Annotated in this window: 59 protein-coding genes, 2 tRNA genes, 2 pseudogenes and 1 riboswitch (1 of these 64 running past the window's edge); of the genes and pseudogenes, 33 read left to right on the top strand and 30 right to left on the bottom strand. The window is 64.9% G+C overall.

Annotated features, from left to right (window positions below; genetic code table 11):
• From hrcA to GOOTI_RS05925, 13 genes are all read left to right on the top strand, one after another.
• Positions 1–902: heat-inducible transcriptional repressor HrcA (hrcA, locus tag GOOTI_RS05865; RefSeq protein WP_007237652.1), on the top strand; the 902-nt coding region annotated here is incomplete at its 5' end.
• A gap of 92 nt (positions 903–994) precedes the next feature.
• Positions 995–2,140: a molecular chaperone DnaJ gene (gene dnaJ, locus GOOTI_RS05870; protein WP_007237653.1), complete on the top strand. Its 1,146-nt coding sequence runs from the start codon at positions 995–997 to the stop codon at positions 2,138–2,140.
• 42 nt (positions 2,141–2,182) lie between these two features.
• On the top strand, positions 2,183–2,932 hold the full coding sequence (locus tag GOOTI_RS05875) for a 16S rRNA (uracil(1498)-N(3))-methyltransferase (protein WP_007237654.1): 750 nt from the start codon (positions 2,183–2,185) through the stop codon (positions 2,930–2,932).
• A gap of 11 nt (positions 2,933–2,943) precedes the next feature.
• Positions 2,944–3,714 (top strand): alpha/beta hydrolase family protein, encoded by a 771-nt coding sequence (locus GOOTI_RS05880; RefSeq protein WP_007237655.1) that lies wholly within the window; start codon positions 2,944–2,946, stop codon positions 3,712–3,714.
• Positions 3,715–3,839: 125 nt separating this feature from the next.
• Positions 3,840–4,931 (top strand): PhoH family protein, encoded by a 1,092-nt coding sequence (locus GOOTI_RS05885; protein WP_007237656.1) that lies wholly within the window; start codon positions 3,840–3,842, stop codon positions 4,929–4,931.
• A complete protein-coding gene (gene ybeY, locus GOOTI_RS05890) occupies positions 4,928–5,521 on the top strand; it encodes an rRNA maturation RNase YbeY (protein WP_007237657.1) in 594 nt (197 codons plus the stop codon). The genes GOOTI_RS05885 and ybeY overlap by 4 nt, the downstream gene beginning before the upstream one ends.
• A gap of 2 nt (positions 5,522–5,523) precedes the next feature.
• Positions 5,524–6,996, top strand: a complete 1,473-nt coding sequence (locus GOOTI_RS05895; protein ID WP_007237658.1) for a hemolysin family protein — start codon at positions 5,524–5,526, stop codon at positions 6,994–6,996.
• The gene (locus GOOTI_RS05900; RefSeq protein WP_007237659.1) at positions 6,993–7,331 is read left to right on the top strand and encodes a cytidine deaminase-like protein; all 339 of its coding nucleotides are present in this window, start codon (positions 6,993–6,995) and stop codon (positions 7,329–7,331) included. Before GOOTI_RS05895 ends, GOOTI_RS05900 begins: the two co-directional genes overlap by 4 nt.
• A gap of 8 nt (positions 7,332–7,339) precedes the next feature.
• Complete coding sequence (era, locus tag GOOTI_RS05905) at positions 7,340–8,272, top strand: GTPase Era (protein ID WP_039993606.1); 933 nt, start codon at positions 7,340–7,342, stop codon at positions 8,270–8,272.
• Positions 8,273–8,464: 192 nt separating this feature from the next.
• On the top strand, positions 8,465–9,964 hold the full coding sequence (locus GOOTI_RS05910) for a YhgE/Pip domain-containing protein (RefSeq protein WP_233425435.1): 1,500 nt from the start codon (positions 8,465–8,467) through the stop codon (positions 9,962–9,964).
• A gap of 73 nt (positions 9,965–10,037) precedes the next feature.
• Positions 10,038–10,841: a DNA repair protein RecO gene (gene recO / locus GOOTI_RS05915; RefSeq protein ID WP_039993571.1), complete on the top strand. Its 804-nt coding sequence runs from the start codon at positions 10,038–10,040 to the stop codon at positions 10,839–10,841.
• A complete protein-coding gene (locus tag GOOTI_RS05920) occupies positions 10,810–11,646 on the top strand; it encodes an isoprenyl transferase (protein WP_007237663.1) in 837 nt (278 codons plus the stop codon). Before recO ends, GOOTI_RS05920 begins: the two co-directional genes overlap by 32 nt.
• 4 nt (positions 11,647–11,650) lie before the next feature.
• On the top strand, positions 11,651–12,085 hold the full coding sequence (locus GOOTI_RS05925) for a hypothetical protein (RefSeq protein ID WP_007237664.1): 435 nt from the start codon (positions 11,651–11,653) through the stop codon (positions 12,083–12,085).
• Between the two features lie 60 nt (positions 12,086–12,145).
• On the opposite strand, the gene GOOTI_RS05930 is transcribed toward GOOTI_RS05925, so the two are convergent.
• Together GOOTI_RS05930 and GOOTI_RS05935 are read right to left on the bottom strand one after the other, a co-directional pair.
• Positions 12,146–12,610 (bottom strand): Fur family transcriptional regulator, encoded by a 465-nt coding sequence (locus GOOTI_RS05930; protein ID WP_007237665.1) that lies wholly within the window; start codon positions 12,608–12,610, stop codon positions 12,146–12,148.
• Positions 12,607–13,053 carry an ArsR/SmtB family transcription factor gene (locus GOOTI_RS05935; RefSeq protein WP_007237666.1) on the bottom strand — a complete coding sequence of 149 codons (447 nt, stop codon included), beginning with the start codon at positions 13,051–13,053 and terminating at the stop codon, positions 12,607–12,609. Before GOOTI_RS05935 ends, GOOTI_RS05930 begins: the two co-directional genes overlap by 4 nt.
• A 210-nt stretch (positions 13,054–13,263) precedes the next feature.
• Here GOOTI_RS05935 and GOOTI_RS05940 point away from each other — a divergent pair, with 210 nt between their 5' ends.
• From GOOTI_RS05940 to GOOTI_RS26700, 4 genes are all read left to right on the top strand, one after another.
• Positions 13,264–14,667 (top strand): glycine--tRNA ligase, encoded by a 1,404-nt coding sequence (locus tag GOOTI_RS05940; RefSeq protein ID WP_039993611.1) that lies wholly within the window; start codon positions 13,264–13,266, stop codon positions 14,665–14,667.
• Positions 14,668–14,827: 160 nt separating this feature from the next.
• The gene (locus GOOTI_RS05945) at positions 14,828–15,301 is read left to right on the top strand and encodes a cold-shock protein (protein WP_007237668.1); all 474 of its coding nucleotides are present in this window, start codon (positions 14,828–14,830) and stop codon (positions 15,299–15,301) included.
• Entirely contained in the window at positions 15,294–16,601 is a 1,308-nt protein-coding gene (locus tag GOOTI_RS05950; RefSeq protein ID WP_007237669.1) for a deoxyguanosinetriphosphate triphosphohydrolase, read from the top strand. The genes GOOTI_RS05945 and GOOTI_RS05950 overlap by 8 nt, the downstream gene beginning before the upstream one ends.
• Positions 16,602–16,857: 256 nt before the next feature.
• Entirely contained in the window at positions 16,858–18,189 is a 1,332-nt protein-coding gene (locus GOOTI_RS26700) for a PE-PPE domain-containing protein (RefSeq protein ID WP_007237670.1), read from the top strand.
• Here GOOTI_RS26700 and GOOTI_RS27030 read toward each other — a convergent pair.
• Positions 18,178–20,398, bottom strand: a pseudogene (locus GOOTI_RS27030) (glycoside hydrolase family 3 C-terminal domain-containing protein). The gene GOOTI_RS26700 and the pseudogene GOOTI_RS27030 sit on opposite strands and share 12 nt — an antisense overlap.
• Positions 20,399–20,515: 117 nt before the next feature.
• Between GOOTI_RS27030 and dnaG the strand changes: the two are divergent.
• Entirely contained in the window at positions 20,516–22,435 is a 1,920-nt protein-coding gene (dnaG, locus tag GOOTI_RS05965; protein ID WP_007237673.1) for a DNA primase, read from the top strand.
• A 6-nt stretch (positions 22,436–22,441) separates the two neighbouring features.
• Here the strand turns inward: dnaG and GOOTI_RS26080 are convergent, their stop codons facing one another.
• Positions 22,442–22,600 (bottom strand): hypothetical protein, encoded by a 159-nt coding sequence (locus GOOTI_RS26080; RefSeq protein ID WP_169315792.1) that lies wholly within the window; start codon positions 22,598–22,600, stop codon positions 22,442–22,444.
• Positions 22,601–22,906: 306 nt separating this feature from the next.
• On the opposite strand from GOOTI_RS26080, the gene GOOTI_RS05970 reads away from it, so the two are divergent.
• The 3 genes from GOOTI_RS05970 (at position 22,907) to GOOTI_RS05980 (ending at position 23,880) form a co-directional block, all read left to right on the top strand.
• Positions 22,907–22,980, top strand: a tRNA-Ile gene (locus GOOTI_RS05970).
• 94 nt (positions 22,981–23,074) lie between these two features.
• Positions 23,075–23,147 (top strand) — tRNA-Asn (locus GOOTI_RS05975).
• 265 nt (positions 23,148–23,412) lie between these two features.
• On the top strand, positions 23,413–23,880 hold the full coding sequence (locus tag GOOTI_RS05980) for a hypothetical protein (protein WP_005177875.1): 468 nt from the start codon (positions 23,413–23,415) through the stop codon (positions 23,878–23,880).
• Positions 23,881–25,575: 1,695 nt separating this feature from the next.
• Here the strand turns inward: GOOTI_RS05980 and GOOTI_RS05985 are convergent.
• From GOOTI_RS05985 to GOOTI_RS24695, 16 genes are all read right to left on the bottom strand, one after another.
• Positions 25,576–26,058 (bottom strand): phage protease, encoded by a 483-nt coding sequence (locus tag GOOTI_RS05985; protein ID WP_007237674.1) that lies wholly within the window; start codon positions 26,056–26,058, stop codon positions 25,576–25,578.
• Between the two features lie 11 nt (positions 26,059–26,069).
• Positions 26,070–26,945 carry a major capsid protein gene (locus tag GOOTI_RS05990; RefSeq protein WP_007237675.1) on the bottom strand — a complete coding sequence of 292 codons (876 nt, stop codon included), beginning with the start codon at positions 26,943–26,945 and terminating at the stop codon, positions 26,070–26,072.
• A 13-nt stretch (positions 26,946–26,958) separates the two neighbouring features.
• Positions 26,959–27,336: a capsid cement protein gene (locus tag GOOTI_RS05995; protein WP_005174819.1), complete on the bottom strand. Its 378-nt coding sequence runs from the start codon at positions 27,334–27,336 to the stop codon at positions 26,959–26,961.
• Between the two features lies 1 nt (position 27,337).
• On the bottom strand, positions 27,338–27,889 hold the full coding sequence (locus GOOTI_RS06000) for a hypothetical protein (RefSeq protein ID WP_007237676.1): 552 nt from the start codon (positions 27,887–27,889) through the stop codon (positions 27,338–27,340).
• 2 nt (positions 27,890–27,891) lie between these two features.
• Positions 27,892–28,290, bottom strand: a complete 399-nt coding sequence (locus GOOTI_RS06005; protein ID WP_007237677.1) for a helix-turn-helix domain-containing protein — start codon at positions 28,288–28,290, stop codon at positions 27,892–27,894.
• A complete protein-coding gene (locus GOOTI_RS06010) occupies positions 28,280–28,555 on the bottom strand; it encodes a hypothetical protein (RefSeq protein ID WP_007237678.1) in 276 nt (91 codons plus the stop codon). The genes GOOTI_RS06005 and GOOTI_RS06010 overlap by 11 nt, the downstream gene beginning before the upstream one ends.
• A complete protein-coding gene (locus GOOTI_RS06015; RefSeq protein WP_005174827.1) occupies positions 28,552–28,731 on the bottom strand; it encodes a hypothetical protein in 180 nt (59 codons plus the stop codon). The genes GOOTI_RS06010 and GOOTI_RS06015 overlap by 4 nt, the downstream gene beginning before the upstream one ends.
• Positions 28,728–29,027 (bottom strand): WhiB family transcriptional regulator, encoded by a 300-nt coding sequence (locus GOOTI_RS06020; protein WP_007237679.1) that lies wholly within the window; start codon positions 29,025–29,027, stop codon positions 28,728–28,730. The genes GOOTI_RS06015 and GOOTI_RS06020 overlap by 4 nt, the downstream gene beginning before the upstream one ends.
• Positions 29,024–29,434: a hypothetical protein gene (locus GOOTI_RS06025; RefSeq protein WP_007237680.1), complete on the bottom strand. Its 411-nt coding sequence runs from the start codon at positions 29,432–29,434 to the stop codon at positions 29,024–29,026. The genes GOOTI_RS06020 and GOOTI_RS06025 overlap by 4 nt, the downstream gene beginning before the upstream one ends.
• A gap of 202 nt (positions 29,435–29,636) precedes the next feature.
• The gene (locus GOOTI_RS06030; protein WP_007237681.1) at positions 29,637–30,881 is read right to left on the bottom strand and encodes a winged helix-turn-helix domain-containing protein; all 1,245 of its coding nucleotides are present in this window, start codon (positions 30,879–30,881) and stop codon (positions 29,637–29,639) included.
• The gene (locus GOOTI_RS06035; RefSeq protein WP_007237682.1) at positions 30,878–31,162 is read right to left on the bottom strand and encodes a DUF2742 domain-containing protein; all 285 of its coding nucleotides are present in this window, start codon (positions 31,160–31,162) and stop codon (positions 30,878–30,880) included. Before GOOTI_RS06035 ends, GOOTI_RS06030 begins: the two co-directional genes overlap by 4 nt.
• Positions 31,159–31,410: a DUF6011 domain-containing protein gene (locus tag GOOTI_RS27035; RefSeq protein ID WP_007237683.1), complete on the bottom strand. Its 252-nt coding sequence runs from the start codon at positions 31,408–31,410 to the stop codon at positions 31,159–31,161. Before GOOTI_RS27035 ends, GOOTI_RS06035 begins: the two co-directional genes overlap by 4 nt.
• Entirely contained in the window at positions 31,407–31,622 is a 216-nt protein-coding gene (locus tag GOOTI_RS27345; RefSeq protein ID WP_007237684.1) for a hypothetical protein, read from the bottom strand. Before GOOTI_RS27345 ends, GOOTI_RS27035 begins: the two co-directional genes overlap by 4 nt.
• Positions 31,619–31,819: an excisionase family DNA-binding protein gene (locus tag GOOTI_RS25020; protein WP_007237685.1), complete on the bottom strand. Its 201-nt coding sequence runs from the start codon at positions 31,817–31,819 to the stop codon at positions 31,619–31,621. The genes GOOTI_RS27345 and GOOTI_RS25020 overlap by 4 nt, the downstream gene beginning before the upstream one ends.
• 557 nt (positions 31,820–32,376) lie before the next feature.
• On the bottom strand, positions 32,377–33,552 hold the full coding sequence (locus GOOTI_RS06055; protein ID WP_007237686.1) for a tyrosine-type recombinase/integrase: 1,176 nt from the start codon (positions 33,550–33,552) through the stop codon (positions 32,377–32,379).
• 278 nt (positions 33,553–33,830) lie between these two features.
• Positions 33,831–34,382 (bottom strand): hypothetical protein, encoded by a 552-nt coding sequence (locus GOOTI_RS24695; protein WP_051997874.1) that lies wholly within the window; start codon positions 34,380–34,382, stop codon positions 33,831–33,833.
• A 182-nt stretch (positions 34,383–34,564) separates the two neighbouring features.
• On the opposite strand from GOOTI_RS24695, the gene GOOTI_RS06065 reads away from it, so the two are divergent.
• From GOOTI_RS06065 to GOOTI_RS06075, 3 genes are all read left to right on the top strand, one after another.
• Positions 34,565–34,837, top strand: coding sequence for a hypothetical protein (locus tag GOOTI_RS06065; protein ID WP_007237688.1), 273 nt, complete (start codon positions 34,565–34,567; stop codon positions 34,835–34,837).
• Between the two features lie 125 nt (positions 34,838–34,962).
• Positions 34,963–35,026: riboswitch (guanidine-III (ykkC-III) riboswitch) on the top strand.
• 15 nt (positions 35,027–35,041) lie between these two features.
• Entirely contained in the window at positions 35,042–35,356 is a 315-nt protein-coding gene (locus GOOTI_RS06070) for a DMT family transporter (protein WP_007237689.1), read from the top strand.
• Positions 35,357–35,397: 41 nt separating this feature from the next.
• Positions 35,398–35,823 (top strand): pyridoxamine 5'-phosphate oxidase family protein, encoded by a 426-nt coding sequence (locus GOOTI_RS06075; protein WP_007237690.1) that lies wholly within the window; start codon positions 35,398–35,400, stop codon positions 35,821–35,823.
• On the opposite strand, the gene GOOTI_RS06080 is transcribed toward GOOTI_RS06075, so the two are convergent.
• Positions 35,803–36,549, bottom strand: a complete 747-nt coding sequence (locus GOOTI_RS06080; protein WP_083835857.1) for a GntR family transcriptional regulator — start codon at positions 36,547–36,549, stop codon at positions 35,803–35,805. The genes GOOTI_RS06075 and GOOTI_RS06080 overlap by 21 nt on opposite strands.
• Positions 36,506–37,643 (bottom strand): annotated as a pseudogene (locus GOOTI_RS06085) (acyl-CoA dehydrogenase family protein). The gene GOOTI_RS06080 and the pseudogene GOOTI_RS06085 overlap by 44 nt, the downstream one beginning before the upstream one ends.
• A 114-nt stretch (positions 37,644–37,757) precedes the next feature.
• Between GOOTI_RS06085 and GOOTI_RS06090 the strand changes: the two are divergent.
• The gene (locus tag GOOTI_RS06090; RefSeq protein ID WP_007237693.1) at positions 37,758–38,525 is read left to right on the top strand and encodes an Rv1363c family protein; all 768 of its coding nucleotides are present in this window, start codon (positions 37,758–37,760) and stop codon (positions 38,523–38,525) included.
• Positions 38,526–38,552: 27 nt separating this feature from the next.
• Here the strand turns inward: GOOTI_RS06090 and GOOTI_RS06095 are convergent, their stop codons facing one another.
• Positions 38,553–39,737 (bottom strand): TetR/AcrR family transcriptional regulator, encoded by a 1,185-nt coding sequence (locus GOOTI_RS06095; protein WP_007237694.1) that lies wholly within the window; start codon positions 39,735–39,737, stop codon positions 38,553–38,555.
• A gap of 188 nt (positions 39,738–39,925) precedes the next feature.
• Between GOOTI_RS06095 and GOOTI_RS06100 the strand changes: the two genes are divergently transcribed.
• The 5 genes from GOOTI_RS06100 (at position 39,926) to GOOTI_RS06120 (ending at position 45,181) form a co-directional block, all read left to right on the top strand.
• Positions 39,926–40,759: an enoyl-CoA hydratase-related protein gene (locus GOOTI_RS06100; protein ID WP_007237695.1), complete on the top strand. Its 834-nt coding sequence runs from the start codon at positions 39,926–39,928 to the stop codon at positions 40,757–40,759.
• A 25-nt stretch (positions 40,760–40,784) separates the two neighbouring features.
• Positions 40,785–42,386: a fatty-acid--CoA ligase FadD5 gene (fadD5, locus tag GOOTI_RS06105; protein WP_007237696.1), complete on the top strand. Its 1,602-nt coding sequence runs from the start codon at positions 40,785–40,787 to the stop codon at positions 42,384–42,386.
• A 126-nt stretch (positions 42,387–42,512) separates the two neighbouring features.
• Positions 42,513–43,643: an NDMA-dependent alcohol dehydrogenase gene (locus GOOTI_RS06110; protein ID WP_007237697.1), complete on the top strand. Its 1,131-nt coding sequence runs from the start codon at positions 42,513–42,515 to the stop codon at positions 43,641–43,643.
• Positions 43,644–43,671: 28 nt separating this feature from the next.
• Positions 43,672–44,487, top strand: coding sequence for a serine hydrolase domain-containing protein (locus GOOTI_RS06115; protein WP_007237698.1), 816 nt, complete (start codon positions 43,672–43,674; stop codon positions 44,485–44,487).
• Positions 44,488–44,662: 175 nt separating this feature from the next.
• Positions 44,663–45,181, top strand: coding sequence for a DUF3145 domain-containing protein (locus GOOTI_RS06120; RefSeq protein WP_007237699.1), 519 nt, complete (start codon positions 44,663–44,665; stop codon positions 45,179–45,181).
• Between the two features lie 131 nt (positions 45,182–45,312).
• Here the strand turns inward: GOOTI_RS06120 and GOOTI_RS06125 are convergent, their stop codons facing one another.
• The 6 genes from GOOTI_RS06125 to aceE all read right to left on the bottom strand — a co-directional run bounded on the left by GOOTI_RS06125 (position 45,313) and on the right by aceE (position 53,911).
• Positions 45,313–46,764, bottom strand: a complete 1,452-nt coding sequence (locus GOOTI_RS06125) for an acyl-CoA carboxylase subunit beta (protein ID WP_007237700.1) — start codon at positions 46,762–46,764, stop codon at positions 45,313–45,315.
• A gap of 107 nt (positions 46,765–46,871) precedes the next feature.
• On the bottom strand, positions 46,872–48,143 hold the full coding sequence (locus tag GOOTI_RS06130; protein ID WP_007237701.1) for a KasA/KasB family beta-ketoacyl-ACP synthase: 1,272 nt from the start codon (positions 48,141–48,143) through the stop codon (positions 46,872–46,874).
• Positions 48,140–48,451, bottom strand: a complete 312-nt coding sequence (acpM, locus tag GOOTI_RS06135; RefSeq protein ID WP_005180631.1) for a meromycolate extension acyl carrier protein AcpM — start codon at positions 48,449–48,451, stop codon at positions 48,140–48,142. The genes GOOTI_RS06130 and acpM overlap by 4 nt, the downstream gene beginning before the upstream one ends.
• A 134-nt stretch (positions 48,452–48,585) precedes the next feature.
• Positions 48,586–49,482 (bottom strand): ACP S-malonyltransferase, encoded by an 897-nt coding sequence (locus tag GOOTI_RS06140; RefSeq protein WP_007237702.1) that lies wholly within the window; start codon positions 49,480–49,482, stop codon positions 48,586–48,588.
• 195 nt (positions 49,483–49,677) lie between these two features.
• A complete protein-coding gene (locus GOOTI_RS06145) occupies positions 49,678–50,928 on the bottom strand; it encodes a PucR family transcriptional regulator (RefSeq protein WP_007237703.1) in 1,251 nt (416 codons plus the stop codon).
• A gap of 94 nt (positions 50,929–51,022) precedes the next feature.
• A complete protein-coding gene (aceE, locus tag GOOTI_RS06150) occupies positions 51,023–53,911 on the bottom strand; it encodes a pyruvate dehydrogenase (acetyl-transferring), homodimeric type (protein WP_039993623.1) in 2,889 nt (962 codons plus the stop codon).
• Positions 53,912–54,205: 294 nt separating this feature from the next.
• Here aceE and GOOTI_RS06155 point away from each other — a divergent pair, with 294 nt between their 5' ends.
• The 3 genes from GOOTI_RS06155 to GOOTI_RS06165 all read left to right on the top strand — a co-directional run bounded on the left by GOOTI_RS06155 (position 54,206) and on the right by GOOTI_RS06165 (position 55,921).
• Positions 54,206–54,796: an Rv2240c family protein gene (locus GOOTI_RS06155; RefSeq protein WP_007237705.1), complete on the top strand. Its 591-nt coding sequence runs from the start codon at positions 54,206–54,208 to the stop codon at positions 54,794–54,796.
• A 136-nt stretch (positions 54,797–54,932) separates the two neighbouring features.
• The gene (locus tag GOOTI_RS06160) at positions 54,933–55,370 is read left to right on the top strand and encodes a DUF3052 domain-containing protein (protein ID WP_007237706.1); all 438 of its coding nucleotides are present in this window, start codon (positions 54,933–54,935) and stop codon (positions 55,368–55,370) included.
• A complete protein-coding gene (locus GOOTI_RS06165) occupies positions 55,367–55,921 on the top strand; it encodes a peroxiredoxin (RefSeq protein ID WP_007237707.1) in 555 nt (184 codons plus the stop codon). Before GOOTI_RS06160 ends, GOOTI_RS06165 begins: the two co-directional genes overlap by 4 nt.
• Positions 55,922–55,941: 20 nt before the next feature.
• Here the strand turns inward: GOOTI_RS06165 and glgX are convergent, their stop codons facing one another.
• Positions 55,942–56,498, bottom strand: partial view of a glycogen debranching protein GlgX gene (gene glgX, locus GOOTI_RS06170; protein ID WP_007237708.1) — the final stretch only. It continues 1,564 nt past the right edge of the window; only the last 557 of its 2,121 coding nucleotides appear in the window; its start codon lies beyond the right edge, outside the window; its stop codon occupies positions 55,942–55,944.

The raw sequence follows: 56,498 nt of genomic DNA on the forward strand, positions 1-56,498 counted from the left end.
GCAACGACATGGCGGTACTCGAGGCCGAGGGATACATTGCGCAGCCACACACCAGTTCTGGTCGGGTTCCGACGGACAAGGGCTACCGCATGTTCGTCGACCGGATCAGCGAGATCAAGCCACTCTCGGCGGCGGAACGTCGCGCGATCCTGTCGGTGCTCGACCGCGGCGTCGATCTCGACGACGTCCTGCGCCGTTCGGTCCGCCTGCTGGCACAACTCACCCGGCAGGTGGCGGTCATCCAGTATCCGGTGCTCTCCACGGCGACCGTGCGCCACCTGGAGGTGGTCACGCTGTCGCCGTCGCGTCTGCTGCTCGTGGTCATCACCGACACCGGCCGCGTCGAGCAGCGCATGGTCGCTCTCGGTGACGATCGGTCGGAGGACGACATCGCCCGGCTCCGCGACATGTTCTCGGCGGCGCTGCACGGCAAGCGACTCGAGGAGGCCTCGGCGGCCGTCGCCGAGTTGGCCAACGAAGCGCCCGACGACATCAGGGACGAGGTCATCAGGGTGGCCACCGTGCTCGTGGAGACCCTCGTCGAGCGTGGAGTCGACCGGCTGGTGCTCGGCGGAACGTCGAATCTCGCGCGGTCGGCTGCCGACTTCGCCGTGCTCAACGGTGGGATGGACACGGTACTCGAAGCGCTCGAAGAGCAGGTCGTGGTGCTCAAACTGCTCGCGACCACCCAGCGTATGGGCAGGGTCACAGTGCAGATCGGCGAGGAGACACAGGCGGAGAACCTGCGTGGAACATCGGTCGTGTCCACAGGGTACGGTGCTTCGGGAACGATTTTCGGCAGTGTCGGCGTTGTCGGCCCGACCCGCATGGACTATCCGGGAACAATCGCCTCGGTCGCAGCCGTTGCGAAGTACGTGGGAGAGGTCCTCTCCGAGCGCTGAGCTGCGCCGAATCGCCTGCAGGACCCCCACCCGCAGGATCACTGACACACACGGGATCACTGACATACATATAGAGGACCAGGACGACAAGCGTGGCAACTGACTACTACGGAATCCTGGGCGTGGCGAAGGGCGCCAGCGACCAGGAGATCAAGCGGGCCTACCGCAAGAAGGCTCGTGAACTGCACCCCGACGTGAATCCCAACGAGGAGGAGCGTTTCAAGGAGGTCACCACCGCATACGAGGTGCTCAGTGACCCGGAGAAGCGACGCATCGTCGATGCGGGTGGCGATCCGCTCGCCGGCCCGGGTGCTGGTGGATTCGCCGGAGGTTTCGGTGGCGGCGGTCTCGGAGACGTGTTCGAAGCGTTCTTCGGAGGTGGCGCCGGGTTCGGCGGAGGGCGTGGACCGAAGGGGCGCGTACAACCCGGCGAGCCCGCACTCGTGTCGGTGGAACTCACACTCGAGGAGTGCGCGTCCGGGGTCAACAAGGAGATCACCGTCGACACGGCAATCCTGTGCGACGTGTGCCACGGCTCGGGAACCAACGGCGACTCCAAGCCGGTGACCTGCGACATCTGCAAGGGTGCGGGCGAAATCCAGGCGGTGCAACGCTCGATTCTGGGTCAGGTCATGACCGTTCGCGAGTGCCCGACGTGCCACGGTACCGGCGAGATCATCCCGGACCCGTGCCACAAGTGCGGTGGCGACGGGCGGGTGCGTTCGCGCCGCACCATGACCGTGCGCATTCCCGCCGGCATCGAAAGCGGAATGCGTGTCCGGTTGGCCGGACAGGGCGAGGTCGGAATGGGTGGCGGCCCCGCGGGCGACCTCTACGTCGAGGTCTCGGAACGACCCCATGACGTCTTCATCCGCGACAAGGACGATCTGCACTGCACGCTTCGCGTACCGATGGCCGACGCCGCGCTCGGTGCCGAGTTCGCGGTCACGTCGATCCTCGGCGACGACATCACCGTCGCCATCGACCCGGGAACCCAACCGGGTCAGGTCGTCAAGGTCCGGGGCCAGGGCATGCCGCACGTCAACAGCGGGGTGCGCGGCACCCTGCATGTCCACCTCGACGTGCACGTGCCCACCAAGCTCGACGCGGGTCAGTCAGCTGCGCTCTCGGCGTATCGCGAGACGTCGGGCGAGCAGATCGACCTGGTCACGACGGCTGCCGCAGCAGCACCCGGCGGCCTGTTCTCGCGGCTTCGCAACGCCTTCGCCGGACGCTGAAAGACACAAGCGGATGAAGCGTGAACGCAGAGGTCCACGTCGGTGAGTCCTCCGCTGTTCTGGGTCGACGAGGTCCCGCGCGTCGGTGGTGAGGTCGTGCTGTCCGGGAGCGAGGGGCGTCACGCCGTGACGGTCACACGTCTGGGCGTCGGCGAACAGCTGATGGTCGGTGACGGACGGGGCTCGGTGACCGACTGCGTCGTCGAGGCGATCCGGTCGAAGGACACGCTCGTCGCACGCGCTCACGCCTACACCTTCACCGACCGTCCACGTCCGACTGTGACCGTGATCCAGGCACTTCCGAAGGCCGAGCGCTCCGAACTCGCCGTCGACCTCGCGACCGAGGCAGGCGCGGATCGTATCGTGCCATGGCAGTCCGCACGCTGTGTCGCGCGGTGGACAGGCAAGGCGGACAAGGGCATTGCGAAGTGGAAGGCTGCGGCATCGGCTGCCGCCAAGCAGAGCCGACGTCCCTGGGTTCCCGACATCGGCGACCTCGTGACAACGATGGACGTCCGCGCGATCTGCGCTGAGGTCGCCGCCGGCGGCGGTGTGGTCGCCGTGCTCCACGAAGACGGCGCCGTGCCCTTCGGTTCGCTACCACTGGCAGGTGCAACCGAGGTCGCGCTCGTCGTCGGACCCGAGGGCGGGCTCGACGACTCCGAGGTCGCGGATCTGACCGCGTTGGGCGCGACATCGGTGGTGCTGGGGCCCGAGGTGCTGCGGACATCGGCAGCCGCGGCCGTCGCACTCGGTGCGATCGGTGTCCTGACGGACCGGTGGGACCGGTGAAGCGGTGTGCTGTGCACCGCACGAAGATCGCCTACGGCACTCAGCCGTCGCAGTTCGGGCACCTCTACCACGTCGCCGACCCCGCGGACCGTCCCGGCCGGATGCGTCCCGTCGTCCTCGTGCACGGCGGTTACTGGACGACCGAGTTCGGCCTGACCATCGAGTCGGCGATCGCGCGACAGTACGCCCAACGCGGCGCATTGGTCTGGAACGTCGAATATCGCCGGGTCGGTGAAGTGGGAGGCGGGTGGCCAGCCTCCGGAACCGATGTCCGCTCAGCGGTGGAAGCACTTGACGGTGTCGTCCCCGACGCACTCGATGCCGACCTCAGGGCGTGCGTCGACTGGACCGACGTGGCCGTGGTCGGACACTCCGCGGGCGGGCAACTCGCGATCTGGACAGTCGCGCAACTGGGCGCGAAGACCTCGTCGACGGTGATCACGACCGTGGTGGCGCAGGCGTCCGCGCTGGATCTCGTCGGAGCCGGCCGCGTCGCACGCCCGTCCGTCGAAGGGCTGATGGGGGCGCCCTACGCAGAGGCTCCCGAGCGGTACCGTCAGGCCTCACCGATCGAGCAGGACCCCTTCGACGCGCACGTCGTCGCGATCCACGGGACACTCGACACCGCGATTCCGGTCGACGTCAGCCGCCACTACGTCGACACGGTCAGTGCCCGCGGACAATCCGCGGAGCTCATTGTGGTGCCCGACGAAGGTCACGACGCCTTCGTCGATCCCCGGAGCGTTTGCAATCGGCAGACGCTGCGGGTGCTGGGGATCTGAGGAGCCGTGCGCTGGGCCGGCCGGAATATTGCCTGCTGATGGGCCGTTGTGGCGCGATAGACTCGTAACGGACACGGTCTCATCCGTGTCCGCGGATCCCACCGAACCCAGGAGTGATTGCATACGTGAGTGACGGCACCCCCGACGTGAACGCGCCGAACAGCGGAACATCAGGGGGCAGACCCGTGGTCACCTCCAACGTGGAAATCTCTCCCGAGGTGGTCTTCGGTCTGCTCGGGACCAGCGACATCAACCTGCGCACGCTGGAGAAACTCCTCCCCGCCGACATTCACGTACGCGGCAACCAGTTCACGTTGACGGGCCAGCAGGCCGACGTCGCGGCGTCGGAAAGAGTTGTCGCCGAACTGGTCGACCTCGTCGGTCGTGGGACACCGCTGACCCCCGACCTGGTGCGTCACAGCGTCTCCATGATGAGTGAGGGAACCTCGGAGTCGCCTGCCGAGGTGTTGTCGCTCGACATCATCTCCCGGCGCGGAAAGACGATCCGACCCAAGACGCTCAACCAGAAGAAGTACGTCGACGCCATCGACAACAACACGATCGTGTTCGGACTCGGCCCGGCGGGCACCGGCAAGACGTACCTGGCGATGGCGAAAGCCGTTCAAGCGCTGCAGGCCAAGACCGTCAACCGCATCATCCTCACACGACCGGCCGTCGAGGCTGGGGAGCGCCTCGGCTTCCTACCCGGAACGCTCAGCGAGAAGATCGACCCCTACCTGCGCCCCCTGTACGACGCGCTGCACGACATGATCGATCCGGAGTCGATCCCCAAGCTCATGGCGGCAGGCGTCATCGAGGTGGCGCCGCTCGCCTATATGCGTGGCCGCACGTTGAACGACGCCTTCATCATCCTCGACGAGGCGCAGAACACCACCAGCGAGCAGATGAAGATGTTTCTGACCCGACTCGGATTCGGGTCGAAGGTGGTCGTCACCGGCGACGTCACGCAGGTGGATCTGCCGGGCGGGGCACGGAGCGGCCTCAACGCGGCAACCCGCATTCTCGAGGGCATCGACGACATCCACTTCTCGCACCTCAACAGCTCCGACGTCGTTCGTCACCGCCTCGTGGCCGACATCGTCGATGCCTACGGACGCGACGACGAAGCGCATCGGTCGTCGGGACGGTTGCGCGATGCCGGAGCTCAGGGCAACCGCGCCGCCCGACGCGCAGCAGGGCAGGGACGACGGTCATGAGTATCGAACTGGCCAACGAGTCGGGGGTCGACGCCCCGGCCGAGCTCATCATCGGAGCGGCTCGGTTCGCAGTCGCGGCCATGGACGTCAATCCGGCCGCCGAACTCTCGCTGCTCCTCGTCGACGAGGACACGATGGCCGACATGCACGTCCAGTGGATGGACCTGCCCGGCCCGACCGACGTCATGAGTTTCCCGATGGACGAACTGGTTCCGGGTGGGCGTCCCGACGCGGCCGAACCCGGTCCGGCGATCCTGGGCGACATCGTGATCTGCCCGGAGTTCGCCAAACGACAGGCCAAGGAAGCCCGACGTTCCTATGACCACGAGCTCGCGATGCTGACCATCCACGGCGTCCTGCACCTCCTCGGCTACGACCACGCGGAACCCGACGAGGAGAAGGAGATGTTCGGACTGCAGAACAGCCTCCTCGAGGACTTCTACGCCGAGCGCCACCGGATCGCCCAGGCGCAGCGGCAGTCCGATCGCGACACCAAACTGCTGACCAACATCGGATTCTCTGACGTCGCGCCCGTCGACGCGGGACCTGAGGCGACCGGACCGACGCAACCGCCCTCCGAGGACGAGTGACCTTGTCGCAGGACATCTGGTTTCTCGTTTTCGCTCTCGTACTACTAGCTGCCGCAGGTGTGTTCGCCGCCGTCGACACCGCGGTGTCGACGGTGTCGATCGCACGCGTCGAGGACATGGTCAAGGAACAGCGCGCCGGAGCGCGCAGGCTCGTGGCGGTGTTGGACGAGCGTGCCACCTACGTCGGACTCGCGGTATTCCTCCGGGTGGCATGCGAGACCGCCGCGGTGGCACTGGCCGCGGTGGCGCTCGTGGATCTCCTCGGAATCGGGTGGGGTCTCGTCGTCGCGATCGCGGGGATGACAGTGCTGTCCTACATCGCGGCCGGGGTGGGACCGCGCACCCTCGGTCGGCAGCACGCCTACAGCGTTGCGCTCGCGTCTGCGGTGTTCTTGCAGGCGCTCGGCGTGCTGCTGACGCCGGTCACCCGACTGCTCATCCTCATCGGTAACGCGCTGACCCCCGGTCGGGGATACCGCAACGGGCCGTTCGCGACGGAGGTCGAGCTGCGTGAGGTCGTCGATCTCGCCGAAGCGAGTGGTGTCGTGGCTGCCGACGAGCGCCGCATGATCCAGTCGGTGTTCGATCTCGGGGACACCAACGCGCGCGAGGTGATGGTCCCACGTACGGAGATGGTCTGGATCGAAGAAGACAAGACTGTCGCGCAGGCGCTGAATCTCGCACTGCGGTCCGGGCATTCACGCATACCGGTGATCGGCGAGAACCCCGACGATGTGCTCGGTGTCGTCTACCTCAAAGACCTCGCATCGACGTTGAACGCCGGCGACCCGATCACCGTCATCCGGGTGCGGGACCTGATGCGTCCGGCGGAGTTCGTCCCCGACTCGAAGCCCCTGGACAAGGTGCTTGCCGACATGCAGCGCACCCGTAACCACATGGCACTGCTCGTCGACGAGTACGGGGGCATCGCGGGACTGGTCACCATCGAGGATGTGCTCGAGGAGATCGTCGGCGAGATCACAGACGAGTACGACACCGACGAGGTCGCGCCCATCGAAGACCTCGGCGACGGACGGATGCGTGTCTCGGCTCGCCTGCCCGTCGAGGACCTCGGGGAACTCTTCGACATCGAGATCGACGACGACGACGTGGAAACCGTCGGCGGACTCGTCGGACTCGAACTCGGTCGGGTCCCATTGCCCGGCGCCGACGTGGAGTCCCATGGGCTGCGACTCGTCGCCGAGGGCGGGCCGAACCGCCAAGGGCGTCAGCGCATCACCACCGTGCTGGTCACGAAACTCGAGTCGCACGACGACGAGTCCGACGCCGACTCACGCGACGGGGCCGATACGCGGCGTGACCGACGCCGCAACGGTGACCGCAACGAGTCCGACGCCGCCGCGCGACGCGGGGTGCGTGACACCCAAGCCGACGCCGATGGGGAATACTCTGAGCCGAACGACGTCGACCGCAGCACCGCGGTCCACGCACGCAACGGCAAGGATCACAGGTGACGCAGACACTCGACGACGAGGATCACAAGCTCGTCGTACTGGCCAGGGGAGCACGGGCTCGGGCCGAGGTGGCATCGGGCGCAGCGGTCCGCGACGATGACGGGCGTACCTACGCCGGAGCTGATGTCGAGACCAGGTCACTGCAACTGACAGGTTTGCAGGTGGCGCTCGCCACGGCACTCGGTAGCGGTGCACGCGGGTTCGAGGCCGCCGTCGTCGTCGGAGGACGAGCTGACGATCCCGGTCTGGAGACGCTGCGTGAGATCAGCCCATCGGCGCCGCTGATCGTCGCCGACGGAAAGGGCGCCGTCGTCGATCGAGTCGAGTCGACGTGACCGAGGAGATGAACGGTGGCGACCACGGTTCGGCTGAGTTCCGATCAGGCTTCGTCTGTTTCGTCGGCAGGCCCAATACCGGCAAGTCGACGCTGACCAACGCGCTCGTCGGCGAGAAGATCGCGATCACGTCCAATCGCCCCCAGACGACCCGCCACACGATCCGCGGCATCGTCAATCGACCCGATGCTCAACTGATCATCGTCGACACCCCTGGCCTGCACCGACCGCGCACGCTGCTCGGGCAACGTCTCAATGATCTTGTCCGGGATACGTATTCAGAAGTCGACGTGATCGGAATCTGCATACCCGCTGACGAGGCGATAGGGCCGGGCGACCGGTGGATCGTGTCGCAGGTGCGCCAGATGGCCCCGAAGACCACCGTCGTCGGCGTCGTCACCAAGATCGATCGTGTGACACCGGACAAGGTCGCCGCGCAGTTGCTCGCGCTGAGCGAACTGCTGGGCGCTGACTCCGAAGTGGTGCCGGTGTCGGCGACGAGCGGCCAGCAACTCGACGTGCTCACCGACGTCCTGGTGTCGTTGATGGAACCCGGGCCGGCGTTCTACCCGGACGGTGAACTGACCGACGAGCCCGAACAGGTGCTGATGGCGGAGTTCATCCGCGAGGCCGCCCTCGAGGGAGTGCACGACGAACTACCACACTCGCTGGCGGTGGTGATCGAGGAGATCATCCCGCGAGAGGATCGCCGCCCCGATCAGGCGCCCATGGTCGACGTCCACGCCATCCTCTACGTGGAGCGCGACAGCCAGAAGGGCATCATCATCGGACACAAGGGCGCGCGGCTCAAGCAGGTGGGTACCACTGCTCGTGCCCAGATCGAGCGCCTGTTGGGGGTGAAGGTGTATCTGGATCTGCATGTGAAGGTGGCCAAGGACTGGCAGCGAGACCCCAAACAGTTGGGACGAATGGGCTTCTGACCGCCGATCTCTCGAAGGAGGTACGACGCAGTGGGTAAGCACGAAGAAACGACTGATGGGGCCGGCTCCGCCGACGATGCCGACGTCACGCACGAAGAGTCGACGAGCAGTGATCCGGTGGATCCGGAGAGCAGCATCGGGACGGAGACGACCGACCGCTCTGCCGACGTCGCACACGAAGAGTCGACGCCGGTGGACAAGTCGCCTCACGAGGAACAGGCAGTCGGCACGATCTCGGAGGTCCTCGGCGCCCCCAAGTTCTGGCTGGCCCCGCTGCTTCTCGTCGTGGTCATCATGTCGTTCATGTCGGCGCTCTACATGGGTGCGATCGCCGACCCCGAGGGCAACCTGCACGACTTCCCGATCGCCCTGTCGAACCAGGACAACGGCGGTGAGGTCCCCAACGCCGACGGCGGCAGCGACAAACAGAACTACGGTGACCAGATCGCCAAGGGCATCACCGACGAGGCGGCCAAGAGTGGCATCGCCGTCCACCAAACCGATCGGACCACCGCTCTCAACGAGTTGAACAGTGGCAAGGTCTACGGGGTCGTCCTCATCAGCCCGAACTTCACCAATCGTGCTGTGGCTCTGGGGCAGGCGGCTGTGCTGCAGGCGAAGCCGGAGAAGCTCTCGATCGACATCTACATCAATCGCGGGTCGGGTACGTTCGCCTCCGCGATCACGACGACGTTCTCGCAGCGGGTGTCATCGCAGGTCAACAAACAGGTCGGCGATCAGTTGACGGCGTCGGTGCGCGAACAGCTCGCGAAGGCGAACGTGCCGTTCACCGGCGCCGCTCAGCTGGCGCTGTCGCAGCCCGTCGACGTGCAGACCGTCGAACCCAATCCGCTACCCGACGGATCGGGCAACGGACTGTCGGCCTTCTATTTCACGCTGTTGCTGATCCTCGCCGGATTCACCGGCGCCATGATGGTGAGCATCGTCGTCGACGCCGCACTGGGCCAGACGCCGATCGAGTTCGGCCCGTTCTACCAACTGCGGGTTCGGCTGGCCATTTCCCGCTGGGGCACACTCGCCGCCAAATGGACGATCATGCTGCTGATCGCGTTCATCCAATCGGCTCTCTACATAGGTGTGTGCACCGCAGTGGGGACGTCGCTACCGAATGCGTTCGTGCTGTGGACCTATTCGGTGCTGGTGATCTTCGCCGTCGGTGTGTCCTCCGCATCGGCCATGGCCGTGTTCGGCAATCCCGGGCTGATCCTCAACCTGGTGTTCTTCGTGATCCTCGGTCTGCCGTCGTCGGGTGGAACAGTCCCGTTGGAGGCCAGTCCACGCATCTTCGCGTGGATCGCCGCGTTCGAGCCGATGCACCTGGTCTATCTCGGTGTCCGCGCGATTCTGTACTTCGACGCGGACTGGGATGCAGGTCTGGGACGTGCGGTGATCCAGACCTTCGTCGGACTGGCAGTGGGACTTCTGCTCGGATGGGGCGGAACCAGGTATTACGACCACAAGGGATGGCACCGGTTCCCCGGCGGCATGCGGCTGAGCCCGCGAATGGCGAAGTTGTTGGACGGCGGCAGCGGTAGCCTGCCGACGATCACCACCCCTGCACCGCAGCACGTCGCAGGCGTCGTCGGCGTGAGTGAGCGTAGTCGGAACTCGGTGGCCACCGCGACGACAGCGCGGCACAGTCGGGACGGCACGGAGGCCGGCGGGGACTAGATCGACACCCGCGGACGTCCCATCAGCGGCATGTCACGTCGGTGTTGTCGGTACCCGGTGGAAGAATGGCGCGGTGAGGTTTTACCAGGATGAGGCGGTGGTCCTGCGCCAGCACAAGCTCGGTGAGGCCGATCGCATCATCACGTTGTTGACCGCGGAGCACGGATTGGTGCGCGCGGTCGCCAAGGGTGTGCGGCGGACGCGGTCGAAGTTCGGCGCCCGGCTCGAACCGTTCGCCCACGTCGACATCCACCTCTATCCGGGGCGCAATCTCGACGTCGTCACCCAGGTCCACTCGATCCACGCGTTTGCCGACGCGATCGTCGCCGACTACGCGCGCTATACCACCGCGTGCGCCGTCCTCGAGACCGCGGAACGACTTGCCGGTGAAGAACGTGCGCCCGCGGCACAGTTGCACCGCCTCACAGTCGGTGCTCTCGAAGCGCTCGCCGACGATCGACGGCCGGGTGGATTGATCCTCGACGCCTTCCTGCTCAGGGCGATGCAGTGTGCGGGCTGGATGCCCGCGTTGGATGTGTGCGCGCGGTGCGCACAGCCGGGACCACATCGGGCCTTCCACGTCGCCGCGGGCGGAGCAGTGTGCCTGTATTGCCGTCCACCGGGCGCCGCGACGCCGTCACCTGGTGTGCTCGACCTGATGGATGCGCTGTATCGGGGACAGTGGGAACACACCACCGACGCGACGGAGTCGTTACGACGCCAGGCCAGTGGACTGGTCGCCGCGCATCTGCAGTGGCATCTCGAGCGGCAGTTGCGCACCCTGCCGCTCATCGAACGCACCGCCCCTCATAGTCTGGTTTCACCGAATGTGAGAGGAGTCGGCGATGGCGCTACGGCCGCGGTCAGCTCGGGATGAACGTGTCAGGGCGGCTGCCGCGCAGGATCGTCGACGCGACATCCGGCCGCCTGACCCGCACCCCAGCGGAGCGACGCCGCCCGCGCTTCCCGCGGAGTTGATTCCTCGGCATGTCGCGCTGGTGATGGACGGCAATGGGCGGTGGGCCACCGAGCGGGGCCTTCCCCGCACCGAGGGCCACAAACGCGGCGAAGCAGTCCTCATGGACACCGTCTGCGGCTGTATCGAAATGGGAGTCACATGGTTGTCGGCGTACGCCTTCTCGACGGAGAACTGGTCGCGTAGCCCCGACGAGGTCCGATTTCTGATGGGTTTCAATCGCGATGTGATCCGACGCCGTCGCGACGAGATGAACGAAATGGGTGTGCGGGTCCGCTGGGCCGGTCGCCGACCCCGCTTGTGGCGCAGCGTGATCAAAGAACTCGAGGTCGCCGAGGAGCTGACCGCCGACAACACGGTCATGACTCTCACCATGTGCGTCAACTACGGCGGGCGGGCCGAAATCGCTGATGCGGCAAAAGAAATCGCACGGCGCGCTCTCGCAGGTGAGATCGACCCGGAACGGATCAGCGAAGCGTCGTTCGCGAAATACCTCGACGAACCCGACATGCCCGACGTCGACCTGTTCCTCCGGCCTTCGGGGGAGAAGCGTATCTCCAACTTCTTGCTGTGGCAGTCGGCCTACGCCGAGATGGTGTACCAGGAGAAGCTCTTTCCCGACTTCGATCGACGCGACCTGTGGGCCGCATGCGTCGAGTACGCGTCGCGTGACCGCCGGTTCGGCGGAGTGATGACGACGGAGTGATCGGATGATGAGTGCTGAGGAAGGCGCGGACTCGGTTGACGCGCAGCACGAGCTGCTGGCCAGGGTTGCCGCACTGCTGGACGAGATCGGCGACGTCGGCGACACCGACGACGAATCGGCGGTTGTGCAGGTCGGGGTGACGCGCGCTTCTGTTCGGGTGATAGCGCTCGCCGAGGACCTGCGCGTGGTCTCGGTGACGCAGTTGCTGGCTCTCAACCTGCCCAACACCGAGGCGCTCCGGGATGACGTCGAGGAACTCGACGCGACGCTGAGCTTCGGAAATCTGCGTCGTTCCGATCCGACTGGCGTGACGACAGATGTGTTGCAGTACTACACGTTTCCGGTCGGCGGACTCGCAGACATCCCGTTGCTGACAGTGCTGCACATCGTGTTGTCCGCGGGGGACGACATCGCCCGCAAGCTGGTCGACGCGAGCTGAAACCGCCGAACATCCGAGCTCGGACAACGGTGCGAGGTCAGGGAGTGCGAGGTCAGGGAGTCAGTCGGTGGCGCGGCACCCGGCGCACACCCCGAACACCTCGACAGTGTGGTGGATCTCGCTGAAGCCGTGTTCGGCGGCGATGGCGGCTGCCCAGCGCTCCACGGGTTCGGCCTGCACCTCGACAGTCGTGCCACAGACGCGACACACGAGGTGGTGGTGATGCACAGACGAACAGTTGCGGTAGCGCATCTCGCCCGTACCGTCCCAGAGAGCGTCGATCTGGCCAGCCTGGCTCAGTGCCTGCAGGTTTCGGTAGACCGTGGTCAATCCGATCGACTCGCCACGTGCCTTGAGCTGCTCGTGCAGCTCCTGCGCCGACCTGAAGTCGTCTCCGTCGGAGAGCGCGTCGGCGATCGCGGCCCGTTGGCGGGTCGAACGTACTCCCGTCACGGGCCGCACCCGGGCGGCGGAGTCCTCGACGTCGGTGACGTCATTGGGTGCTGTGGTCTCGGTGCTGCTCATCGGTTCACTTCGTCGTTGGGAGTATCGGCCCGTGGTGCAACCTCGTGTGCAGAGGCTTCTTCCGCAGTGGTGTCCTCTTCAGCGGTGTTTTCCGCGGTGACGCCGGGGCCTCGTGCGCTGTGCGGCTCGGTTGCGTGCGCGAGCGCGTCGGTGACGATATGGGCGAGGTGATCGTCGATCAGCGAATACATGATCTCGCGACCATTGCGCTCGCCGCGCACGACGCCCGCGTCCTTGAGTACCCGGAGGTGCTGACTGACCAGTGGTTGGCTCAGGCCCAGCGAGCCGACCAGCTCGTGGACGCAGCGGGCATTCTCCTGTAGCGACAGCACGATGGCGATGCGCGTCGGCGACGCGAGCGCTCTGAGCAGATCGCTTGCCGCTTCACGAGCATGAACATCGCGGGTGCCAACGCTCTGTGAACAGTGGCCGCGCGTTTCCATCACTCCATCTTATGGGAAGTGGTTGTCATTTGTGATCGGCGCCCCGAGGTGTAGTGCCGCCGTGCGTCCTGATCGTCGACGCTCCAGGTGTCCAGCGCTCGACGGGGCCCCTCAGGCGTCGTGGGGCGACGGCTACGCTGTAGGGGTTGCCGGTCGAGTGCCGGTGAGATGCTCGTGACCTGTCCCAACGTCCGTGGAGAAACGATCCCTGTGGCCTCCCGCCCGTCGAATGCTGCCCCGTCCAAAGTCGAAGCCGTCGTCAACCTCGCCAAGCGTCGAGGTCTGGTGTACCCGAGTGGCGAGATCTACGGCGGCACACGGTCGGCATGGGACTATGGTCCGCTCGGCGTCGAGCTCAAGGAGAACATCAAGCGTCAGTGGTGGCGGAGCATGGTCACCAGCCGCGACGACGTCGTCGGCCTCGATTCGTCGGTCATCCTCCCGCGGCCGGTGTGGGAGGCCAGCGGCCACGTCGAGGTCTTCACCGATCCCCTCGTCGAATCGCTCTACACCCACAAGCGGTTCCGCGCCGACCATCTGATCGAGGCATACGAGGCCAAGCACGGGCATCCGCCGGAGAACGGCCTGGCCGATATCAACGACCCGGACACCGGTCAGCCGGGCAACTGGACCGAGCCGCGCGCGTTCAGCGGCTTGATGAAGACCTACCTCGGACCCGTCGACGACGAGGAGGGTCTGCACTACCTGCGCCCGGAGACGGCACAGGGCATCTTCGTCAATTTCAAGAACGTGATGACGACATCGCGCAAGAAGCCGCCGTTCGGCATCGCGCAGATCGGCAAGAGCTTCCGCAACGAGATCACCCCGGGCAACTTCATCTTCCGCACCCGCGAGTTCGAGCAGATGGAGATGGAGTTCTTCGTCAAGCCGGGGGAGGACGAGGAGTGGCACAAGTACTGGATCGATCAGCGGTTCGCCTGGTACACCGATCTCGGTATCGACCCGGACAACCTCCGGCTCTACGACCACCCGAAAGAGAAGCTGTCGCACTACTCCAAGCGCACCGTCGACGTCGAGTACAAGTTCGGCTTCTCCGGTAACCCGTGGGGCGAACTCGAGGGCGTGGCCAACCGGACCGACTTCGACCTGTCGACCCACGCCAAGCACTCGGGGGAAGATCTGTCGTTCTTCGACCAGGCGACCGGCGAGCGCTACACCCCCTACGTGATCGAACCCGCAGCAGGCCTGACCCGTTCGGTGATGGCATTCCTCTGCGACGCACTGACCGAGGAGGAGGTGCCGAATGCCAAGGGCGGCACCGACACCCGCACAGTGTTGCGCCTCGATCGTCGCCTGGCCCCGGTCAAGGTCGCGGTGCTACCGCTCTCACGCAACGAGAAGCTCTCGCCGAAGGCCAAGGATCTCGCCGCGGAACTGCGCAAGTACTGGAACGTCGACTTCGACGACGCACAGGGAATCGGCAAGCGCTACCGCAGGCAGGACGAGGTGGGAACCCCGTTCTGCGTGACGGTCGATTTCGACACCCTCGACGACCAGGCCGTCACCATTCGCGAACGGGACACGATGAGCCAGGAGCGGATCGCACTCGACCGTGTCGTCGAGTACCTGGGGAGCAAGCTGCTCGGGTCGTGACAACAGGCTCGACCGACATGTCGTCTGATCCGTCGTCGCGGGCGGTGACCGTCCGTCGTTGACTGGGCTTGACCTGCGGTGGTCTGTCACAATTGAGAAGAGTTGCCTTACGTGATCGGACACGGGGTCTGAGCAGGCGGCGAGGAGAGTGAGTGGAGTCGTGGCGGTCACCGGGAAAGTCGTGCATTACGACACGAACAGGGGATTCGGCTTTCTGGCCCCCGAGTCGGGTGGGGCCGACGTGTTCCTGCACATCAACGACATCGACATCGACGAGGACTCGCTGAAGCCGGGTGCCAAGGTCTCGTTCGACATCGAGGAGACAGACCGGGGAGCCAAAGCGGTCAACGTTGCGGTGACCGAGGAAGCACCCGCCGACGAGTCCGGGTCGTCGCGTCCGCATCGCCGTGACTCACACGACCACCACGGCCGTTCGCATGGCGCGGATCGATCGCATGGAACCGACCGGCGTCGGCCGCGCGGCAACGGCGGCTCATTGGACGCCGCAGCATTCACCGAGGAGATCACCGAGGTGCTCCTCGACGCCTCGGGCGATTTGACCGCCAAGCAGATCGTCGCCATCCGGCAGCGGGTCACCGACTTCGCGGTCGGCCGGGGCTGGGTGCTTGACTAGTACCCCGCTCACGGGTCGGACCGGCATCCCTCCGACAGCCGAATACGGCGAGGAGGCCATCGAGCGCATCGTCCGTGAGGGCGCCAAGACCGCCAGCCTGCCCGGTACGAGGACCGACCACCGAAGCGAGTACGCACGCGATCGCGCGCGCGTACTCCACTCGGCTGCGCTGCGTCGCCTCGCCGACAAGACACAGGTTGTCGGACCCCGCGAGGGCGACACCCCGCGCACGCGGCTCACGCATTCGCTCGAGGTGGGGCAGATAGGTCGGGGAATCGCGATCGGTCTCGGTTGTGAACCCGACCTCGTCGAACTCGCCGGTCTGGCCCACGACATCGGGCATCCCCCATACGGTCACAACGGCGAACGCGCGCTCAACGAGGTAGCCGCGGACATCGGCGGATTCGAGGGCAACGCACAGAACCTTCGCATCCTGACCCGGCTCGAGCCCAAACTCCTCGACGCCGACGGGGCGTCCGCGGGTTTGAACCTGACCCGTGCGTCATTGGACGCCACGCTGAAATACCCCTGGCTGCGACGGCCGCCTGCTCGCAAGTTCGGCGCATACGACGACGACGCGGCCACGCTTGCGTGGGTTCGCCAGGGTGCGCCTGGTGATCGTCAGTGCATCGAGGCCCAGGTCATGGACTGGTCAGACGATGTCGCCTACTCCGTTCACGACCTCGAGGACGGGGTGATCGCCAATCGAATCGATCTGCGGTCTCTCGGCGACCCCGACGACCAGCGGACTCTGGCCGCGATCGGCGTCGCGGAGTTCCCCGAACTCGAGCCGGAGCCGCTGATCGACGCTGCCGGGAGGTTGTCCCGTATGGATATCGTGCGGGCTGTCGGGGTGTTCGATGGGAGCCTGGACGCGTCGGTCCGGTTGAAACGCCTCACCAGCGAACTCATCGGGAGGTTCGCGTCGGCGGCGATCACCGGTACCCGCGAGCACGTGGGCGGTAGATCCCTCTCCCGGTACGACGCCGACTTGACTGTGCCACCGCTGATCGCCGCCGAGGTCGCGATACTCAAGACTCTTGCTCTGCGGTTCATCTTCTCCAACGAGCGACACAAGTCGCACCAAGCCCGTCAGCGCGAACGCATTCATCGTGTTGCCGGCTGGCTGACAGTTGCGGCGCCGGGAGGACTCGATCCGATCTTCGTGCCCACGTGGCAGGCCGCGGAAACGGATGCCGCACGACTGCGCGTCGTCGTCGACCAGATCGCATCGATGACCGAAGGCCGCCTCGAACGGATGGACAAGCAGAACTCCGGCGCTCAGGCGCATCTGGGCTGATCGGTTTCCATCGGCACGTTTTCGCGGATTCCTGAGCGCTTTTTCCGGCGGGCGGGTTTGGCGATTCCGGCGGTATCGAGAGGCAATCCCGGCCGGCTTCACCCGATGTTTCACTCATCGCGCTTGTGATGCACAGAACACTGTGTATTGTCCTGTTTGGGAGGCAAACCGCCGGGGGCTTCGCGAAAGGCTCCACCGGATGAGATCTCCCACTCGGTCGACTGCTCTGTCTCGCACGCCTTCCAGACGATCTGGGATGGTCGCTGCCCTCGCGTGCGCTGTCACCGCGGTGGCGCTCGTCCTGGGTAGCCCGCGCGCGGCGGCCTCGGTGTTGCCGGAACCGTCGTCGGGCACGCACATCTACACGCTGGAGCCCTTGGATTACAACATCTTTCCCGTGATGAAGACCCTGTTCCGGGGTGCATGTGCAAAGGCCGGTCCCGGGTGTACGGCGGTCTGGACGCCGGCAGCACTCGACCCGTCTCATCTGCGCGGGGTGATCGGGGAAGTCGGTCCGATCTCGATCGGCGCCGGTTCGTTGGACAAGACGCTACGCACCGACGGCGACAAGCGGGTCGTCGTATTCGGATACTCACAGGGTGCGCAGGTCGCAGCATTCTGGCTGCGGAATCTTGGGGAGAATGCGTCGTCGTATGCGCCTGCTGCGAGTACCTCATTCGTGTTCGTCGGTAATCCGGAAAACACTTACAGTGCGCCGTGGCTGCCGAAAACTCCCACGGACTCGGGATATGCGGTCACCGAGATCTGGCGGCAGTACGACGGTTGGGCCGACTGGCCGACGCACGTCAATCTCCTCGCCTACGCGAATGCGATCGCCGGGATGATGTATGTCCACCCGATCGCTTACGTCGACGCCGATCCAGACGATCCGGCCAACGTCACCTGGACGATCGGGAACACCACGTACGTGATGATCCCGTCCGAGGATCTGCCCCTCCTGCAGCCATTGCGTGTGATGGGGCTGGGTGCTGTCGCGGACGCCCTCAACGGCCCGCTGAAGAAGATCGTCGACGGCGCCTATGACCACCCCCAGACGAAGGCGGAGGCCGACGCGGTGAGTGGCAGTTCGGCCGCGTCGTCGACCGAAGCGGCCGGTGAAGCCCGTTGGGACGCAACTGAATCCACCGATTCGCGGTCAGCAAGAGACGACGGGAGTGCGCATGCGAGCGACGCGCAGGTGCCCGATACTTCGTCGGCCACGGAGGTGCCACCAGTCGTCACCCCGACCTCCACCGCACCGCAGACCGCGGCCACACCGTCGGTCCCGGCGCCCACCTCACCGTCGGTTCCCGACAACAGTGCACCGTCGGTTCCCGACAACAGCGCACCGTCGGTTCCCGACAGCAGCGCACCGTCGGTACCCGACAACAGCGCACCGGACACGGCGACACCGGACGGCCCGACGGTCCAGGCGCCGACAAACACCACCCCGCAAGCGGGTGCGGCTGACGCATCCGCGACCGACACAGCGAAGGCCGGTGCGTCCGAGTCCGTCGCCCCGAAGGCGATCTCGCCCGGAGGCACCGGCGCCGCAACTGCGACAGGGGCGTCGACGTCAGCCGGCTGAGTTGTTGATCGCGTCGAGCTTCTCCGCCAACGCCTTCTTCGTGACCGTGCCAGTGGTGAACTCGGGCAGCCGGTCGACCGGAACCGAACCCACCATGGCCAGTAGTCCCGGTCCGTCGCCTTCGGTGGCATCGGGGAAGGAGCTCTTGACCAGCTCGGTCAGCGCATCCTTACCGTCGGGAACCGACACCACCTCGGCGATCGTCGAGTTCGTGGTGAGCGGAAGGTGGATCTCGTCCCCGTCGACGTCGACGTCGGCGTGCAGACGAATGTCGCGACTCGACGCACCGACGTCGATCCGATAGGTTCCGCCCTCGACGACGAACCTGTGGACGCGAACATCCCAGTACGCCAGAACATCCCGTGGCACCTCTATGCTGACGCGTTGTTCCCCGCCCGCCTTGACGTCGATGCTCGCAAAAGCTTTCAGTTCTCGCACCGGTCGCGCGACGGATGACTTCTCTATGCCCGAATAGACCTGGACGACCTCGCGGCCGTCGACCTTCCCGACGTTCGCGATGGTCACCTCGACAGTCAGACCCTCGGTGGAGGCAGTAACCGAGAGGTCGCGGTAGTCGAAATCGGTGTAGGACAAGCCGTGTCCGAACGGGTAAGAGATGTTCATCTTGCGTGCGTCGTACCAGCGGTAGCCGATGAACAGTCCCTCGCCATAGGTGACGTGCTGGAACTCGCCGGGGAAGTTCAGGTAGCTGGGGTTGTCCTCGAGTTGCAGCGGGATCGTCTCCGAGAGTCTCCCCGACGGATTCACCACGCCGAACAGGACGTCGGCGATGGCACCCCCACCAGCCTGACCGAGAAGAGCGCCGTCGAGGATCGCGGGCGCAAGTAACGGGGCGACCCGGAGCACACCGCCCCGGGAGAGCACGACGGCTGTGCGGGGGTTCGCGGCGAGGACGGCTTGTGCGAGTTCGATCTGATCGGACGGCAGGTCGATCGTGGTCCTGTCGAAACCTTCCGACTCCTGGTGCTCGTCGAGCCCGAGGAACAGCACGACATTCGTCGCCGATCGCGCGGCTGCCACAGCGTCGGAGATCAGCTCGCTGCGCTGGTGCGAGTCGTTGTCGTCGGTGGTGTAGCCGGGCGCGTGGACCACCTCCGAACCGGCATGGCTCTTGATCTCGTCGAGCGGGATGTCGACTTTGGTGGCGTTGACCTTCGACGAACCGCCGCCCTGATAGCGGGGTTCGGCGGCCAGTGTGCCGATGACGGCCAGTGACTCGGCGCTGTCGAAGGGGAGGAGATCGTCATCGTTACGCAGTAGCACGATCGCCTGCGCGGCTACGTCACGCGCGAGCGCGTGGTGGGCGTCGGTGTCGAACGTGCCGTTCTCCGACCGGATGTGCGGTGCCGCACGCTCGGCGAGCGCGATCATGCGGTTGGCCGACTCGGACAACGCCTCCGGATCGAGACGCCCGTCGTCGACCGCCGCTACGACGTCGTCGTCGAGTTCGTCGCCACCGAACGGCATCATCAGATCGAGTCCTGCGGCCACCGAGCGGACCCTGTCGACGACGGCTCCCCAGTCGCTGACGACCACACCGTCGAATTCCCATGTGTCACGCAGGATTCCGGTGAGCAGCTCATGACTCTCGCTCGCGTGGACGCCGTTGATGCGGTTGTACGAGCACATCACTGTCCATGGACGCGCCGTACGTACGATGTGGCCGAACGCGCGGAGATAGTTCGTGGAGGGTGCGTTCGTCGATTGCCGCGCTGACCCGCATGCGATCGGTTTCCTGATTGTTGGCGGCGAAGTGCTTCAGCGACGCCCCGACGTCGACGCTCTGGATTCCTCGCACCCATGCCTCCCCGAATGCGCCGGACAGCACCGGATCCTCCGAGTAGTACTCGAAGTTGCGGCCGCCGAGAGGGGAGCGCTTGAGGTTCACGCCGGGACCGAGCACGACCGACACCTGCCGGGCGAGCGCTTCGGTACCGATGGCCTCGCCGATACGCGCTGCGAGTTCGGGGTTCCATGTCTGGGACAGTCCGACCGCAGGCGGGAAGCACGTTGCGGGAACGCTCTGCGACAGACCCAGGGCATCGGCGGAGCCCTCTTGCTTGCGGAGTCCGTTGGGGCCGTCGGTCATCGCGATCGACGGCACTCCACCTTCTGATTTCGTCTGCCAGAAGTTCTTGCCACTGGTGAGCCGGGCTTGCTGCGCGGTGGACAACGACGGTGTAGCCATGAGTACTCCTCGGTGCGACGACTCGTGCCCCCCTCACCATCGACGGTAGCCGATTCGACGTCGGAGGCCTGTGGACGTTGCGGACGCGGTCGATTGCCGGGTCACTACACTGAGTTCGTGGCAGGCCGAATTCCCGATCGTGACATCACGGCGATCCGTGAGCAGACACGCATCGAGGAAGTCATCGGCGACTACGTCGCACTACGTCCGGCCGGTGCCGATCGACTCAAGGGATTGTGTCCCTTCCACGACGAGAAGACCCCCTCATTCCACGTCCGTCCACATCATGGGCACTTCCACTGCTTCGGGTGCGGGGAGGGCGGCGACGTCTACAGCTTCCTGCAGAAACAGGAACACGTCAGCTTCGTTGAGGCGGTCGAGCAACTCGCCGACCGGATCGGCTACCAGATCCACTACGAGGGCGGGGGAACGTCGGTCGCCCGAGATCGCGGCACCCGAGCGCGGTTGGTCGCCGCAAACGCCGCAGCACAGAAGTTCTACGCCGCCCAGTTGCGGTCGCCGGATGCACAGCCTGCGCGCGATTACCTCACCGACCGGAACTTCGATGCCGCCGCGGCCGCGACCTTCGGTTGCGGTTATGCGCCTGCGGGCTGGGACACCATGACCAAGGCGTTGCTCTCGGAGGGTTTCGAGTTCGCCGAGCTCGAGGCCGCCGGCCTGTCGAAACAGGGACGCAAGGGGCCCATCGACAGGTTCCATCGTCGCCTTCTGTGGCCCATCCGCAATCTCGGTGGAGACATCATCGGTTTCGGAGCTCGCAAGCTGTTCGACGACGACAACCTCGGCAAGTACATGAACACCCCGGAGACGATGCTGTATAAGAAGTCTCAGGTGCTGTTCGGGCTCGACCACGCCAAGAAGAACATCGCGAAAAGTCATCAGGTTGTCGTGGTCGAGGGCTACACCGACGTGATGGCCATGCACATGTCGGGCGTCACGACCGCCGTCGCGTCGTGCGGTACCGCGTTCGGTGAGGATCACCTGGCGCTCATCCGCAGACTGATGATGGATGATTCCTACTTCCGGGGCGAGGTGATCTACACCTTCGACGGCGATGAGGCCGGAAAAGCCGCTGCTCTCAAGGCTTTCGAAGGAGAGCAGTCCATCGCGGGCCAGACCTTCGTCGCGATCGCGCCCGAGGGGATGGACCCGTGCGAATTGCGCCAGGAGCGTGGCGACGCGGCTGTCCGTGATCTCATCGCTCGCCGGGTTCCGATGTTCGAGTTCGCCATCAAGGCGGTTCTGGCGGGATTCGATCTCAACACCGCAGAGGGTCGCGTGCACGCGCTGCGCGACACCGTGCCGGTGGTGGCGCGGATCAAGGACGTGGCTCTACGCGACGAGTACGCGCGCCAACTCGCCGGTTGGGTCGGCTGGGAGGAAGTGGGACAGGTCCTGGCTCGGGTCCGTGAGGAGGGCGCGCGCGTCTCCCGTGCGCACGGCCGTCCGTCGGCTAGTGGTCGGGGACGACAGATGCGACGCGACCGGCCAGAGGCGCAGAAGGCGCCCGGTCCGGGTCGTCCGAGTCCCGACGATCCCCGGTTGTGGCCTCAGCGCGAGGCACTCAAGGCCGCGCTGCAGTACCCGGCTATCGCGGGGACCGTCTTCGACTCGCTTCCTGAGGAGTGCTTCACCGAGCCTGCCTACACCGTGGTCCGGAATGCGATGTCGGCGTTGGGCGGAACGTCATCGGGCATGGGCGGTACCGAATGGATCGACGCCGTCAACCACGAGATAGACAACCCTGTCGTCGGGCCGATCGTGACCGAACTCGCCGTCGAACCGATGCCGGTCAGCGAGCAGAACATCCCGCGCTACATCGGCAGCGTCCTGGCACGTTTGCAGGAGGTCTGGGTCGGGTCGCAGATCGCCGACATCAAGTCCCGCTTGCGACGTATGGCGCCCTCGGACGACCCCGACGGATACCACGCGGTGTTCGGCGACCTCGTCGCCTTGGAAGCGTATCGGCGCAGCCTGCTCGAGCAGGCCGTCGATCCCGTCGTCGACGCCGGATGAGCGTGGTCAGGCGGCGTTGAGCCTGCCGCCGGGGCGGAGTTCCTCGGGGAACATCGGCCGATGGGGATCCTCGGAGTTGTATCGGCAACCGCCGGAGTACGTGTGGGCGCCTGAGCAGCGGTCAGGTGTGGGTCGGGGACATCCCCAGATATGGTCTGCACTCATCGTCTCGCCTCCTCGAGGCTCGGGCAGGTGGTGATGGCGCTGCAACGGCGAAGCGGCCTGGACAGGAGGCCTGACGGCCTACCGAAAGTATGGTGCGCTACCTGACCGATCGGCCAGTTGACGGGAGGTTTTCCTCGACGCGGGCGAAAAGTGGCGTCAGTCACTCGATGGCGACCCGCGCGCGGTCGTCGATCCGGCGACACCGGGAGGGGTGAGGCCGGGGCTCACCGACGACCTGCGGAGCGCTACCCGCGGACCCTCGCCGGCGGACATGTGCGGTACTCTGCTTCGGGCACATGCCCGATCGGGGCGGTAGCTCAGTTGGTTAGAGCCGCGGACTCATAATCCGTAGGTCGCGGGTTCGAGCCCCGCCCGCCCCACCGTTCTGACCTGGCGTTTTGTCCTTGTGTAACTCGATACGCTAGAGTCAGCGTTCGGTTCTGGTGCTCTTCGAGGCACCCGGATCGTGAGCAGTCCCCCATAGCTCAATTGGCAGAGCATTCGACTGTTAATCGAACGGTTACTGGTTCGAGTCCAGTTGGGGGAGCTTAAAAACCGCCTGGTCACAGGCGGTTTTTTGCTTTCAAGGGTGTAGTACGTGCAACTAGCGTGCAATACGCGGCTCGGTGTGGAAACAGATCGGCCCCGGTTGGTGCTTCCCACACCTTCCAGGGCCTCGACTCACCGGAGGCAATTCCGATGCATCGTCATCACACCTTAGCTGCTGACTGCGTCACGATCATCGTGACGCTGGCCCTCTACTTCGTCCCCCTCGCTGTTCTGCGACTCTGCATGGATCTGGGGTGGCACGCATGAGCCTCACAGTTGTCGCAGTTCGACGCTCGGAACCATCGGATCTGTCCCAGTTCGGCATCACCGTCAAGCAACGCAACGAGTCGCCGACCTACACGGCTGAGGACGGCGTCGTGTGGAAGTCTGCGTGCCTTATCTACGTCTGGGACGACGGGCGGATGACGGTAGTTGTGTTGACGGCGCTCACTGAGCGGGAACTCGGTGTCGTGTACGGACTCGCAGAAGACGTGTTCAGTGCCGGCGTCGCGAAATGCAAATACGAGAAGTGGACGCGGCTGCGGAAGACCAATCGGCGTCGCATCGGCGGGTACCGGGTTCACTACTACGTGCGTGCCGACGACGCTGATCCCCATAAGAAGTGGATGTCGGCGGCGATGGGCGACGAGCCAGAGAAGCTGTTGAGCACGTTGAAGGAGTCGGTTGACACCGAGGTCTCCGAGCAAGACCGGGGCACTGTGCAGCACTGAGTGCTCAGCACGGGGCTGCTCTTCACCAACAAGTGGATAAGAGCAGACCGACCTGACGACTACGCCGCAACCGTGGGCGTCATGTACACGGTTGGCCCCGCGCGGTGCTCATCACCGCGACTGCATGGCGAATTTCACCACGCAGCTACCTCCTAACGCCCTGACGGGTTCAACCGTTGTGCTCATCTCAACGGTTGCCGGGTTCGACTCCCGGCAAGGGCACTCAGCGCACGCAACCACTCCAACCGCGTGCCCGTCGTCATCGACCCAGCCCGACGAAAACCAGCGGTCAGCACGTAGCCCAGTCCCTCACCGTGCTTGAGGGCCACCAGTCCCGACCTCGCGAACCGAGACCCGGTGCCATGACGATCACACCTGCCCATCGGGCACGGTGCTAGGAGTCGTGGCCGGACGCGATAGGGGCATGGTTGTCGTGGGTCGAACGGGATGGGGTTCAACGCGCGGCCACCCGTAGGGTGTCGATACAAACGGTAGCTGCATTGAGAGTTTCCCAACGCAGGCCCACGACCTACTCCGAAGCCCTGAACGTGACATAGGCATCGCAGGACGTGATGAAACAACTCGGGCCACTCGTCTGCTCCAAATACGGCAGACCATCCGAGCCATTCACCCGAATGTGCTTGAGCTTCTCCGGCTCGCCACACGCCGCGCAATCGTTTCCAGTCAGTTCAAACCACGAGGCCATAAACGGACAATAGCCCCAAAATATCGAGACCGGGGGAACCACCTGACTGGCCGAGGTAGTCAGATTTCTCTCTCCCCCGGAGAAAATGCCCTAGGAAGAGGTCTGCCGGGTAATGCCGGGGCCATAGAATCCGTGACCGTGAACCTATGGCAGGTTGTCCCAGTAGCAGCGCTCGTCTCGACGGTTGTAACGCTCGTACTCCGATGGTTCGACCGGCCTAGACCAGTAATCCGCCTCGAGGGTCGGCTCGTAAGCGACGCGCGCCTCGGCTCTGGCTTCAACGGCAGATATTGGCCTGCCCCCTGCACCCTAATGAACATTGGCGACGGCGATGCCTACGACGTCAGACTTTTCGGATCGAACTGCGATCCAGGCGTTGAAACGGAAGGTGGACACTGGGCGTACTCCATGCCTGTCATTCACTCAGGTAGCACGGTCAGAATCCACCTAGGGCTTCCAGAAACATGGAGCGAGGCCGACGCTTCCGTCATTGTGACCTGGGCGCCACGGCCTGGCAGGTGGTTTCGTCGGCGTTCTACTTTTCCTATCCAGAACCTTCCAGTCGAGGAACTGCTTCCACCAGGCGCGTTGCCCATCGTGCAGATCCCGCACCGCGCGCGCTCAACGCGAGCACTCGAGGCACGCTCCATCCGTGCGCAACGCCAGAATGCGAGCCGAGAAGCCGATCAGTAGCCAGCCCCGGGCCATCGGAGCCGAAACCGCTGTGACCTGCGAAAAATAAAAAACCTGACTTACCTCGGCAGTCAGCGGTGTGTGGGGGTGTCGGATATTTCTGGGGTGCCGGGATGGGTAGACCCCCGCTCGCCCGTGGTGGGTTTGCGGGGGTCTGGTGTCGGCGCGCTGGTCGGTCTGTGAGCCTGGAAAGTCCACTGGTGGGGACGGGGGCTCTCGCGGCCATGCATTCCCGGTCGGCTGGAACTGGAGCGTTACGGCCTTGGGTGAGTTTGACGCGCCGAACGTTGTGGGGGTTACCGGAACCAGGTTGCGGCGTCGGTCAGGTCGTCGGTGTCGGCGGAGTGCCCGATCTCGGTTCGGGGGACGGCGGTCTCGTCGGGGACTGACGCGAGGACGTCGGCCATGCCTGGGTCTGCGGTGATGAGTGTGACCCAGTGGTCACGTCGGGCGGGGGTGATCTTGCCCGCTCGGATCGCGTCGTTGACCTGGCCGTCGATCTTTGCTTTCGCGGCTGCGGCTTTGACCTGTCGGCCTTCGGCGGCTTCGGTGCGGAGCGCGGCGAGGCTGTGGCTGTCGATGACTTCCATGCCGATGCGCTTCGCTGCGGCGGCGACCGCGGAGGGCTTGGTGTCCTTGCTGTCGGTGTTGGCGGCTTGCTTGGCGAGGTCGTCGATGACGGCGAGGATTGCGTCGACGTCGGTGGGGTTGGTGTCGGCGGGCAGCCCGAGCAGTTCGAACAGTTGGCTGGTCTGGTCGTCGGTGAATGTCAGTGCCATGATCGTCTCCTTTATCCGGCGAGGCCGGTGATCTTCTTGGCGGCGTAGGGGCGGTCGACGGCGAACGCGGGCACACAGTAGGCCTGCACCCACGTGGAGCGCGTCGAGCGGTCGTCCCACTTGTCGACGGTCAGTGGGGCTTCGAATCCGACCGTGCCCACGGAACCGGCCTGCACTGCCCACCCGGTTCCGGCAGCGACGCGCGGGTTGGCGAACAGCGTCACGCCTGCACTCTTGAGCATGGCGTCGAGTCCGTCACCGTAGGCGACGCGCAGGCTGTGCGCTTCGTTCGGGTGTACGACCAGCAGGTCGTGGGTGACGCCGAGTTCCTCGAGGTCTGCGGCCAACTGTGCGGCTGACAGGTCAGCGGTCGGTCGGGAGCCGGATGGGGTGAGTTGGGTTTCGGGTCCGACGAGCACGAGGTCTGACCAGTCGTGTCCGGTGACGGCTTCGATGGTGGCGTCGGCAATGGCGCCCATCGCGGCGACGTCGAGTTTCCGGGCAATCGTGTTCGACAGCTGCGTGGTCTGCTGGTCTAGGTAGCTGACATCGTTGCGGCTGATCTGTTCGTCGGTGATCTGGAACTTGCCGCCCCAGTCCTCGACGACGGCGAGCTTGGGTTCGGGGTCGACACCCTCAACCACCCGGTATTCGTTGCCGGGGGAACGCTTCTCGACGTCAGTGGAGTAGAAGTCGGACGCCTGCACCACCGAATAGAGCATGCCGCCCCCGGTGACAGGTGCGCCGAGGTTGGAGAAAAACTTCGGCAGCAACAGTTGTTCGTCGGCGAGCTTGGCGATCTGGTTGCGGATGAGGTTGGGCTGTTTGAGTGCGACATCGACGGTCAGTCGACGCCCGGTCAGTTCGGGGATCAAAGCGTTGGGCATGGGTCAGTTCCTCTCAGAGAAGCGCGATTTCGGCGTCGGAGTTGTTGGTGGCGGCGGTGACGGCGTAGCCGACGACCTTGCCGCTGGTGGCGGTGATGACGCGGCCCGCGGTGCCGACCTCGACGTCCGCGCCTGCGGCGATCGCTGCTCCTGCGGTGACTTTGACAACGCCGTCACGTGCGACACCGACGAGCTCTCCGTTGTTGGCGTCGTGCTTGGCGACACCGAATGTGCGGGCACCTGCGGCGGCGGGTGCCACTGCAAGGTTGCCGTCCGCGGTGCGGTTGCCTGAGATTGCGACGAATCGGCGTGCGGTGATGGCGGCGGTCGCCTGGGCGGTGACATCACCACCGGGCGCGTACACGCGCGGGTTGGGAATAGAGGTCGACATGTTAGAGCACCTTCCGTTGGTTGCGGCGACGTCGAGCCGCGGCGATGAGAATGGTTGTGCGGTAACCGGTGTCGGGCCATCCGGCACCAGTGGTTGTGAGGGCGACGCGTTTGCGGGCTGACGCGACCACCAGATCCTGTAGCGAATCAAGGGACGTGATGGCGGGTGCGGCTTCGCCGAGCAGCGCGAGGCCGGTCAAAGCCAGCGGCCACACCGTGCCAGCACCGTCCTGAAAGTCGTAGGCAGCTTCCACGGAACGGTCCGGGTAGTGCAGTGGTGCGGCGTCGGCCAACCATGCCGGCATCACGAGATCACCGACCAGAGCGTCGCCGTTGTTGGTTGTGCGTAGTTTGTCGACGAAGCCGAAACTGGGTGTGCCGTCGAATCGTTCGTCGGTGTGGCCGAGTTTGATCGGGGGTTTGCGTACGGCTCCCGCTGTGAATGCGTCGATCATGGCGGCGATGTCGGCGCGGGTCACTGTCCACGGTCCGGTGGAAGCTTCCCAGGTGCCTACCTTCACCAACTCGACGCCGGTGATGCGTTTTTCAGCCACGGTCACCCCTGTCGCTCGGCGCGGGCGACCACCGCTGCCGCTGGATATAGCCACCGCCCACCGGAACGTACAGCAGGGAGCCGACCGCGGCGCGCGAGGTCTCGGACGTTGCCGGGGGTGCATCCGAGGATGTTTGCGGCGCGTTCGGTGTCGACGAACTCATAGGCAGACAATGCGTCACGATCCGCCGAATCCTTTGCGCCACTGACGTACCCGCTAGTGGTAGAGCGTGTCGCGTCAGAACTCGCGCGAGAAAGGCGGCGTTCGAGGTCGACCAGCCGAGGCGACGGACGTGAACCTTGCTTGGCCTCGAGTAGTGCGGCGAGTAGTTTCATCGCGCGTGCGAGGTAGTCGGCGTCGGCGGCATCGAGCAGCACACCGGAGACCTTCTCAATCGTCATCAGACACCCCATAGAGCACCGCGAGCCGATCCTGTAGCTGTGTGGGTTCCTCACCGTTGCGAGGCAGGCGAGACAGCGCCCAGAAAAGGGTGATGTTGACATCAACGGCGCTCGCCTGCTCGGTGACCCACAGATCGGTGATCGCGGCGTTGAAACCGTGATTGTCGGCGCGGTATCCGTGCAGCACCGCGCCGATCACCGCACGCTCGATGCGCAGGCTACGGCGTACAGCCGTCACGTCCTGGTCGGGGAATTGGTCAGTCATGCTTGTCTCCTGAGTTCGTCGAGTGCAGCGGCCAGGACGGTCGCGAGTTCGTATGCTTCCTCTGTGGTCATCCCGTACCGGTCGGGTCCGATCGCAAGGCAGATCGGGCGGGAGTCGTCTGCTGGCGATGACGTGACGATGACTGTGGCGGGACCGGTCCGCCCGTAGCGCTTCACGCGACGCTCCGTGGTCGACCGGGAAGGCGTGGCACCTGGGCTGCGAGCACAGAGCCGTCAGTGCGCCGCTGTGCCGCCCAGTCCCGACAGCGATCGAGGGCCGGACAGCGGTGGCACAACGCTTCGGCGTTCGCGTGTCGGTACCGGGTGTCGGCGGCGTCCTCGTACGGGGCAGGAGGATCGAACAACTCCGGCGAGCCGACGCACGCGGCACCCGACAGGTCTGCGGTGCCGCGCAGTATCGCCTCGAGCAGATCAACCACGCCGCCCTCACGACGAGACACGTTGCGGCTCATATCGCCTCCAGCGGTCCGTATAGCTCGACACGCATAGTTGCCGCTGCGTCGTCGACATACACGCGGTAGTGGCCGCGGTCGGGTGTGCCGGGGTCACGCAACCTCCGATCGGTGAAGAGGAGTCGTTCGCCGCGTTGCTCGACGACGGCCGCGAACACATGCGAGATGTGAATGCCGCCGTCGACGACCTCGGTGGCTCGGATTGGTCTGCCATCGGAGTAGTGGGTGAACTCGAAGGTGGCTCGGTGCAGATTGGCGACCGTCTCGGCGAGCGCATCGGTCTCGAACTGGTGGTCGTCGCAGACGCCGTGATCGCTGAGGGTGTCAATCACCCACGAGAAACAATCTGTCGTCTCGAGCGCGGCGTAAATCAACACGTCGGTCTCGCGGTTTGGGGATTGGCTCATCAGTGTGTCTCCTTCGTTGGGAAGTGGAATGGTCGTCGAATGCGGGCGCGTTGCACGGAGCCTCGAGGCCAGGCGATGGGCACGCATGTCAGGTGCTGGCCGCGCTCGATGTCCTCGTCGAAACTCATCGGGAACCGGCAGGCGCCACAGAGGGGGAGCCTCCGAGAGTTGTCCCAAACATGTAGGTAGGGGCGGGTAGGAGTCACCTGGAATCACCGCTCTTTCCAGTAGTCCTACGCGCAGGTACTGACTTCTTTGGCACTACTAGGGCCTCGGGCGCGATGTCGTCGGCGAGGTAGTAGCGCCACACTGTGCGGATGTCTCCCTGCGGTTCCTCTTCGCACGTCAACACTCCGAGCATGTGCAGCGCCTGTAACTGTCGGTCGACGGTGTTGCGTGGCTTGTCGATACGCTTCCGTACCTCGGTCGTCGATGAGCCGGGATGCGCTGCGATGTCGTCGACTATCGCCAGGCGCAGCGGAGGCATCGAGTCGCGCGCGCACCGGATCGCCAGCCGCAAGGCATGCTGGCGGTCCATTCCGAGCGCGACCGCGCCGCGCATCACCTGTGCGAGTTGCTTGGCGAAGCGGGTGGGCATCTCGGGCGCGTGTGCGTCGATGACGTCGCCGCGGTAGTCGAACTCGACACCCGTGCGTGCGAGCGTCACCAGATCGGCAGCGGCGAGCACCTTGTCGGTCTCGTCCTCGGTGAGTGCGACGCCGACGAGATCTCGTCGCAGAAGCGCAGCCACAACATCAGCGAGGTCACCGCGCATCGCAGCCTCGTGGCCGGTGTTGCCGATAGCCTGCCTGCCGGCCTTCTGGCGACCAGAACGGGAATCCATGCGCACCAGCACGAACCGGTCACCCATCGACGCGATGGCCGCGTGCGCCTTGTCCCAGGCGGTCGTGACGGCTCCGACGACAACGATGCGGCCATGCCAGTCGAGCGTGCGGCCACCATCAGAACCGACGTTTCGCGACCAGTGGCCGTCGTAGACCTCGCGCAGCGCGGCGAGCACCTCGGCGCGAGCGTCCTTGTTCATCGAAAGAATGCTCGTGACGTCCTTGATGACCAGTACGCCGCGGTCACCGATCTTGCGCAGGAGTCCGCCCGTCGCGTCCTTGGCGCGGTCCTTCTGTGCGGTCGCCGATAACAGGGCACCTGGTGATGAGACTGTCGATGTGACGATTGCTCCGGCACCGGCGAGCGCCTGGGCTGTCTCGGTCTTGGCGTTGCCTGAACCGGAGATCAGTAGCAACCAGAGCGGGTCTCCGTCGAGTTGCTCGACAGCCGCAGCAGCGAGCACCGCGTCGAGCGCGTCGGTGTCGTAATCGTCACCGAGCCAGTCGGTGAACGCCGCGTGGACGTCAGCGAGAGTCGCTGTCTGACAGGGTAATCCGTTCTCGTCTAGTTCGGGCGCGTCGTAGAAATTGGGCACGCTCATGTGATCACCCGCTCAACGAAAGCGCCGGAACGAATTGCGGCGTCACGGTCACGGAGCCGCTTGGCGACGGCATTCCAGTCCGCAGCCTGCGAGATCGCCAGGGCCGCGTCTTTCATCGCATTCCGATTGTCCTCCAGTGCGTCGAGCTCTTGCTCAAGACAGCCACGGACACCCGCAGTCAGCAACGCACAGAACATCGCCCGGTCGACGCCCTCGGGCAGTTCGACGTCGATGAGCTTGTATCGAAGATTGTTTGCGCGCTCATAAGTCAGTGACGTCATGCGTCACCGTCCTTGCTCCGGCACACCGGGCCACGATGCAACGCAACGGATTTCGGAGCTACGAGCCACGACCCGCACGACGTGCACTGCACGGCAGGCCGATAGCCGAGTTCGACGACGACAGACACGGCAGCAACTTCGGAGCGTTCCTCGGTGGTGAGAGGTTCGCTATACTCGAGGAAGTCGCGCACCCACTCGACTGCTTGAGATTCCCCGGCTCGCCCGCCGGGGTTTTTCTTTGCAATCATTCGACATCGCCGCCGATTGCGTCGTGGTCGACGTCGACGAGACCGAGGTCCGCGTGATCGGCCTGGGGTCGCTCGTAGTCGCACTCGACCTCATACATGTGATGGGCGGCGCGGATGGAATTGACCAGACGCTCAGCTGAATTCGATCCGGCAGGGGCAACGAGAGTGCGTTGCGCTGCTTGCCACTCGGCATCTTCGCGATAGTCGCTCATGCTGCACCGCCAAACGGCCGCATAGCTCCGTCGATCTCATTCAGGTCGACGCGAACTAGGCGCTTTCCGTTGCGGTATCCCGTAATTCGGCCATCGGCGATCATCTGCCGGATGGTGCGATCGGTAACGCCGAGGTATTCCGCCGCCTCTGTCAGCTTTGCATAGCGACGTTGGCCACGTGGAGAGTGATTTGACATTTGCGCTCCGGGCAGGTTGAAGTGCCCGAACTCGCATTCGGTCGTGAAGGCTGACTTCCGAAGATGTCGCGAAAGCCACTATAACACCGTGAGCTTCCGTCTAGGGAACTATCGCCCTTTTGGGTTCATCAGTTGGCGCCTCAGTTTAAGGGCGTGTCTGAGGGCATCGAGTGTGATGTGAACGCTTTTGTCGTTGCTCGTCATCACAAGCGTTGCTACGGCCTCTCGAAAACCCCTGCCGCATGGGTTCGGCTGGTTTTCGCTCTCCGACCATTGGCAAAGCATGGCGAATACCTCCAGGAGAGAGTGTTCGTCCGCAGAGACGGAGTTTCGACACCTGCATGCTGTTTCAAGATGCACACGCGTCGGTTCGCCGTGCGCTGCCGTTGACCAGAGATCAGAATTGCCGAGTAGGAGCCTCTGTCGAGTAGTGGAGTTCCGCGTTGGTACCCATTGCGCTTGACTCTCAACCCACCTGAATCGCTGCACCACATCGAAGTCTTTCTTGCGGCCATGGTCACAGCGGATCACGATGTCCCTTCGGCTGCGGTCCATGTTCACCCCTCCGTATCCACTAGATTGGACAATGCCTCCGCGATTCTGCGGTCGCGTCCTTTCGCGGCGTGCTGGTAGCGCATTGCTGCCGCTACCGTCGAATGCCCAAGGCGTGCCTGTAGTTCCGCCAGGGTGGCACCGGTTGCAGCCGCGAGGACGGCACCGGTGTGCCTCAAGTCGTGGAACCGAAGGTCGCTGCGCTTCGCAGCGTCGCGTGCTGGATAGAAGTAGCTGTAAAGCGTTGTGGGAGTGAGATACCCGCCTTCCGGAGCAGGAAAGAGCAGTGCATCCTGCTTCGGCCCAGTGTGCTCGTTGAGGTGGGTCTCGACTGCTCCAAGCACATGCGGGGGAACGTGGACGGTTCGGGTACCAGCTTCGGACTTCGCCGAGTCTTGGGCAACGTAGGCGCTCTTCTCGGCATCCCAAACGGCGCCGCGGGTCACCGACACCGCGCCGGCCATAAGGCGTCGTTCACCCGTGTCCTCGTCCGCCTCGTACTCGAGCGTGACGTCGCGGCGTCTAATTTCGATGAGTTCACCGAAGCGCAGCGCGCACCAGGCGGCCAACAACGTCATGAGCTGGTAGCGCGCAGGCATCGCGTTGACGATGGTCTGGAGCTCGTCGATGGTGGCCGGGACCGTGCGCGATCGACGTCGTGACGATCCCGCGCCTTCGACGCGACAAGGATTCGCTGTGATCAGTTCGGCGTTGTAGGCGCTCGTCATGATGGTGCGCAGGAGTGAGTAGGCGTGTGCGCGCATGGTCGGGGCGTCTGGGAGTAGTTGGTCGTGCCACTTGCGGACGTCGGCAGGCGTTATCTCGTCGAGGCGCTTGGCCTTGAACGTTGGCAGCACATGGAGGTCGAGCAGGCTGCGGTAGTGGTCGCGGGTGCGGATCTTCAAAGGGCGGCCACGCACTAGGCGCGTACGTAGCCAGTCGTCGGCGTAAGGCTCGAACATCGGTGACTCTGCCTGGTCTGCGGTGGCGGGGTTCCAGAGCCCGCGATCGATCTCTCGGCGACGGTCGGTGAGCCAAGCTTCGGCGTCGACCTTCGCGGCGAACGTGTGCGGAGCGGTGTGCTTGGCACCATCGGGGCCGGTGTAGTGGGCTTGATGGCGACCACTGGGAAGCTTGCGAATTGCCCCGAACTCGCGTCGCTGTCGTCTCGGCTTCGCCATCCCGCCCCTTGTTCTCGTGCAACAATCGTGCAATAAGAACTTACATCACGTTCCGCTTGCCTCCGCAGTTTTCCACATGTACTGTCAGCCATGACCGCAGGTAAAGACCTAATTCCTGAGGTCACCCCTACAAAAGCATCACACCGGGCAAACTGGTTCGAGTCCAGTTGGGGGAGCAGAGAAGTAGCAGTTCAGAGGCGGTTTCCGAGGTAATCGGGACCGCCTCTGCTGCTGTCGGGAGCGCCACGGCGTGCACGGTCCAGACGATCAGTGCTCTCTCAGCACGTGTACTGGTCCGGAAACCGGACGCACAGCGGTGGCAGGGGCTGGTTGGGACCGTAACCATCAGCGGAGTTGGGATCGTAGGTCGGTTGCACCGACCTCCACTGCCCGTTCTCACACGTTGTGTAATTGCCTCCGCCGTTATTGATCGCGGCTCCATCGGTGCACTGAGCTGTCGGCGTCGGTGACTGTGTCTGGTCGTCGGCCCAAGGATGTCGCGGAGCCTGCCCGTTGTCGACGGTCCACTCGTAGTTGTCGCACATGATCGCGGTGCCGTTGGCGTCGGCGGTGCGACGGCCTATATCGGCTCCGATGCACGCATCACCGATCGCCGGTCCTGCTGCCTGTTGCGGAGCATCAGGGGTTGTCTGCGGCACCTCGACCGTTGTGGTGGTAACGGATCGCGAGGCGCCCAGCGCGCTGCTCGACGCAGCCGAAGAGGACGCAGACGAAGAGTACGCGGGCCCGGTCGAATCGGCGCCGGCACAACCGGTCAGCCAGAGAAGCGCCGACGTGACTCCGGCGACGAGGAGAGCGGGTCGTCTCATGTCTGGGTCCTCTGACTCGCCGGTGGGGTTCGGCAAAGGGGAGAATTCTACGAATCTGTGGCGAATACTCTCACATCTCTCGTCCATCAGAAGGATATTTCGGGCATTGCCGGGAAGTGCGACGAAACATCTGTGACATACCCGCGGATTCGCGGGCCTTCTGGACGAAAGACCCTTTCTGGATGGTCAAGCAACTCCTAACGTCGTGTATGGAGGCGTCTCATCCGAAGAAGACACGTCAGGAGGTCGACACCATGTCGTCGCATTCACCACTTTTCTATGTTCTGCCCGGACTGGCGATCGCGATGGGCCTTATCTTCGCTGCGGCGGGGATCGGCGACATCGCGAACTACGGTGGCGGAGTTGCGGCCTGGCTCTACACGATCGTCGGCCTGGTGGTCGTTCTCGTCGGCGCCGGAGTGATCGGTGTGAGTCGCGGAAGTTCATCGGAGTAAGACAGTTCATCTGGGTAATACAGTTCATCTGGTAACGCTCCGTCTTCGGCGAGCGGAAACGGGCCGTACCCCAACCGTGCGGCCGCGTACGCCGACATCTGGGAATACAAGATTTGCTACAATCTTTGGTGTCAATGGTGACATCCGGACGAGGCGCGCCGTACCCGGCCAGCGACAAGACGGCGCTCGGAGGTTTGACGTCTCGTGTCGTGGATCGTACTGATCATTTCCGGGGTTCTCGAAGCGGTGTGGGCAACTGCGCTCGGTAAATCCCATGGCTTCACACAGGTCGTTCCGACCATCATTTTCGCGGTGGCGTTATTCGGTTCGATGGCTGGTCTCGCATTTGCATTGCGCGAGTTGCCGACCGGTACCGCATATGCGATATGGGTCGGCATCGGCGCCGCACTGACTGTCACTTATGCGATGGTGACCGGCACGGAATCGGCGTCGTTGCTCAAGATCGGACTGATCTTCCTCATTGTCGCGTCGGTCGTCGGTTTGAAACTCGCGCACTGAGTCGCCGACATGCGTCGGGAGTCGCAACTACTCTCGCGATCATGGCGATGAACAGTGAACAACGGCAGGCATTCCTCGCGCAGCCGCATATCGGCGCGCTTTCGGTCGAGGCAGGCCCGGACCGGGCGCCACTCGTGGTGCCGATCTGGTATCAGTACGAGCCCGGCGGCGATCTGTGGTTTCTGACCGGTGCGGAGTCGCGCAAGATCACGCTGCTTCGCGAGGCCGGACGCTGCACGATGATGGCGGAAGTTGTCTCGCCGACAATCGCCTACGCCGCGGTGTCGGGGCCTGTCATCGACTATGTCGACGGCACGAAGGACGATCTCGTCGAGATGGCGACACGATATCTGCCCGCCGAGAAAGTGGCGGGCTACGTCGAATTCGCCACGTCCGATCACGGCGCGCAGACAAAAGTCGTCGTGCGACCGCAACAGTGGGTCGCCTCAGACCTGGGTTCGGTCTGAGGCGGGAGCGGTCCAGATACCGCTCCACTCGAGGTGGTGCGTCAAGCGCGCTGCGCCGTCGGTGAATTGGCGACGCGTTTGCGTCACGGCCTCATCGACGTCGCCGCGTCGGTAGGCGTCGACCAGCCGCTCATGGCTGTCGACGGCGGTGTTGCCCCACTCGGGGTCGGTCGCGTAGAGCCGCGCCGGTGTGTACCGCGTGGCCGCGAGAAGAAACCACGCCAACTTGGTGCCGCCGGCGATGACGTTGTGGGCGCGGTGGAATTCGAACTCGGCCTCCATCACCCGCTGCTCGTCGCCCGCCTCGACGGCTGCGCGGAGTTGTCGGATCCACCATTGGAGTTCGTCGAGGTCGGCGGGTGTCACCGCTGCCGCGGTGCGAAGCGCGAGTCGGACCGCGATCTCGCCCTGCAACCAGAACAGATCGTCGACGTCGACTCGATCGAGTGGACCCACGCGGTACCCGCGGTGCGGCTCGAGGTCGACCATGCCCTCGCCGCGGAGAGTCAACAGCGCTTCTCGTACCGGGGTGACGCTCACACCCAACTCGGCTGCGACGTCGTCGAGTCTGACGAAGTCGCCGGGTCGGATGTCGGCGGTCATGATGCGGTGCCGAATGTGGGCGGCCACTTCTTCGGACAGTTGAGGGCGCCGCGGGATCCGACGCGACGCCCTCGACCCGTCAGAGCCCGAAGGTCTTGCCGATGTTGTCGCGCTGGATCTCATTCGTGCCACCGTAGACCGTCGAGATGATCGCGCCGCGCATCAAGCGCTCGGCGTCGAATTCGGTTGCGTAACCGTAGCCTCCCATCATCTGCATTGCGTCGATGGTCATGCGTTTCGAGGTCTCGGTGGCCTTGAGCTTCGCCATCGACGCTTCGCGGGGGAGGAGCTTGGTGGGGTTGTCGTCGGCGAGTTGGGCCACCGAGTAGACGAGTTGTCTGGTGCACTCGATCTCCGTGGCGAGATCGGCCATGCGATGCCGCAGTGCCTGGAACGAGCCGATGGGACGCCCGAACTGCTTGCGCTCGGTGATGAAAGCCAGCGTGTCGCCGAACGACCGCTCTGCCACGCCCAGTTGCATGGCAGCGAGGATCAGACGCTCGGTGTTGAGTCCGGCCATCAGTTGATTCCAACCATTGCCGACCTCGCCGACGACCGCGGAGTCGGGTACTCGACAGTCCGTGAAGTACAGGTCGTTGACCTCGCGGCCGCCGAGCGTGTCGATACCTTTGATGACCAAACCCGGTGTGTCGGCGGGGATGTGGAACTGCGTGATGCCCTCGTGCTTCTTGCCGGTGTTCGAGGTGCGGGCGATCAGCAGGATCGACCGCGCGAAGTGCGCATTGGAACACCAGGTCTTCTGACCGTTGATGATCCATCCGCCGTCGACCTTTTCCGCACGGCAGGTGAGATTCGCGACGTCGGAGCCCGCCTCGGGGTTCCGACATCGAGATCGAGAGTGCATCTCCGTTGACGACGCCGGTGAGGACCTCCTTCTTGAGTTGATCGTCGGCGAAGCGGTTGTAGGCCAGTGCCGTGATGAAGGTGGGTCCGATGCCGCCGATGGGTGCCATGCCGCGCATCGCCTCTTCGAGCAGGATGCACATCTCGACGTTGCCCGCGCCGGACCCGCCGTAGGTCTCCGGCAGCATGATGCCAGTCCAACCCAGGTCGGCCATCTTCTGATAGAGCTCGCGGGAGTGGAGCTCTCGTCCGCTTCTGGTGTAGCGATTGCGCTGCTCACGGGTACCGAGTTCGCGCTGGCAGAAATCGGCGACCGACGTCGCGAATGCCTGTTGTTCCTCTGTGAACTTCACTGGTGTCCTCTCGCTGGGGAACGGGCTGGGATGTGACCATCCTTACACAAGGTCATATATTTGATATTTCGACCGGTGGTCTGGGCCACACCACCGGTGGCTACATTGGTTGCCATGCCCAAATCGCGTGTCCCCTCTGACGACGTGCAGGCCGAGCAGACGCGCCCCGCAGACGAAGTGATCGAGTCGCCGGCGGGCCATCACCAGTCGCGTTCACGGTCCGACGCCGACGTCACGCCACTCGACGGTGAGGAGTTCCTTGCTGCCAATCGCGGCAGGCGCGAGAAACTGCGTGCCGAGGCGGCCGACCGCGTGCCCCGCAGACTCGACAAGACGAACGACGCCGGCGCGACGGGACGAGCGCGGAGGCTTGTCCGTGGACGGACACTGGTCGGGATCCTGGGGTTGTTGGTGATTGCTCTCGCGATCTCGACCGGGGTGCTGGCCTACCTGTACGTGCGGGCCCACGATCGGGCGGCGAACGCCGGGCCGTCGGACGCCGACCGCGCCACGGTGCTCGACACCGCGCGCCGCTACGCCGTCGAACTGACCACCTACGACCCGTCGAATTACGCCGACCTTGATCGGCGGATCACCGAGATCTCCACACCCGAATTCGGTAAGACCTACATCGCGTCATCGCAGGATGCGCGCAAGGGGAACTCCAACGCCAAGGGCGTGTCGACAGCGAAGGCGCAGCGCGCAGGTATCGAATCGATGAGCGCCGAGCGTGCGGTGGTTCTGGTGGCGTTGGACCAGACGGTCAAGTCGTCAGAGATCGCGGCGCAGGTGCCCGACGGTATCCCGTACCAGTCGCGTGTCGAGATCACCCTCGCCAAGCGCAACGGCACGTGGTTGCTCGACGACCTCGCAACCGTGTGAGCGGTCCTGCGACGAACCGCGCGGGAGTCACGTCCGCTGCGGGCCGATGAGAATTGCGCAGCACAGATCGATGACCTGCTCGGCCGACGGCGACCGCGGGAGTCGCAGCAGGTCGGAGGTGACACCGAGCGCCGCGTGAACCAGAAAACGCGCCTGCGCACGGCTGATGGCATCACCGCGATCACGTGTGACCCACGCGGCCCATTCGTCGACGTTGGCGCGTTGTTGTCGACGCAGTGCGCTGCGTTCCGATGGCGGGAGGTGTCCGATCTCGCTCAGATACAACGACTGAAGTGCGTTGTCGCGCAGAAATAGTCGCACGTACCTGTCGACGAGCTCCGCGAGCGCGGCTCGACTGGTTGTCGCTGCCGCCAGTGCTTCGGAGTTTGCCGCGCTGACGCGGTCGGATGCGCGCCAGAAGGCTGCCGACAAGATCGCGGACTTGCCGTCGAAGTGCCGGTAGACACCGGATGCGGGGATCCCGGCAGCGGCGGCGATCTCGTCGATGGTGACCTCGCCGAAGCCCTTGGCGGCGAACAACGAGATCGATTCGGCAAGCACGAGTTCACGCTTGGATGCCGGTGCGAGGCCCGATGGTGCGCTGCTGACCGGTAGGCCGGCGACGGTCGTCGGAGGAACGTCGGCCAGCGAGAGCGCGGTTGCCACGAGCAGTCGGCGGATCTCGCGGTCGGGCAGCGTTGTGCGATGTGTCGTCGGACTCGCGACGACGCTGATCATCGCGGCTGCCACGACGTCTGCGTGTGGTCGGGGAGTGTCGGGCCGCAGCGCGAGAAGTGCCGCACGGATGCGTCGGTGCTGGTCGACCAGAACCGATCTCACGGTCGCGGCGTCGTCGCCACGTAGGAAACGCTGGTCCCACCGGTAGAGGCCGCCGGTTCTGCGGTGATCGATGGCGGACTGTGCGAGGGCAGTCAGTGCCGACTCGAGGTCATCGTCGGCTGCGTCGAGTGCGTCGGTGAGTGCTTCGGCGAGGAGCGCGGTGGTTTCGGCGAACAGTGCATATTTCGTCGGGAAGTGGCGGTAGAGCGCGGGAGTGGAGATTCCGACGAGCTCGGCGATCTCCTCGAGGCGCACGGCGTGGTAGCCGCGATCGCTGAACTCCGTCGCCGCGGTCCGCAGTATCAATGCCCGACGGTCGGCGGGTCGTCGACGCGGCGGTGCGACGTCGTCACTCGCGGGCTGACTGCTCATCGGCCCAGAGTAGAGCGACCGCGTATTCGCCAGAGAGCAAATGGTGAAACCGTCTAAAACCGCTGGCTGTGACTGTGTGAGAGAACTGTAAGTTAATTGCGATTCCTGTGGTGCACATCTCATGTGCAGGTATGGTTGCGGCATGGATCACTCGACAGCCCGACGCTGTGCCACTGAGGGAGCGGCCCATGTCTGATACCCCGGCGGCTTTGGTCGCGGCGCCTGATCTCACGACGGGCACCGGCATCGTGACCGAGGTCGATGATCGCGGCATCGCCCGCGTCACCATCGATCGCGCGGAACGGATGAACGCGCTCAACGGCACGGCGGCTGCTGCCCTCGTCGATTTCCTGACCACCCGATGCGCGGCAGCGGACGTCCGGGCGGTGATCATCGACGGCGCGGGTGGGAACTTCAGCACCGGCGCCGACATCCGCGACATCGCTGCCGACTCGGCCAAGAACGGAGGGATCGACGAGAGCAGTGCCGCGTCGGTGATCGGCGGCGGGTCGACGCTGGCCCGCGCGGTGCGCTCCGTGGCGGTTCCGGTGGTCGCCTCGGTCGACGGCGCCGCCGTCGGAATCGGGGCGTCGTTGGCCTTCGCGTCCGATCTCATCATCGCCACCAGGCGTTCGTACTTCCTTCTGGCGTTCACCAACATCGGTCTCATGCCAGACGGTGGTGCCACGCAGACGGTGGCGGCCGCTGTCGGTCGCGCACGCGCCAACAGACTTGTCCTGCTCGGGGAAAGGCTGCCCGCGACAGAAGCTTTCGATGCCGGGTTGATCAGTGGACTCGTCGACGACAGGACCGCTCTCGACGCGGAGATCGCCGCCGTCTCCGCGCGCTTCGCGCAGAGCTCGAGCCAGGCGTTGCGACTGGCCAAGACCGCACTCGACGCCAACACCCTGGCGGGGTTCGAGGCGACACTCGAACGCGAGACCGACGGGCAGACCCTACTGCTGCAATCCGACGAATTCCAGGCGGCCATCGCCGCGTTCACCACCACACGCCGTCACTGACGTCGAGAAACCGAGGAGAGTATCCATGACCGCGACCGTCGACTCCGGGCAAGATCTCAGCACCGAACCACTGCGGTCTCGCCGCAACCATTGGAACAACCAGGTCCGGCGGCACGCACTGATGCAGCCCGACGCCCCAGCACTGAAATTCATGGGCGAGACGACGACGTGGAAGCAGCTCGACGAGCGAACCCGCGCGTTCGCCGCGGCGCTGAGTCGTCGGGGAGTGGGTTTCGGCGACAGAGTGCTGATGGTGCTGCTCAACAGAACCGAGTACGTCGAAGCCATCCTCGGCGCCAACATCATCGGCGCGATCCCCGTGCCGGTGAACGTCAGGATGAGTCCGGCCGAGGTGGCCTACCTGGTGACCGACAGCGGTGCTCGCACGATCGTGACGGAGACGATGCTGGCGCCACTCGCCGACGCGGTCATCGCCGCAACCGGAGACGTCGACCACGTGATCGTCGTCGGCGGCTCGGACAACGAGTCACATCTCGACTACGCCGACCTCGTCGCCGAGGACGCGGCGGACCTGCCCGAGATCGACATCCCCGAAGAGACCGTGGCGCTGATCATGTACACCTCGGGCACCACGGGAAAACCCAAGGGCGCCATGCTCACCCACACGAACATGCAGTCGCAGGCGCTCACCTGTCTGCAGGCGCTGCGCACGAACCGTGCCGACATCGGCGCCGGTGTCGCGCCGCTGTTCCACATCGCGGGTATCGGTGCCATGGCGCCGCTGTTCTACATGGGTGCGACGTCGGTCATCCATCCGCTCGGGGCGTTCGACCCCGATGCGATGCTCGACATGTGTGAGCGGGAGGGCATCACGTCGATCTTCCTCGTGCCCGCGCAGTGGCAGGCGGTCTGCGCCGCGCAACAGGCGAAACCGCGCGACGTGAAGTTCCGCGTCATCAGTTGGGGCGCGGCACCCGCATCGGACACTGTGCTGAGGGCGATGAACGAGACGTTTCCGGATGCGTTGAACGTCGCAGTGTTCGGACAAACCGAGATGTCGCCGATCACGTGTGTGCTCGACGGCGTTGACGCGCTGCGCAAACTCGGGTCGATCGGCAGGGTGGTGCCCGCGGTCACCGCGCGCGTCGTCGATCCGATGATGAACGACGTGCCCGACGGGGAGGTCGGCGAGATCGTGTACCGCGGATCGAACATGATGCTCGGGTACTGGCAGAACCCACAGGGCACCGAGGACGCCTTCCGCGGGGGCTGGTTCCACTCCGGTGACCTCGTTCGACGCGACGATGAGGGTTTCCTCTACGTGGTCGACCGGGCCAAGGACATGATCATCTCCGGTGGAGAGAACGTGTACTGCGCCGAGGTCGAGAACGTGCTCTACGGCCACCCCAGGATCGCCGAGGCCGCGGTGATCGGCAGAGCGGACCCGAAGTGGGGCGAGGTCCCGGTCGCGGTGGTGGTGACCGTCGACGGAGCCGACCTGACTCTCGACGAACTCGGACCGTATCTCGACGAGAACCTCGCGAGGTTCAAGCAGCCGAAGGACATCGTGCTCGTCGACGAATTGCCCCGAAACGCGGGTGGCAAGGTCGTCAAACCCCGCCTACGCGACACCTACGGAAGCAAAGACACGGGACTGGCGGACTGATCGTCGAACAAAAGTAGAACACGTTTCATTTTTGACGAAAAGTGACTATCGTCTCAGGAGGGCGCTCGGATGGCCTCATCGCGGAGGCGCAAACCCGGCGTGTACGACGACAAGCGGAGGACATGAATGAAGACCAAGGGTGCGCTGCTGCGGGAACTCAACCAGCCGTGGGAGATCGAGGAGATCGAGATCGGCGATCCCAAAGCGCACGAGATCAAGATCCGGATGGAAGCAGCCGGGATGTGTCACTCCGACCATCACCTCATGACCGGTGGCATCCCGATGGCGGGCTTCCCGATCCTCGGCGGTCACGAGGGTGCGGGCGTCATCGAGGAGCTCGGCGAGGGCGTGACCGACTTCGAGGTCGGCGACCACGTGGTCCTCTCGTTCATCCCGTCGTGCGGCAAGTGTCCGTCGTGTCGATCGGGTCTGGCGAACCTGTGCGACTTCGGCGCCATGCTCCTGCAGGGAGAAGCAGTCTCCGACAACACGTTCCGTATCCACACGGCGAAGGGTGAGAACGTCTATCCGATGACGCTCCTCGGTACGTTCGCTCCGTACATGGTGGTGCACGAGGCGTCGGTGGTGAAGATCGACAAGGACGTTCCGTTCGAGGTGGCGGCGCTGGTCGGGTGCGGTATCCCCACCGGCTACGGATCGGCCACCCGCAGCGGCGACGTGCGCCCGGGCGAGGACGTGGCAATCGTCGGTGTCGGCGGTGTCGGAACCGCGGCACTGCAGGGTGCGGTGATAGCGGGCGCGCGAAACGTCTTCGCGATCGATCCGGTCGAGTGGAAGCGCGAACAGGCGCTGAAGTTCGGTGCGACCGCCGCCTTCGCGTCGATCGAGGAGGCCGCGGGCGCGATCGCCGAGACCACGCACGGTGCCATGTGCCAGAAGGTCATCGTCACCGTCGGTGAGGTACACGGCAAGGACGTCGACAGCTGGATGGGTATCACCGCCAAAGCGGGTACGTGTGTGCTGACCGGCATGGGCAACATGCTCGAGACGGACGTGACGCTCAACCTGTCGATGCTCACCCTGCTGCAGAAGAACCTGCAGGGCACCATCTTCGGTGGCGCGAACCCGAAACTCGACATCCCGCAACTTCTTTCGATGTACAAGATCGGCAAGCTCAACATCGACGACATGATCACCCGGCAGTACCGACTCGACCAGATCAACCAGGGCTACCAGGACATGCTCGACGGCAAGAACATTCGCGGCGTCATCCGCTACACCGACGAGGACCACTGAACTCGACGCAACGGTAACGTGGGATGTCGTGAGTGTTCTCGACGCCCTCGACTCCTGGCCGGTCGACAATGTCGCCGCCGCGATCATCACCACGGACGGAGTGGTCGCACACGGCGACACCGCTCAGGTCTTCGAACTCGCCTCGGTCACCAAGCTTCTGGTGGCCGAGGCGATTCTCGTTGCCGTCGAGGAGGGGGCCGTCGAACTCGACGACGCCGCGGGCCCTCCCGGTGCGACCATCGCGCATCTCCTCGCCCATGCGTCAGGGCTCGCGTTCGACAAGCGTGAGGTCGAGGCCCCGGTGGGGGATAAGCGCATCTACTCCAGCGCCGGGTTCGAGGTGCTCGCCGAGGTCGTCGAAACGGCAACGGACATCCCCTTCGCCGACTACCTGGCCGAGGCGGTCTGTGCGCCGCTCGGACTCTCGTCGACGACGCTCGACGGACCCGCTGGGCACGGTGCGCGATCGAGCGTCGACGACCTCGCCGTTTTTGCGGCAGATCTCTTACAACCGCGCCTGCTCTCGGCGGAACTCGCCGAGAGCGCGCACTCGGTGTGGTTTCCGGGGATCGACGGTTTCGTACCCGGATACGGCAAGCACAGGCCGAACGATTGGGGACTGGGCTTCGAGATCCGCGCGCACAAGTCGCCGCACTGGACCGGAACACGCAACTCGCCGTCGACCTTCGGTCACTTCGGCCAGTCGGGTACTTACTTGTGGGTCGATCCGGAACTGGCTGCCGCGTGCGTCGTACTGACCGACCGGCCATTCGGTGCCTGGGCGAAACCGCTGTGGACGGAGTTCAACGACACGATCGTCGACACTCTCGTCGCCGACGAGTGAGACGTCCGCCGATGCGCCGACGGCCAAAGTTGTGAATCAGTAATTCACATCAATCATCTCCGGAAACTAGCGCAACACGTACAACATCAGGCACAATAAACAACACGAGTGTGATATCCGCTGTCGTGAGGTGTGTTGGGGAAGACGTTCCTCGTCGACAACGGAGGTGAACAAGGTGCGCAATCTGAACCAGTTTGCGGACATGACGACCGGAGTGGTGTACATCCACTCAGCGCAGGCTGCGCTGTGCCCGCACGTGGAGTGGGCTCTGTCGTCAACCCTGAATGCGCGGGCCAACTTGAAGTGGTCCGCGCAAGAAGCCGACCCCGGCATGCAACGGGCGACCGTTGACTGGACGGGCCCGGTCGGCACTGCTGCGCGCCTGGCGAACGCCCTCCGCGAGTGGTCGTCGCTGCGCTTCGAGGTGACCGAGAATCCCAGTGAGGGCGTCGACGGAGAACGCTTCAGTTATGTACCCGGTCTGGGCTTGTGGCGGGGATCGACGAGCGCCAACGGTGATGTGATCATCGGCGAGATGCAACTGCGCTCACTCATCGAGGCCCAGCCGGACAGCGCGGGACTCGCGGGTGAGCTCGAAGCCGCGCTCGGTACCGCCTGGGACGACGCACTCGAGGCCTACCGCATGGGCGGTGCGGGGGCAGAAGTGACCTGGCTGACGCAACGCGTCGGTTGACTCCACACGGCGGTTGGTGAGCAACCTCCGATCACCAACCCCGACACCGGATTCGGCCCCGGCAGATCACTGCCGGGGCCGAATCGTGTTCGAGGGGTGCGCCGCCCGTCGGCGCGACGGACGAGCCGAGACTAGAGCGGGATGTTCTTGTGGCGTCCGCGCCGAGCAGGTGCCGTCGCGAGGGCCTGTGTGATGATGCTCCTCGTCTTGGCGGGGTCGATGACCTCGTCGACCACACCGATCGACTGGGCGCGGTCGAGTCCGCCCGCGATCTGTTCGTGCTCGACGGCGAGCCTGTCGTGGAGTGCGTCGCGTTCGTCTTCGGGAGCGGCTGCGAGAGCCTTCTTGTGGAGGATGCCGACGGCGGCCTTGGCGCCCATGACCGCGACCTCGGAACCCGGCCACGCGAAGACGGCGGTAGCGCCGAGTGAGCGCGAGTTCATCGCGATGTAGGCGCCGCCGTAGATCTTGCGTGTCACCAGGGTCACGCGGGGGACCGAGCATTCGGCGAACGCGTGCAACAGTTTTGCGCCGCGTCGAACCACGCCGTTCCATTCCTGACCGACGCCCGGAAGGTAGCCGGGAACGTCGGTGATGACGACGAGCGGGATGCCGAAGGCGTCGCAGAGACGTACGAATCGAGCGGCCTTCTCGGCACTCTCGGAGTTCAGGCAGCCGCCCATGCGCAGCGGGTTGTTCGCGACGACGCCGACGCTGCGTCCGGAGAGTCTGCCGAAGCCGACGACGATGTTGGGAGCCCACTTGGCTTGCAGCTCTTCGAAACTCGAGATCTCTGTATCGCCGTCGGCAGCACGCTGGGTGTCGAGGAGTGCGTGGACGATGGGGTGGACGTCGTAGGCGCGTCGCGGTGATTCTGGTAGCAGGGCCTGTAGGTCGGAATCGCCCGCCTCTGCCAGGTCACGATCGAAGAGTCCTTGCTTGCCGAACGTCGAGACGAGTCGTCGTGCGCGCCAGTACGCATCGGACTCGGAGTCGGCGGTGATGTGACTGACGCCCGACTTCTTGCCGTGGGTGTGTGGGCCCCCGAGTGACTCCATGTCGACGGATTCGCCGGTCACGCTGCGGACGACGTCCGGGCCGGTCACGAAAACGCGACCCTCCGGCGCCATGATCACCACGTCGGTGAGCGCGGGTCCGTAGGCGGCCCCGCCCGCCGCGAACCCGACGACGACCGAGATCTGCGGAACATAACCCGACGCTCGGACCATGGCCTCGAACACGCCGCCGACAGCGTGCAGTGCCTCCACGCCCTCGGCGAGGCGAGCCCCACCCGAGTGCCAGATACCCACGACGGGAGCCTGTTCGGCGATCGCGGTGTCGATGGCGTTGACGATGTGCGCGCACCCGACGATCCCCATCGCTCCGCCCATGACCGTGCCGTCGGTGCAGTAGGAGACCGTACGGACCCCGTGAACGAGGCCGATGGCGGCCTGGACGCCGGACGTGTCTCGCGGATGGAGCAGCGTGAGAGTGCCCTCGTCGAAGAAGTTGGTCAGGCGCAGCATCGGATCGCGTGGATCGACGGAGTCCTGGTGGCCGGTGATCGGGGCCAGTGTGGTCATCGATGTCTCCTACTGCCGCGGTGCCGGGAAGACCGGCCGCGACGTCGACGACGGGAATGCCGGCTGGGACATGGTCGTCGTCGACGTCGCGGTCGTCGGAGTGGTGATCAGTAACGCCCGATGGCGAGCGCCACGTTGTGGCCACCGAATCCGAACGAGTTGTTCAGGGCGTAGTCGATCTGCCCATAACGTGCCTCGCCGTGCACGACGTCGATGTCGCCGCACTCGGGATCGAGGTTCTCCAGGTTCAGCGTCGGCGGGATCACGCCCTCTTCCACGCTCTTGATGGTCAGCACCGACTCCAGCGCACCAACCGCACCGATCGAGTGACCGAGCGCGGACTTCGGCGCATAGATGGCGGCGTGATTGCCGACCGCCGCAGCGATCCCCGCAGCTTCGGCGGTGTCGCCGATGGGGGTCGAGGTGGCGTGAGCGTTGATGTGGGTGATGTCGGAGGGTTGCAGCCCCGCCGTCTGGATTGCACGGGCCATGGCTCGAGCGTTGCCCTGACCGCTCGGGTCGGGTGCGACCAGATGGAATCCGTCGGACGTGATACCCGAGCCCAGGATGCGTGCGTGGATGTGCACCCCGCGTGCCCTGGCGTGGTCTTCACGCTCGACGATCAGCATCGCCGCGGCTTCGCCGAAGACGAAGCCGTCACGATCTTTGTCGAACGGGCGCGACGCTGCTGCGGGGTCGTCGTTGCGGGTGCTCATCGCGCGCATCATCGAGAAAGCCGCGATCGGGATCGCATCGATGTGGCCTTCGACGCCGCCGGTGACCACCATGTCGGCATCGCCGAGCACGATGTGCCGCCACGCGTGGGCAATCGCCTCGGCCCCCGACGAGCACGCCGAGACCGGGGTGATGACACCGGCGCGGGCGCCGACGTTGAGACCGACAACTGCAGCGGGACCGTTCGGCATCGCCATCGAGACGGCCAGCGGGGAGACCTTGCGGTAGTTGCCCGACTGCTCGATCGCCTTGACGGCGTCGACCATGGCGTCGCCGCCACCCTGGCCGGTGCCGATGACGACGGCCAGGCGGTCGGGATCGACCTCGGGCTCGCCTGCCTGCGCCCAGAGCCGCTTGCTCATCACGTGAGCGATCCGCTCGACGTAGGCCATGCGGCGGGCCTTGACACGGGTCACCTCTTCTGCGGGGTCCTTGACCATGCGGCCACCGACGCGGCAGGGGAGCTCACCGTACTTCGTGACGAAATCGTCCGTGAGTTGCCGAATGCCCGTCTCGCCTGCGAGGAGACCTTTCCAGGTCGAATCGAGGTCCTCACCGAGGGAGGTCGACGCAACCATCGACGTGACCACCACGCTGGGGAAGTTGCCCCCCAGCGTGGAGTAGTCGCGGAGCGATGAGGTCACGAGCCGGCTTTCTGATCCGCCTCGACCTGGGCCTGGATCGCTGCGGCAGCTTCGGGGTTCTCGGACTCCAGCTTCTGGATGTACGAGACGGCGTCACCCACGGTGCGCAGTCCGGCGAGATCCTCGTCGGGGATCTTCACGCCGTACTTGTCCTCGGTCTGCACGGCGATCTCGACCATCGACAGCGAGTCGATGTCGAGGTCGTCGACGAACGACTTCTCCATGGTCACCTCGGACGGCTCGATGCCGGTGACCTCTTCGATGATCTCGGCGATGCCGGCGATGAGTTGTTCCTGGGTGGCAGCCACTGTGTGGTTCCCTTCGTTGTACTGGTGAATGTGAATGACTCCGGAACACCGCGAGCGTCGGCCCGCAGGTGTTTGGACCACCGGTCAATCCGGTTTCCGGGGGTCGCGGGGTGAGCGCGACCGCTATCCAAGCTCTAGATCTTGTCGAGGTCGGCGGGCACCTTGAGCGCGACGGACGGAACGCCCTTGAGTTCGCGCTTGGCGATGCCGACCAGAGTCCCCGCCGGGGTCAGCTCGACGATGCTGTCGGTGCCCGCTTCCCGGAGGTACGCCGAGCACAGATCCCACCGCACCGGTGAGGTCACCTGCTCGACCAGTTTGCGCAGTGCTTCAGCGCCTGTGGTGACCGGCTGTCCGTCCGAATTCGACAGCAGGGTACGGGTGGGATCACCCGGAGTGATGGACTCGGCAGCCTTGGCGACGGCGTCGCGGGCAGGCGCCATGAATCGCGTGTGGAACGCGCCGGCCACGGCGAGCTTGCGCGTCCGCGCCTTCTCCGGAGGGTTCGCGATGAGTTCGTCGATCGCCGCGACGTCGCCCGCGGCGACGATCTGGCCCACGGCGTTGCGGTTCGCAGGCACCAGGTCTAGCTCGTCGAGACGAGCGAGCACCTCCTGCTCGTCGCCGCCGAGAACCGCTGCCATCGTGGTCGGTTGGAGCGAGCACGCCTTGGCCATCTCCGCGCCGCGGACCGCGGCCAGCGTGACCGCCTCGTCGAACGTGATGACGCCGGTGATGGCCGCTGCGGCGAGTTCGCCGACCGAGTGGCCTGCGACCACGGCGTCGGCGGACAACTCGCGGCTCTTGGCGTACTCGTTGTACGCGAGGAGCGCGCTCGCCACGACCAGCGGCTGGGTCACGGAGGTGTCGGTGATCTCGTCCGCAGTGGCCGTCGTGCCCAGGCGCTCGAGGTCGAGTCCTGCCAGTTTGGACCAGATGGCCAGCTGGTCACGCGCGCCGGGAAGCTCCAGCCAAGGAGTCAGCATGCCGGGTGTCTGTGAGCCCTGTCCGGGCGCTAGCAAGGAAAGCACGTGACCAGAGAACACCTTTTGCGGCGGAAGTGTGGGTGTCGAGGCCGATGAACCTTCACGGCAGATTTTGTAGGGTTCCCACAATGGTGACCTGAGTGGCTATCCCATCGTCACCACTCTGAGATTCGTTACACAAATGTGCCCATATGGCATCTGCCTGCGAAAACGGTACGGCAGTCCTGTTAACAGTGTTTCTCATGTGGCTCGTGACGACGTTTCGTTCTTGAAGTGTGTCAAACGACCTACTGTCGCTGCTATGCGAAGTACATAGCCATCTCGGGAGTGTGTTGGATCACGTCCGGTCAGTTCGGCGATCTTCTTGAGTCGATAGCGAACAGTATTTGGATGAATGAACAGTTCGCGTGCGCACGCTTCAACCGACCCGCCCGCATCGAGATAGGTCTCGAGTGTGGTGGCCAAAGTAGGGCCGCCCTTGGCAAGCGGTCGGACGAGCGTGTCGATGAGCGCAGTGATCGCCGAGTGGTCGCCGTTGAGCGCCCGTTCCGGCAGCAACTCGACGCTGTGCACCGGACGGGGAGCGTTCGGCCAACCGTCCACCGCCGCCATCGCCGCCATGGCCTCGGTGGCGCTCGCGTGGGCGGCAGTGAGATTGGGCATCGTGGGGCCGATCACCACGGGAGCGTCGGCGAAATGGCCGAGGAGTGCCAACCCGAAGTCGTCGCTCGTGACGATCGGACCGCTGACGATCGCAACCAGCATCGATCCCTGCACCACCGAGAGTGCTGCACGGTCGTACTGCTTCGCGGTGTTGTGGATCGCGAGGGGCACCGACACGTTCTGTTCGGGCGGTGGTGCCCCGATGATGACTGTCGCGGGTGCATCCGAATCCCAGTTGAGCGCCGCCGCGCGCGACATCAGCTGAGGTCCGCTGTCACCGCGGACGACAGCGTCGACGACGAGCGCTTCGAGCCGCGAATCCCAGGCACCTCGGGATTCGGCGGCCGACGCGTAGATGGACGCGGCAGCGAAGCCGATCTCACGCCCGTAGCGCAGCACCGATTCGGTCAGCGCGCGCAGCTGCGCATCGTTGCGGGCGAGCAACGGTAGCCACTTCTCGAAGAACTCCATCGCCACGCGGACCATCTCGACTGTCTGCAGCAGCGAGATACGTCGGGCGAGATCCTGCGGGACCACCTGGAACGCCTGCACCGTGAATTTGACGTTGCCTTCCGGGTCCTGAATCCACTCCACGAAGTTCACGACTGCGGTTTGAACGACCAACTGCACACTCGCGCGCTGCGCGGCGTCGAGATCGGAGAAGTACGGCAATTGGTCGGCCATGGAGTGCACGGCCTCGGTGGCCAGTCGTCCGCTGTACTGCTTGACGCGACGCAGCAGCGTGTCGGGTAGGGCGTCGTGGACAGTTGCCGGCGCGGGCACATGAGCACCCCGCGCGCCGAACACATCGGCGGGCGGGGGCGTCATGCTGGGCTCGGACACATTCTCAATGTAGTCACCGCCCGCGGTGATGTCGGCCCCCGACGGCGGACGGGTTGTCCGCCGTCGAGGCGGGCGACGCTCAGGCGCTGCCGGTGTCGGCGTAGGACACTGCGGCCGCGTGGACGTCGGTGATCTGGTACTTGTCCGCGGCTTGCGCGGCCGTCGAGAACGGTATGTTGCCGTCACGCGCCAGCCCGACCAGGGTCGCGACCACGATCGACTCGGCATCGACGTTGAACACCCGACGTGCTGCCGGCCGCGTGTCGGAGAATCCGAATCCGTCCGTGCCGAGTGTCAGATAGGTCCCTGGCACGTAAGCGCGGATCTGCTCCTGGACGCCGCGCATGTAGTCACTCACCGCGATCGACGGGCCGACGGTATCTGCAAGCACCTCGGTCAGGTACGGCTGCGGGTGCGTGACGCCGGGTTCGCGAACGACGTTGCGGTCGAACGCGATGCCGTCGCGGGCCAGTTCTCCCCACGACGTCACGGAGTAGACATTCGCTCCGACTCCCCACTCGTCGGCCAGGAGCTGAGCGGCCTTCAATGCGTCGGGCATCGTCACGCCCGAGACCAGGATGTTGGCGTAGAGACTCTTGTCCGACGGTGCCTGCTGGTAGAGGTAGATGCCCTTGAGCACGCCGGCGACGTCGAGGTTCTCAGGTTGTGCCGGCTGCGAGATCGGCTCGTTGTAGACCGTCAGGTAGTAGTAGATGTTCTCCGGTTCCTCGCCGTACATCCGGCGCAAGCCGTCGTCGACGATGTGCGCGAGCTCGTAGGCGAACGCCGGATCGTAGGAGACCACCCCGGGGTTCGTGGCCGCGAGCAGCGGGGAATGCCCGTCGGCGTGTTGGAGTCCCTCGCCGGTCAGCGTCGTACGGCCTGCCGTCGCGCCGATGATGAACCCGCGGGCCATCTGATCGGCCGCCGCCCAGAAGCTGTCGCCGGTGCGCTGGAAACCGAACATCGAATAGAAGATGTACAGCGGGATCATCGGCTCGTTGTGCGTTGCATACGACGTGCCGACAGCAGTGAACGACGCCGCCGATCCGGCCTCGTTGATGCCCTCGTGCAGGATCTGACCTTCTGGGCTCTCCCGGTAGGCGAGCATCAGGTCGGCGTCGACAGAGGTGTAGAGCTGGCCGAACGGGTTGTAGATCTTCAGTGTCGGGAACCAGGAGTCCATCCCGAACGTACGCGCCTCATCCGGGATGATCGGCACGATTCGGCCACCGATCTCTTTGTCGCGCAACAGATCTTTGAAAACGCGGACCAGTGCCATCGTGGTGGCGACCTGCTGCTTGCCCGATCCCTTGGCCATCGTCTGCAGCATCCGTCCGGTATCGGCCTTGAGTGCCTTCGGCGCTGTGTGTCGGTTGGGCATGAACCCGCCGAGCGCGTTTCGTCGCTCGATCATGTACTCGATCTCGGGTGCGTCGGATCCCGGCGTGTAGTACGGCGGCAGGTAGGGATCGGCTTCGAGTGTTTCGTCGCTGATCGGGATCTCGGTGTGGTCGCGGAACGCCTTGAGATCGTCGAGGGTCAGCTTCTTCATCTGGTGGGTGGCGTTACGGCCCTCGAAGTGCGGACCGAGCGTGTAGCCCTTGATCGTGTGCGCGAGGATGACGGTCGGTTGACCCTTGTGCGCCATCGCTGCCGCGTAAGCGGCGTACACCTTGCGGTAGTCGTGTCCGCCGCGGTGGAGATTCCAGATCTGATCGTCGGACCAGTCTTTGACCAGTTCCTTGGTGCGGGGATCACGGTTGAAGAAGTGCTCGCGGATGTAGGCGCCGTCGTTGGCGCGGAATGTCTGGAAGTCGCCGTCTGCGGTCGCATTCATCAGATTGACCAGCGCGCCGTCCTTGTCGTTGTGGAACAGCGCATCCCACTCGCGGCCCCAGACGACCTTGATGACATTCCATCCCGCACCGCGGAAGAACGACTCGAGTTCCTGGATGATCTTGCCGTTGCCGCGCACGGGACCGTCGAGTCGCTGCAGATTGCAGTTGACCACGAAGGTGAGGTTGTCCAGCGCATTGGTGGCGGCCAGCTGCAGGAGCCCGCGCGACTCCGGCTCGTCCATCTCACCGTCGCCGAGGAATGCCCAGACATGCTGGTCGGAGGTGTCCTTGATGCCGCGGTGGTGCAGATACTGGTTGAAACGAGCCTGGTAGATGGCGTTCATCGGACCCAGGCCCATGGAGACGGTCGGGAACTGCCAGAAGTCGGGCATGAGACGGGGGTGCGGATACGAGGGCAACCCGCCGCCGAGGCCTGCGTGACTGTGTTCCTGGCGGAAGCCGTCCAAGCGGTCGGCACTGATCCTGCCGACCAGGAAGGCGCGCGCGTAGATCCCGGGCGATGCATGTCCCTGGATGAAGACCTGGTCGCCGCCACCGGGATGGTCGAGTCCGCGGAAGAAGTGGTTGTAACCCACCTCGTAGAGCGACGCCGACGATGCGTACGTCGAGATGTGACCGCCGACGCCCACACCCGGCCGCTGCGCCCGATGCACCATGATCGCGGCGTTCCAGCGAATGTAGTTGCGGAACCGTCGCTCGATCTCCTCGTCACCGGGGAAGTACGGCTCGTTCTCGGTCGCGATGGTGTTGACGTAGTCGGTCGAGGTCAGCGCCGGAATCGATACTCGGTTCTCACCCGCGCGTTCGAGTAGGCGGAGCATCAGGTAGCGCGCGCGTGCAGGACCTTGTTCCTCGACGAGCTTGTCGAATGACTCCAGCCATTCGCTGGTTTCCTCGGGGTCGTTGTCGGGAAGATACGACGCGACGCCTTCACGGATGACGCGTACCCCGGCGTTCTGCTGGCTGCCCTGCTGGTTCGACTCTGGCCGGTCGGTCGGCGCGGCTTCGGTCGCGCTCGCGACGCCGGTGCTGTCGGTGCTGGCTGCCTGTTCGGTCACGGTGATGCCCACTCCTACGTTCGGCCGGGACACGGTGGTGCTCGGCATGACGACAATTGGCGACGAGGTGCGTTGGGTGTGTGCAGACTCCATCGTCCACCTCACATCGTGCCCCATGTCACGTGTATTGGCACCGGTCACCCACTGTCGTGTGGGGGATTCGCTTCCCACCTGCGGTAGCGTTTCGGTGTTTGGTGCCAGAAGGTGGAGCGGCGTCGGGGGAACGGCCGTAGGGGAGACATGACGAGACGAACGGCGCGACGGATGATCGGCGCGGGACACAGACGGGGTCGGCGTGGTCCGACAGAGGCCCCTCGTGGACCGATCGCCCGTGCGACGGGGATGTCTCTGACGTTGATCGCGGCGACGACGCTGCTGATCCTGCAGGGCTGTTCTTCTGTGCAGGGCAGTGCCGGACCGGGCCCGGGCGAGGCGGCGGCCTACCAATCAGAACTGTCGACGTCGCGGGCGGCGCAATCGGCGAAGGCGGGTGCCGAACTCTGCGGCGAGTCGACGAAGGCGATGGTGGTGATGCTGCGCGGGTACAACGCGTTCATCGCGGGGTTGAACGCGAAGCAGTCCTACGACAAGATCGGCGATCTCGGCGACAGGGCCCGTGCCGCGCTCATCGCGGGAACGGACATGGTCCGACCGAAACAGACCGCCGAGGTGCCGGATGATCTGGCAGGCGTCGTCGCGTCGTTCGTTGCGAGTAGTGGCGCCCTGGGGGATGTGATCGGGCGTCGTCAGACCGCAGGACTCAATGCGGCATCGACGACGTGGACCGATGACAGGAGATCGGTTCTCGACGTGTGCCGCACCTACCTGCCCGCGCCGCCTGCGACCTCCGCCGTCCAGACGCCGACTTCGAGCTCGCCGAGTGACCCGAATCGCCAGACTCCGAGCGCGCCGTCGCCCACACCAACCCGGTGAGTGTCACCACGTGCGTCGAACGTGTCGATGTTGGTGCGTAGAGTCTCCTCGTGTTGCACTGAGGTCCATTACGCTGTCCCCTAAGCTGAGAAGCGCAATGAGATCTGACAACGTACCCGTAGGAGGTCGACACGCGGTGGTAGCCGCCACAGGGGGCAATGGCTCCGAGGGCAGCAACGCCCAGAAACTCGGGTTCGCGCCCGGAATGGTGGTGCAGGAGCTCGGTTGGGACGAGGACACCGACGACGATCTGCGCGCCGATATCGAGGACGCGATCGACGCCGAGATGCTCGATGAGGATGCGATCGACGTGGTCGACGTCGTATGGCTGTGGTGGCGGGACGACGACGGCGATCTGGTGGATCGCCTGATGGACGCCATCACACCGCTCTCCGACGAGGGGTACGTCTGGGTCGTGTCGCCCAAGACCGGCAATCCCGGGTACGTCGATCCGAGTGACATCGCCGAGGCCGCCCCGACAGCGGGACTCACCCAGACCAACGTCGTGAGTCTTGGTGAGTGGTCGGGTTCGCGACTGGTGCAACCGAAGGCCCGGCCCGGAAAGCGGGCATGAGCGACGACTCGACCCCCGAGGTGTCGACGGTTACTCGTGCCTCGGATTCATCGGTCGCCGACCTTTCGTCCCAGCGATCGCGCTGCGTGTTGTCGGTCGGCTCTCTCGCACCGGATTTCGAGCTACGCGACCAGAACAACCAGCGGGTCCGTCTGTCGCAGATGCTCGGCGACCGTCAGGTGTTGATCGTCTTCTTCCCACTCGCATTCACCGGCACCTGTCAGGGTGAGCTCGGGTTCATCCGCGACCACTATCACCGTTTCGTCAACGACGACGTCGCTGTCGTCACTATCTCGGTCGGACCACCACCGACCCACAAGGTGTGGTCGGCGGCGCAGGGCTTTCTGTTCCCGATCCTGTCCGACTTCTGGCCACATGGCGAGATCGCACGGGCCTACGGGGTGTTCGACGAGAAACGCGGGTTCGCGCAGCGCGGTACGTTCCTCGTCGGGCGCGACGGCCGAATCGTGTTCTGCGACATCGTCGGGCCCGGTGAGGCGAGAACCGAATCCCATTGGGAGATCGCACTCGGCGCGGTCGCTGCTCAGTGACCCGCGCCGCGCCCGCTTCACTACGAGGTGGCGCTGCGCAGGACGACGACCGATCGTGCTCGCACGTGACACCGCTCGGCGACGAGGGTTGACGGTGCGTCGGGAGCGAAGGTGTCTACGACGACGCTCCACCGGTGTTGTGCGAGATGGGGTGCGAGGGTCACGTCGATTCCGTGCCACCAGCCGTTGAACAGTACGACGAAGAGGTTGTCGGCCAGAGTTCTCGTCGCGCCCGAGGATTCGGGTGGTGCGACCGCCCACACGAGCGCTCGCGCGCGCGGGTTCCGCCAGTCGTCGTCGGTCATCGCCGTGCCGTCGGGTGTGAACCAGTCGGGAGTGTCGGCGCGTGCGACCGCTGCTCTGCACAGCGCGCTGTGCCCGTGGCGCAGCGCGATGAGGTCGCGTGTGAAAGCGATCAGGTTCTCGTCGCCCGAGGTCCAGTCGAACCAGCTGATCTCGTTGTCCTGGCAGTAGGGGTTGTTGTTGCCGCGTTGGGTGCGTCCGCGTTCGTCCCCACCGAGCAGCATCGGTGTGCCTGCGGAGAGCAACAGGGTTGCGAGCATCGCGCGTGCTTGCC

This window comes from Gordonia otitidis NBRC 100426 (assembly GCF_000248075.1).
GTDB lineage: Bacteria > Actinomycetota > Actinomycetes > Mycobacteriales > Mycobacteriaceae > Gordonia > Gordonia otitidis.

Bases quoted from the DNA above. Each gene is read 5' to 3' on its own strand.
- GOOTI_RS06090 (WP_007237693.1), top strand. From the start codon at position 37,758: ATGCCCAAATCGCGTGTCCCCTCTGACGACGTGCAGGCCGAGCAGACG.
- GOOTI_RS06030 (WP_007237681.1), bottom strand. From the start codon at position 30,881: ATGAGCGTGCCCAATTTCTACGACGCGCCCGAACTAGACGAGAACGGA.
- ybeY (WP_007237657.1), top strand. From the start codon at position 4,928: ATGAGTATCGAACTGGCCAACGAGTCGGGGGTCGACGCCCCGGCCGAG.
- fadD5 (WP_007237696.1), top strand. From the start codon at position 40,785: ATGACCGCGACCGTCGACTCCGGGCAAGATCTCAGCACCGAACCACTG.
- GOOTI_RS06165 (WP_007237707.1), top strand. From the start codon at position 55,367: ATGAGCGACGACTCGACCCCCGAGGTGTCGACGGTTACTCGTGCCTCG.
- GOOTI_RS06055 (WP_007237686.1), bottom strand. From the start codon at position 33,552: ATGGCGAAGCCGAGACGACAGCGACGCGAGTTCGGGGCAATTCGCAAG.
- GOOTI_RS06155 (WP_007237705.1), top strand. From the start codon at position 54,206: ATGTCTCTGACGTTGATCGCGGCGACGACGCTGCTGATCCTGCAGGGC.
- GOOTI_RS05920 (WP_007237663.1), top strand. From the start codon at position 10,810: ATGGCGCTACGGCCGCGGTCAGCTCGGGATGAACGTGTCAGGGCGGCT.
- GOOTI_RS26080 (WP_169315792.1), bottom strand. From the start codon at position 22,600: ATGAGTGCAGACCATATCTGGGGATGTCCCCGACCCACACCTGACCGC.
- GOOTI_RS06075 (WP_007237690.1), top strand. From the start codon at position 35,398: ATGGCGATGAACAGTGAACAACGGCAGGCATTCCTCGCGCAGCCGCAT.
- GOOTI_RS26700 (WP_007237670.1), top strand. From the start codon at position 16,858: ATGGTCGCTGCCCTCGCGTGCGCTGTCACCGCGGTGGCGCTCGTCCTG.
- GOOTI_RS06145 (WP_007237703.1), bottom strand. From the start codon at position 50,928: ATGACGCCCCCGCCCGCCGATGTGTTCGGCGCGCGGGGTGCTCATGTG.
- GOOTI_RS27035 (WP_007237683.1), bottom strand. From the start codon at position 31,410: ATGATTGCAAAGAAAAACCCCGGCGGGCGAGCCGGGGAATCTCAAGCA.
- GOOTI_RS06025 (WP_007237680.1), bottom strand. From the start codon at position 29,434: ATGAGCCAATCCCCAAACCGCGAGACCGACGTGTTGATTTACGCCGCG.
- GOOTI_RS05990 (WP_007237675.1), bottom strand. From the start codon at position 26,945: ATGCCCAACGCTTTGATCCCCGAACTGACCGGGCGTCGACTGACCGTC.
- GOOTI_RS25020 (WP_007237685.1), bottom strand. From the start codon at position 31,819: ATGTCAAATCACTCTCCACGTGGCCAACGTCGCTATGCAAAGCTGACA.
- GOOTI_RS06065 (WP_007237688.1), top strand. From the start codon at position 34,565: ATGGTCAAGCAACTCCTAACGTCGTGTATGGAGGCGTCTCATCCGAAG.
- GOOTI_RS06100 (WP_007237695.1), top strand. From the start codon at position 39,926: ATGTCTGATACCCCGGCGGCTTTGGTCGCGGCGCCTGATCTCACGACG.
- GOOTI_RS05985 (WP_007237674.1), bottom strand. From the start codon at position 26,058: ATGGCACTGACATTCACCGACGACCAGACCAGCCAACTGTTCGAACTG.
- GOOTI_RS05935 (WP_007237666.1), bottom strand. From the start codon at position 13,053: ATGGAAACGCGCGGCCACTGTTCACAGAGCGTTGGCACCCGCGATGTT.
- GOOTI_RS06010 (WP_007237678.1), bottom strand. From the start codon at position 28,555: ATGACTGACCAATTCCCCGACCAGGACGTGACGGCTGTACGCCGTAGC.
- GOOTI_RS06035 (WP_007237682.1), bottom strand. From the start codon at position 31,162: ATGACGTCACTGACTTATGAGCGCGCAAACAATCTTCGATACAAGCTC.
- GOOTI_RS27345 (WP_007237684.1), bottom strand. From the start codon at position 31,622: ATGAGCGACTATCGCGAAGATGCCGAGTGGCAAGCAGCGCAACGCACT.
- era (WP_039993606.1), top strand. From the start codon at position 7,340: ATGAACGGTGGCGACCACGGTTCGGCTGAGTTCCGATCAGGCTTCGTC.
- GOOTI_RS05995 (WP_005174819.1), bottom strand. From the start codon at position 27,336: ATGTCGACCTCTATTCCCAACCCGCGCGTGTACGCGCCCGGTGGTGAT.
- GOOTI_RS06005 (WP_007237677.1), bottom strand. From the start codon at position 28,290: ATGACGATTGAGAAGGTCTCCGGTGTGCTGCTCGATGCCGCCGACGCC.
- GOOTI_RS05925 (WP_007237664.1), top strand. From the start codon at position 11,651: ATGATGAGTGCTGAGGAAGGCGCGGACTCGGTTGACGCGCAGCACGAG.
- GOOTI_RS05930 (WP_007237665.1), bottom strand. From the start codon at position 12,610: ATGAGCAGCACCGAGACCACAGCACCCAATGACGTCACCGACGTCGAG.
- GOOTI_RS06095 (WP_007237694.1), bottom strand. From the start codon at position 39,737: ATGAGCAGTCAGCCCGCGAGTGACGACGTCGCACCGCCGCGTCGACGA.
- GOOTI_RS06020 (WP_007237679.1), bottom strand. From the start codon at position 29,027: ATGAGCCGCAACGTGTCTCGTCGTGAGGGCGGCGTGGTTGATCTGCTC.
- aceE (WP_039993623.1), bottom strand. From the start codon at position 53,911: ATGCCGAGCACCACCGTGTCCCGGCCGAACGTAGGAGTGGGCATCACC.
- GOOTI_RS24695 (WP_051997874.1), bottom strand. From the start codon at position 34,382: ATGAGACGACCCGCTCTCCTCGTCGCCGGAGTCACGTCGGCGCTTCTC.
- GOOTI_RS06125 (WP_007237700.1), bottom strand. From the start codon at position 46,764: ATGACCACACTGGCCCCGATCACCGGCCACCAGGACTCCGTCGATCCA.
- GOOTI_RS06080 (WP_083835857.1), bottom strand. From the start codon at position 36,549: ATGAGATCCAGCGCGACAACATCGGCAAGACCTTCGGGCTCTGACGGG.
- GOOTI_RS06110 (WP_007237697.1), top strand. From the start codon at position 42,513: ATGAAGACCAAGGGTGCGCTGCTGCGGGAACTCAACCAGCCGTGGGAG.
- GOOTI_RS05980 (WP_005177875.1), top strand. From the start codon at position 23,413: ATGAGCCTCACAGTTGTCGCAGTTCGACGCTCGGAACCATCGGATCTG.